Origin of the sequence: Curvibacter gracilis ATCC BAA-807 (assembly GCF_000518645.1) — a bacterium.
GTDB classification, from domain to species: domain Bacteria; phylum Pseudomonadota; class Gammaproteobacteria; order Burkholderiales; family Burkholderiaceae_C; genus Curvibacter; species Curvibacter gracilis.
Genome location: NZ_JADZ01000031.1, coordinates 1 through 55631 on the forward strand (window position 1 = coordinate 1; position 55631 = coordinate 55631).

53 protein-coding genes and 1 riboswitch (1 of these 54 running past the window's edge) are annotated in these 55631 nt (G+C 66.0%); of the genes, 19 read left to right on the forward strand and 34 right to left on the reverse strand.

Annotated elements, in window-relative coordinates; all coding sequences use genetic code 11:
* From L880_RS36080 to L880_RS0120670, 4 genes are all read left to right on the forward strand, one after another.
* The coding region (locus tag L880_RS36080; RefSeq protein ID WP_043330129.1) for a hypothetical protein at positions 1-194 on the forward strand (194 nt) is incomplete at its 5' end.
* Between the two features lie 40 nt (positions 195-234).
* Positions 235-1104 carry a hypothetical protein gene (locus tag L880_RS0120660; RefSeq protein WP_027477295.1) on the forward strand — a complete coding sequence of 290 codons (870 nt, stop codon included), beginning with the start codon at positions 235-237 and terminating at the stop codon, positions 1102-1104.
* 129 nt (positions 1105-1233) lie between these two features.
* Positions 1234-1920 carry a Rossmann-fold NAD(P)-binding domain-containing protein gene (locus L880_RS0120665; protein WP_027477296.1) on the forward strand — a complete coding sequence of 229 codons (687 nt, stop codon included), beginning with the start codon at positions 1234-1236 and terminating at the stop codon, positions 1918-1920.
* A 149-nt stretch (positions 1921-2069) separates the two neighbouring features.
* Positions 2070-3203, forward strand: a complete 1134-nt coding sequence (locus L880_RS0120670) for a hypothetical protein (protein WP_027477297.1) — start codon at positions 2070-2072, stop codon at positions 3201-3203.
* A gap of 52 nt (positions 3204-3255) precedes the next feature.
* On the opposite strand, the gene L880_RS35810 is transcribed toward L880_RS0120670, so the two are convergent.
* Entirely contained in the window at positions 3256-3873 is a 618-nt protein-coding gene (locus L880_RS35810; RefSeq protein WP_157463005.1) for a hypothetical protein, read from the reverse strand.
* 161 nt (positions 3874-4034) lie between these two features.
* Between L880_RS35810 and L880_RS0120675 the strand changes: the two genes are divergently transcribed.
* The gene (locus L880_RS0120675; RefSeq protein ID WP_051443473.1) at positions 4035-4901 is read left to right on the forward strand and encodes an SIR2 family NAD-dependent protein deacylase; all 867 of its coding nucleotides are present in this window, start codon (positions 4035-4037) and stop codon (positions 4899-4901) included.
* Here L880_RS0120675 and L880_RS33010 read toward each other — a convergent pair whose 3' ends face one another.
* The 6 genes from L880_RS33010 to L880_RS33015 form a co-directional block, all read right to left on the reverse strand.
* Positions 4902-5480, reverse strand: a complete 579-nt coding sequence (locus tag L880_RS33010; RefSeq protein ID WP_051443474.1) for a hypothetical protein — start codon at positions 5478-5480, stop codon at positions 4902-4904.
* Positions 5481-5547: 67 nt separating this feature from the next.
* Positions 5548-6552, reverse strand: a complete 1005-nt coding sequence (locus L880_RS0120685) for a helix-turn-helix transcriptional regulator (RefSeq protein WP_027477299.1) — start codon at positions 6550-6552, stop codon at positions 5548-5550.
* Between the two features lie 77 nt (positions 6553-6629).
* Positions 6630-7904, reverse strand: a complete 1275-nt coding sequence (locus L880_RS0120690) for a DUF4397 domain-containing protein (protein ID WP_027477300.1) — start codon at positions 7902-7904, stop codon at positions 6630-6632.
* Between the two features lie 232 nt (positions 7905-8136).
* Entirely contained in the window at positions 8137-8787 is a 651-nt protein-coding gene (locus tag L880_RS0120695; RefSeq protein ID WP_027477301.1) for a nucleotidyl transferase AbiEii/AbiGii toxin family protein, read from the reverse strand.
* Entirely contained in the window at positions 8777-9283 is a 507-nt protein-coding gene (locus L880_RS0120700; protein ID WP_027477302.1) for a helix-turn-helix transcriptional regulator, read from the reverse strand. The genes L880_RS0120695 and L880_RS0120700 overlap by 11 nt, the downstream gene beginning before the upstream one ends.
* Positions 9284-9394: 111 nt before the next feature.
* Positions 9395-11500, reverse strand: a complete 2106-nt coding sequence (locus L880_RS33015) for a secretin N-terminal domain-containing protein (protein WP_051443476.1) — start codon at positions 11498-11500, stop codon at positions 9395-9397.
* Positions 11501-11951: 451 nt separating this feature from the next.
* Between L880_RS33015 and L880_RS33020 the strand changes: the two genes are divergently transcribed.
* Complete coding sequence (locus L880_RS33020; protein WP_043330131.1) at positions 11952-13283, forward strand: lactonase family protein; 1332 nt, start codon at positions 11952-11954, stop codon at positions 13281-13283.
* Positions 13284-13623: 340 nt separating this feature from the next.
* Here the strand turns inward: L880_RS33020 and ttdB are convergent, their stop codons facing one another.
* The 3 genes from ttdB to L880_RS0120725 are packed head-to-tail and all read right to left on the reverse strand — an operon-like array spanning position 13624 to position 16488.
* Positions 13624-14232, reverse strand: a complete 609-nt coding sequence (ttdB, locus tag L880_RS0120715) for a L(+)-tartrate dehydratase subunit beta (RefSeq protein ID WP_027477303.1) — start codon at positions 14230-14232, stop codon at positions 13624-13626.
* On the reverse strand, positions 14229-15128 hold the full coding sequence (gene ttdA, locus L880_RS0120720; RefSeq protein WP_027477304.1) for a L(+)-tartrate dehydratase subunit alpha: 900 nt from the start codon (positions 15126-15128) through the stop codon (positions 14229-14231). Before ttdA ends, ttdB begins: the two co-directional genes overlap by 4 nt.
* A gap of 58 nt (positions 15129-15186) precedes the next feature.
* The gene (locus tag L880_RS0120725) at positions 15187-16488 is read right to left on the reverse strand and encodes an MFS transporter (RefSeq protein WP_027477305.1); all 1302 of its coding nucleotides are present in this window, start codon (positions 16486-16488) and stop codon (positions 15187-15189) included.
* A gap of 131 nt (positions 16489-16619) precedes the next feature.
* On the opposite strand from L880_RS0120725, the gene L880_RS0120730 reads away from it, so the two are divergent.
* Positions 16620-17543 carry a LysR family transcriptional regulator gene (locus tag L880_RS0120730; RefSeq protein WP_027477306.1) on the forward strand — a complete coding sequence of 308 codons (924 nt, stop codon included), beginning with the start codon at positions 16620-16622 and terminating at the stop codon, positions 17541-17543.
* A 237-nt stretch (positions 17544-17780) separates the two neighbouring features.
* Here L880_RS0120730 and L880_RS0120735 read toward each other — a convergent pair whose 3' ends face one another.
* Positions 17781-18323, reverse strand: coding sequence for a hypothetical protein (locus tag L880_RS0120735; protein WP_027477307.1), 543 nt, complete (start codon positions 18321-18323; stop codon positions 17781-17783).
* A 42-nt stretch (positions 18324-18365) separates the two neighbouring features.
* Positions 18366-19118: a hypothetical protein gene (locus L880_RS0120740; RefSeq protein WP_027477308.1), complete on the reverse strand. Its 753-nt coding sequence runs from the start codon at positions 19116-19118 to the stop codon at positions 18366-18368.
* A gap of 202 nt (positions 19119-19320) precedes the next feature.
* Between L880_RS0120740 and L880_RS0120745 the strand changes: the two genes are divergently transcribed.
* Complete coding sequence (locus tag L880_RS0120745; protein WP_157463006.1) at positions 19321-20103, forward strand: hypothetical protein; 783 nt, start codon at positions 19321-19323, stop codon at positions 20101-20103.
* A 45-nt stretch (positions 20104-20148) separates the two neighbouring features.
* Here L880_RS0120745 and L880_RS0120750 read toward each other — a convergent pair whose 3' ends face one another.
* The gene (locus tag L880_RS0120750) at positions 20149-21276 is read right to left on the reverse strand and encodes a hypothetical protein (RefSeq protein WP_157463007.1); all 1128 of its coding nucleotides are present in this window, start codon (positions 21274-21276) and stop codon (positions 20149-20151) included.
* Between the two features lie 268 nt (positions 21277-21544).
* Here L880_RS0120750 and L880_RS0120755 point away from each other — a divergent pair, with 268 nt between their 5' ends.
* On the forward strand, positions 21545-22171 hold the full coding sequence (locus L880_RS0120755) for a pyridoxamine 5'-phosphate oxidase family protein (RefSeq protein WP_027477311.1): 627 nt from the start codon (positions 21545-21547) through the stop codon (positions 22169-22171).
* 87 nt (positions 22172-22258) lie between these two features.
* On the forward strand, positions 22259-22600 hold the full coding sequence (locus L880_RS0120760) for a hypothetical protein (protein WP_027477312.1): 342 nt from the start codon (positions 22259-22261) through the stop codon (positions 22598-22600).
* Positions 22601-22624: 24 nt separating this feature from the next.
* Here the strand turns inward: L880_RS0120760 and L880_RS0120765 are convergent, their stop codons facing one another.
* Positions 22625-23527: a LysR family transcriptional regulator gene (locus tag L880_RS0120765; RefSeq protein WP_027477313.1), complete on the reverse strand. Its 903-nt coding sequence runs from the start codon at positions 23525-23527 to the stop codon at positions 22625-22627.
* Positions 23528-23665: 138 nt separating this feature from the next.
* Between L880_RS0120765 and L880_RS0120770 the strand changes: the two genes are divergently transcribed.
* On the forward strand, positions 23666-24214 hold the full coding sequence (locus tag L880_RS0120770) for a carboxymuconolactone decarboxylase family protein (RefSeq protein ID WP_027477314.1): 549 nt from the start codon (positions 23666-23668) through the stop codon (positions 24212-24214).
* Between the two features lie 118 nt (positions 24215-24332).
* Positions 24333-25217, forward strand: a complete 885-nt coding sequence (locus L880_RS0120775; RefSeq protein WP_027477315.1) for an HD-GYP domain-containing protein — start codon at positions 24333-24335, stop codon at positions 25215-25217.
* 95 nt (positions 25218-25312) lie between these two features.
* Here the strand turns inward: L880_RS0120775 and L880_RS0120780 are convergent, their stop codons facing one another.
* A complete protein-coding gene (locus L880_RS0120780; protein WP_027477316.1) occupies positions 25313-25654 on the reverse strand; it encodes a hypothetical protein in 342 nt (113 codons plus the stop codon).
* Between the two features lie 510 nt (positions 25655-26164).
* Here L880_RS0120780 and L880_RS33025 point away from each other — a divergent pair.
* Together L880_RS33025 and L880_RS0120795 are read left to right on the forward strand one after the other, a co-directional pair.
* Positions 26165-26992 (forward strand): restriction endonuclease, encoded by an 828-nt coding sequence (locus tag L880_RS33025; RefSeq protein ID WP_051443477.1) that lies wholly within the window; start codon positions 26165-26167, stop codon positions 26990-26992.
* 343 nt (positions 26993-27335) lie between these two features.
* Positions 27336-28184, forward strand: coding sequence for a DUF3800 domain-containing protein (locus tag L880_RS0120795; RefSeq protein ID WP_027477317.1), 849 nt, complete (start codon positions 27336-27338; stop codon positions 28182-28184).
* Between the two features lie 389 nt (positions 28185-28573).
* Here L880_RS0120795 and L880_RS0120800 read toward each other — a convergent pair whose 3' ends face one another.
* Positions 28574-29638 carry an AbiJ-NTD4 domain-containing protein gene (locus tag L880_RS0120800; protein ID WP_027477318.1) on the reverse strand — a complete coding sequence of 355 codons (1065 nt, stop codon included), beginning with the start codon at positions 29636-29638 and terminating at the stop codon, positions 28574-28576.
* 380 nt (positions 29639-30018) lie between these two features.
* On the opposite strand from L880_RS0120800, the gene L880_RS0120805 reads away from it, so the two are divergent.
* The 4 genes from L880_RS0120805 (at position 30019) to L880_RS0120825 (ending at position 35061) form a co-directional block, all read left to right on the forward strand.
* Positions 30019-31017 carry a LysR family transcriptional regulator gene (locus L880_RS0120805; RefSeq protein WP_027477319.1) on the forward strand — a complete coding sequence of 333 codons (999 nt, stop codon included), beginning with the start codon at positions 30019-30021 and terminating at the stop codon, positions 31015-31017.
* Positions 31018-31161: 144 nt separating this feature from the next.
* Positions 31162-32760 carry an AMP-binding protein gene (locus L880_RS0120815; RefSeq protein WP_027477320.1) on the forward strand — a complete coding sequence of 533 codons (1599 nt, stop codon included), beginning with the start codon at positions 31162-31164 and terminating at the stop codon, positions 32758-32760.
* Between the two features lie 21 nt (positions 32761-32781).
* Positions 32782-34005, forward strand: a complete 1224-nt coding sequence (locus tag L880_RS0120820; RefSeq protein WP_027477321.1) for an acyl-CoA dehydrogenase family protein — start codon at positions 32782-32784, stop codon at positions 34003-34005.
* A gap of 60 nt (positions 34006-34065) precedes the next feature.
* A complete protein-coding gene (locus tag L880_RS0120825) occupies positions 34066-35061 on the forward strand; it encodes a tripartite tricarboxylate transporter substrate binding protein (protein ID WP_043330136.1) in 996 nt (331 codons plus the stop codon).
* 21 nt (positions 35062-35082) lie between these two features.
* Here L880_RS0120825 and L880_RS0120830 read toward each other — a convergent pair whose 3' ends face one another.
* From L880_RS0120830 to L880_RS0120905, 16 genes are all read right to left on the reverse strand, one after another.
* On the reverse strand, positions 35083-35463 hold the full coding sequence (locus tag L880_RS0120830; RefSeq protein ID WP_043330138.1) for a (2Fe-2S) ferredoxin domain-containing protein: 381 nt from the start codon (positions 35461-35463) through the stop codon (positions 35083-35085).
* Complete coding sequence (cobJ, locus tag L880_RS33030; protein ID WP_084461486.1) at positions 35460-36491, reverse strand: precorrin-3B C(17)-methyltransferase; 1032 nt, start codon at positions 36489-36491, stop codon at positions 35460-35462. The genes L880_RS0120830 and cobJ overlap by 4 nt, the downstream gene beginning before the upstream one ends.
* Before the next feature lie 11 nt (positions 36492-36502).
* Positions 36503-36952, reverse strand: coding sequence for a cobalamin biosynthesis protein (locus L880_RS0120840; RefSeq protein ID WP_051443478.1), 450 nt, complete (start codon positions 36950-36952; stop codon positions 36503-36505).
* Positions 36949-37749 carry a cobalamin biosynthesis central domain-containing protein gene (locus tag L880_RS0120845; RefSeq protein ID WP_027477325.1) on the reverse strand — a complete coding sequence of 267 codons (801 nt, stop codon included), beginning with the start codon at positions 37747-37749 and terminating at the stop codon, positions 36949-36951. Before L880_RS0120845 ends, L880_RS0120840 begins: the two co-directional genes overlap by 4 nt.
* The gene (gene cobI / locus L880_RS0120850) at positions 37746-38603 is read right to left on the reverse strand and encodes a precorrin-2 C(20)-methyltransferase (RefSeq protein ID WP_043330140.1); all 858 of its coding nucleotides are present in this window, start codon (positions 38601-38603) and stop codon (positions 37746-37748) included. The genes L880_RS0120845 and cobI overlap by 4 nt, the downstream gene beginning before the upstream one ends.
* A complete protein-coding gene (locus tag L880_RS0120855) occupies positions 38596-39933 on the reverse strand; it encodes a bifunctional cobalt-precorrin-7 (C(5))-methyltransferase/cobalt-precorrin-6B (C(15))-methyltransferase (protein WP_027477327.1) in 1338 nt (445 codons plus the stop codon). Before L880_RS0120855 ends, cobI begins: the two co-directional genes overlap by 8 nt.
* The gene (locus L880_RS0120860) at positions 39930-41132 is read right to left on the reverse strand and encodes a cobalt-precorrin-5B (C(1))-methyltransferase (RefSeq protein WP_043330142.1); all 1203 of its coding nucleotides are present in this window, start codon (positions 41130-41132) and stop codon (positions 39930-39932) included. Before L880_RS0120860 ends, L880_RS0120855 begins: the two co-directional genes overlap by 4 nt.
* Positions 41132-41815 carry a precorrin-8X methylmutase gene (locus L880_RS0120865; protein WP_027477329.1) on the reverse strand — a complete coding sequence of 228 codons (684 nt, stop codon included), beginning with the start codon at positions 41813-41815 and terminating at the stop codon, positions 41132-41134. Before L880_RS0120865 ends, L880_RS0120860 begins: the two co-directional genes overlap by 1 nt.
* Positions 41812-42771 carry a sirohydrochlorin chelatase gene (locus L880_RS0120870; RefSeq protein ID WP_027477330.1) on the reverse strand — a complete coding sequence of 320 codons (960 nt, stop codon included), beginning with the start codon at positions 42769-42771 and terminating at the stop codon, positions 41812-41814. The genes L880_RS0120865 and L880_RS0120870 overlap by 4 nt, the downstream gene beginning before the upstream one ends.
* The gene (gene cobM / locus L880_RS0120875) at positions 42768-43577 is read right to left on the reverse strand and encodes a precorrin-4 C(11)-methyltransferase (RefSeq protein ID WP_051443479.1); all 810 of its coding nucleotides are present in this window, start codon (positions 43575-43577) and stop codon (positions 42768-42770) included. Before cobM ends, L880_RS0120870 begins: the two co-directional genes overlap by 4 nt.
* Complete coding sequence (locus L880_RS0120880; RefSeq protein WP_245615273.1) at positions 43574-44434, reverse strand: energy-coupling factor ABC transporter ATP-binding protein; 861 nt, start codon at positions 44432-44434, stop codon at positions 43574-43576. The genes cobM and L880_RS0120880 overlap by 4 nt, the downstream gene beginning before the upstream one ends.
* A 2-nt stretch (positions 44435-44436) precedes the next feature.
* Entirely contained in the window at positions 44437-45195 is a 759-nt protein-coding gene (cbiQ, locus tag L880_RS0120885; protein ID WP_027477333.1) for a cobalt ECF transporter T component CbiQ, read from the reverse strand.
* Between the two features lie 6 nt (positions 45196-45201).
* Entirely contained in the window at positions 45202-45558 is a 357-nt protein-coding gene (locus L880_RS0120890) for an energy-coupling factor ABC transporter substrate-binding protein (protein ID WP_027477334.1), read from the reverse strand.
* Positions 45555-46232, reverse strand: a complete 678-nt coding sequence (locus L880_RS0120895) for an energy-coupling factor ABC transporter permease (RefSeq protein ID WP_027477335.1) — start codon at positions 46230-46232, stop codon at positions 45555-45557. The genes L880_RS0120890 and L880_RS0120895 overlap by 4 nt, the downstream gene beginning before the upstream one ends.
* Positions 46233-46353: 121 nt before the next feature.
* A riboswitch (cobalamin riboswitch) is annotated at positions 46354-46566 on the reverse strand.
* 56 nt (positions 46567-46622) lie between these two features.
* Positions 46623-47339 carry a response regulator transcription factor gene (locus tag L880_RS0120900; RefSeq protein ID WP_169737791.1) on the reverse strand — a complete coding sequence of 239 codons (717 nt, stop codon included), beginning with the start codon at positions 47337-47339 and terminating at the stop codon, positions 46623-46625.
* Positions 47330-49324 (reverse strand): sensor histidine kinase, encoded by a 1995-nt coding sequence (locus L880_RS0120905; RefSeq protein WP_169737792.1) that lies wholly within the window; start codon positions 49322-49324, stop codon positions 47330-47332. The genes L880_RS0120900 and L880_RS0120905 overlap by 10 nt, the downstream gene beginning before the upstream one ends.
* A gap of 201 nt (positions 49325-49525) precedes the next feature.
* Between L880_RS0120905 and L880_RS0120910 the strand changes: the two genes are divergently transcribed.
* Positions 49526-52297, forward strand: coding sequence for a S8 family serine peptidase (locus tag L880_RS0120910; protein ID WP_027477338.1), 2772 nt, complete (start codon positions 49526-49528; stop codon positions 52295-52297).
* 22 nt (positions 52298-52319) lie between these two features.
* Here the strand turns inward: L880_RS0120910 and L880_RS33035 are convergent, their stop codons facing one another.
* Both L880_RS33035 and L880_RS34495 read right to left on the reverse strand, forming a co-directional pair.
* Entirely contained in the window at positions 52320-53483 is a 1164-nt protein-coding gene (locus tag L880_RS33035; RefSeq protein WP_043330144.1) for a GGDEF domain-containing protein, read from the reverse strand.
* A gap of 88 nt (positions 53484-53571) precedes the next feature.
* Positions 53572-55631 carry the 3' portion of an HD domain-containing phosphohydrolase gene (locus L880_RS34495; protein ID WP_051443480.1) on the reverse strand. 169 nt of this gene lie beyond the right edge of the window, so 2060 of the gene's 2229 nt are visible here — the last part of the coding sequence; its start codon lies off the right edge, out of view; it ends in the stop codon at positions 53572-53574.

The following is a 55631-nucleotide window of genomic DNA, read 5'->3' on the forward strand; positions in this document are numbered from 1 at the left end:
TGGGCCTGGCGGCCCTGCCCGCCCCTGACCAGGCGCGGCTGGCCCGCCTGAATCGGCTGACGCCGGGCGACTTTGCCCTGCTGATGCGGCAGCACCGCTTCAAGCCGCTGAGGGATGCGCTGGCCTTGCTCAAGGGGCTGGAGGCCGAGTGCCAGTACAAGGGCGGCAGCACCGGCACCTATGGCTTTCTGTGACACTGACTTCAAGCCCCTCTTCTCTCAGGAGACCCTGCTCATGATCCGCCCTCTTTTGCTGACGAGCCTGTTGTTGGCGGCTTGGCCAGGCACGGCCGCAACCGCTGCGGCCTGCCAGGACAACGCCGAAACCCGTCGCAACGCCGATGGTTCGCGGCTGCGCGTGACAGAGCGGCGCTGCCCCAACGAGCCCTGCGCCCAATTGACGGTGTCCTATGCCCGGGCCAAGGGCCAGCCGTTTCGGGTGCTGGCCGAGGGCCGCCGCCCCAACGACGACGCACCCTCGCCAGCCTTGAGCCTGATCGACTGGGACCATGACGGCCAGTTTGAGGCCATGATCACGGGCCACACGCTCTTTGGCGCCAACACCTGGGTCTATCTGCTGGGCGTGAGCCCCATGCCAGTGCTGCAAATGCATTGGGTGTTCAAGGGTGTGGGCTACGAGCCTTACAAGCAGGGCCCCTACCTGGTGCAACCGGGTCACGATTCTGTCGCGGCCGACGCACGCGACTTCTACCGCATTCTGGTGCCGGGCAAACAGGTCGCTTTCAAGCCCGAATTCAGGGTGTTGGACCCCCACCCTGGCGAAAACCCAGCCGAGGTGCCCCCCTTGTGTCAGTTCAATTTGTCGAACCTGAATCCGTTTTCGGACGATTCGATCGAAGTGCGCATCCCGCGCAAGACGCGCAATCGAGCCGCCTATTGCGAGCAACTGGGACATCGGCGGCACTTGATTCCCCGTCCGCTGACGGCCAATGCCGATGACAGTGACGACGACAGCCCCAGCTACCGCGATGGCCCCGGCCCCACCCGGGTCATGAATCTGAATATCTCCAACGTGTTGGACAGGGATGCCGAACAGCGCTGCCCCTGGCCTGAGCCTGGGCCTGCGCGCGGGCCACAGGTCTGAGTTCGGCAGCGCGGTCTGCCGGGTCAGGTTTTCGTCAAGGACTGCGTCAAGTTTTGTCTTGGCTCGATCAGACAATTTTCAGCAGGGCCTGGCCCCTTAGGCCGACCCCCACCTGAATGGAGCGCAACGATGAACACCCGACTGACACACGCCCTGCGGCTGGCCTGCCTGGCCGCCTGCCTGAGCAGCCCGCTGCCGGGCCAAACCACCGTGACCACCGATGCCCAGGACAACACCCTGTGGCAGGACGCTGACGAGTCTTTTCGCATCGAATGGGCGGCCGATGGCACGCTGAACCGGGTCTCGGCCACCGTGTACCAGCCGGTGAATTTTCCGGACCGCCGCGGCATTGCCACCGCCCAAACGATTGCCGAAGAAAAGGCCAAGGCCCGCATTGTGCGCTACCTGGCCGAGCTGTCGAGTTCCGAGCGCAAGATCAAGGAAGTGAACAGCGAGATCGAATCGGCCAAACGCCAACACACAGTGGGTCAGGAAGAGCAGATCTCGCGCGAGACCGTGCGCAAGATGGAGTCTGAGCTGCAAGAGCTGACCAACTCGTATGCCTCGGGCACCTTGCGCGGGGTGATCCGCCTGGACAGCGGCTACGACGACAAGCGCGAAGAGGCCTGGGTGCGCGTGGGCATGAGCCGCCGCACCATCGAGGCGGCCCGGGCCCTGCAGCAAAGCCTGCACAACGCGCAGGCGGATCGGCCCGAACCCGCAGGTGCCCCGACACGGCCTGGCGGATCGGTCGCAGAGCCTCGCGGTTTTCGTCAACCTGCCGAGGTGCGTTTCAGCGGGCAAAAAGAATGGTGAATGCAGTGGCCACCCCGCCAATGCCCCCCGCGTGGCGTGAAGTGCTCAGGCGCGTTGCAAGCTTGCTGCTCGGGCTGGCGGCGCTGGCTTTGGGCCTGCCGCCAGTCCATTGCGGGCCACCCCCCCTGCCTTCCGGCCCTGAGGTTCAGGTGGAGGTGCGCGCTGAGGGGCCCGACTTTGCCTCGGCCCGCAACGAAGCGGTGCGGCAAGCCGTGCAAAAGGTGCTGCCCCAGGTGGTGACGACCGATCGCCGCATTCAAAACGACCAGATCGTGCTGGACGAGGTGCAGTCCAGCCTGAACGGCCATGTGCGCCACATCGAGGTGATGGACTCGGGCCCCAGCCCTAACGGCGTGTGGGTACGACTGGCCGTGACCGTGGGCCCACAGGCCGTGGGCAACTACCTGAACCCAACAGCCCCGCAGGCCGCCCGCTTCTCAGGCCAGGCCCTGAGTGGCGAACAAGCCCGCGAGGCCCAGGCCCGCGAGTTCAGAGAGCAGCATGTGCGTCATCTGCTGCAAGGCTTTCCGGCCCAGGCACTGCAGGTTGCGGTTCAGTCCATTCGGCCTGCCGATCGCGCCCCGGGAGGGCTGCAATTGCAAGTGGCCTACCAGTTGCAACCCGCCTTCCTGCAGCGCCTGCAACAGGGCCTGCAAGACATCGCCTGCGATCCTCGGCAGCCCGCGCAATGCGCACGCACCGGGCTGTGCTTTGATCGCACGGGCCATCTGCAATGTCTGACCTTGGCCCTGGGGCCGCCGGGCACCGAATACCCCTTGATCTACGATGCGTTTCTGGAACAGCCCCATGAGGGCTACCGCGAGCCCCCGGCGCGACGGCATCTTTCGTTCACCCTGTTGTTCCGCTTCAAGAACCAGGCGGGGCGGCGCACCGGCTTGCGGCCTTGCCATGACTTCGCCGTGCAGGTCGATCGGCAGAGCCAACGGATGCTGAGCATTCCCTACACCAACGCTCAGGACGACAGCCCTGTCCAGGTCATCACCCGGCAAGCGGCTCAACTGGATTTGAATACCTTCAGTCTCAGCCATTGGGTCACGGATCGCCCCGTCTCATTGGTGGTGGAAATTCCAAAACAGCTGCTTGAACAAGTGGACCTGGCCAATTCAAACCAGATCGAAGCCTTGGCAGTGATACAGACCGGCAGCGGCCGGTTGTCAAAGACGGGCCAGGAAGAGCCGGCCTATTTGTTCGACATCACGCAGCCTGCGGTGGTGGTTTCACGCAATCTGGAAGACGCGGGGCAGGTCTGCTCGTGGCGATGATCTCAGGTTATTTGCATGCATGACTGCTTCATCACTGGCCTGGCGATATCCCTTATGGAAGAACAGCCTGCTTAAATCCATATAGATAATATTTCGTCTGGAACTTTGATTCACCAGCAGGGTAAATTTTTGATTCCCCCTTCGTCTCCAAAGGATCTAAATAATCAAGACCATGATCCTTATAAAGCTGCTCAAAAACCTTGTCAATCTTGGTCCAGCCATCTTTTTTATTGATTTTTGGAACTGCATATGGCTTCAAAACAACCGGCGAGTCCAACTCTTCAATCCGAACAACATAATAAAGAAAAATGGTTGGAAATTTCAAAGATCCACCTTCACGCCATTTCTCAACATCTTCCCTGGATCTTGTTCGCACATCAGAAACCTGCGATACAAAATTACTCTTCAACTCAATCAAAAGCAGACATTTTTTAGATTCACCCTCTACTTTAAAGATAGCGATGTCGGCACGTTTTCTACCACCCTCGGGAGCCCATTCAGAGACAGCGACACAACCATCTGGCAGCATTTCTTGAATTTTGCAAATCAAACGTGCACGGAACGCCAACTCTGACCCCCCATTCAACATCAAAATAGCATACTCAAGCGAATTGACATAATCATCGGAAAGCATATTTTTTAATGCCAACTCAAACTTCTTAAAATTCATTCAAGACTCCAAGGCCGGATCAAAACAGAGGAAATTAGAGAAGGTATCGTATCTGAAAAAGAGCATCTCAAGAGGCGCTCTTTGCCATTTGGCATCAACAGCGACACATTCCGGCGCGGGCCGACAGAAACTGGCATCTTCTATATGACCTCGTGCCAATCATGTCCACGCTTCCAACCGAATTTATTACCCCTTTGCTGCGCCAGGCCGCGCAATGGATTGTCGAAGCTGATGCCTTGATCATCACGGCCGGTGCCGGTCTGGGTGTGGACTCGGGTTTGCCGGATTTCAGAGGTGCCTCGGGCTGGTGGCGGGCTTATCCTGGCCTGCGGGAGCGAGGCATTGGCTTTCAGGAACTAGCCTGCCCAGCGGCTTTTTTCCATGAGCCACGTCTGGCCTGGGGCTTTTATGGGCAAAGGCTCATCAGTTATCGGCAGACCCCACCCCACGCTGGTTTTGAACTGATGCGGCAATGGGCGCTGGCCAAATCGAAAGGCTATTTTGTCTACACCAGCAATGTGGACGGCCAGTTTCAAAATGCAGGGTTCTCAGCGCTTCATCTCGATGAATGCCATGGCTCCATCCACCATCTGCAGTGTCTGGCGAATTGCGAGGAACGCATCTGGTCGGCCGCCGTCTTTTCACCCCAGGTGGATCTGCGCACGCATCAGCTGACAAATGAACTGCCACGCTGCAGCGTCTGCGGTGACCTGGCTCGACCCAATATCCTGATGTTCAATGACTGTGGCTGGCAAGAGCACCGCCATGCCCTGCAGGCGCGCCGTCTTGAGGCGTTCCTGAACACCATGCAACGCCCGCTGGTGCTGGAGGTGGGCGCGGGAGAACGCATTGCCACCGTGCGGACCTGGGGCGAGCGCGTGGCACGCCACCATGCCGGGCGACTGATCCGGATCAACCCGGAAGCCCAGTACCAACGGCCGAACGGATTGCTTCACCTGCCGCTGGGGGGCTTGGAGGCCTTGTCAGGCCTGGAGTCACACATCGCGCAACTGCAAGGCGCCGCCTGATCACAGGGGCCAAAGCTTCCAGGCGGCGGCCTCGAAAAACAACTCTCCTTCGGGATGGGCCAATTCACCATCCCCTGGGATCAGTTGGGCTTCATCCCAGAATCGAATGGCCTCCCAGACCTTGTCACGGCTGGCAAGCAGCGACGGGTGGGCAAACAGCGACTCCACCTCCTCGGCACTCAGACAGGGCGCCCACAAAGGTGCCAGAGCAGTCTTTTCGGCCAAAGGCAGCGTGGGCCAGGCGGGCCCCAGGCAACTGGGCAACAGCTTCATCAGACGCGCAATCTCGTCCAGGTGCTTGGCGTCCTTGATGTTGAGTTGGGCGATCTTGGCGTGTGGGTCGTCAATCTCCACCCGAAACACCGCCCCTTGGCTGGCCACTCCGGACTCGCGGGCCTGCGCCGCGCTGGGCGAGGCATACACAGAATGGCGCCGGTTGGGGAAATGGGCCGGCCGACGCCATTCCCACAGGTTATCGACCAGGTAGGGCACATTGCTGGGGGCACGCCGTGTCGGCCGCGGTGTGAAGGGGTTGTTCTTTTCAGCGCCCAACACATCAAAACGGTAGATGACAAACATGTGCAAAAGCCTTTCGTTTGGAAATTTCAGAAAAAATCAGAGCCGCAGAGGCACCCCAATCCGATCATCAGGGCACAAGCTGGTATGCGGCCAAGGCTTGCTCAAGGGATTGATGAATGCGCTGGCGCAGCGATGCCGGCTCCAACACCTCGATCTGTGGCCCCTGGCTCAGGAGCCACCAACTGAGTTGCCAGGTGTCAGGCACCGTGGCACTCAGCACACCCCCTTCGATGCCCTGATCCGCAGAAAGCGCCGTTTCACCCAAGTGATGCGCCAGTTCCGCAGACACCTTGGCTCGCAACTGAATCAGCCCGTGAGATCCGAACTGCAGGGCCCCGTCGGCAAGGTAATCGTCCACATTGAAGCCGGGGGGACGATGCAGCTCCACGTACAGACGCCGTGCCACAGTGATGCGGTGAAGGGCGTATAGACGCACATCCGGGTAATCCCAGGCCGTGGCCACCAGATAGCTCACTGGGCCGCGGTTGACCTGTGCCAGCGGGTTCAGTGTCAAGGTTTTGGGGGCGCTGCCAGGGCCGCTCACATAGTCGACCTCTACCTGCTCGCTGGCCAGCAGGCATTCCTGCACCGTCTCCAGCACCTCGGCGTTGATGTCAGGTGCCAGCAGTGGTAGGGAGGGCTGGACCACACGCACTTTGTGCGGCCAAGCAGCGCTGTCGCCAAGATCGGCCTTCAATGACGCCAGCTTGTGCTCGGCGGAGGCCAGACGGGGGCCGAGCACGGTCAACCAAGGGGCCGGCAGCAAGGCCCCCAGTGTCTGTTTGAGCAGACACAGCGACAGCGCTTCTGCGGCTGTCAGCCCTGGAAATTCGATGCCTGCGCCTGTGGGCCAGCGCCAGCCATAGGGAATGCTTTTTTCGTTGCACTCCAACTGGAAAGCCTCGCGCAGCTCCCACAGGTCACGCTCCACCTGCCGCTTGCTGACCTCAAAGCCAGCCTGCTGCAAGGCCAGGGCCAGTTCAGTCGCTGAAGCTCCGGCCCCGCAGGAGGGAATCAGTTTGAGCAATTCCCATTGTCGGGCGAGGGTGCGGCGCGTGGGTTTGGCAGGCATCGGGCTGGGGCATGAAGGGGATGCCAGCCAGTATCCCACCGGTCAACGCCAAAACCCGTCGCGCCATGACCATGTCGTCAACGCTCCCGGTACAACTGCCCCACCGGGCTGGTCGTGCTGCCCATGATGAACATCGAGTACAGGCCATTGGAGGCCACGGCGATGTCGCTGGCGCTGTACGAGACGCCGCCGCTGACCGTGAGTTGGGTACTGCTGTACGGCGTGTTGCTGAGCACGCCCAGGCCTGAGCTGCCCAGGGTGACGCCGCTGACGATGGGCACATAGCCGATGCTCAGGGCGGTAGCCGCCGTGCTGGTGCCGCAGGCGTGGTACAGGCGCACGTTGGCGGTGGTGCTGGAGGTGGGCAGGCGGTTCGAGTCGGTCAGCAGCGTGGTCTGCGGCGAGGCCGGGTCGCCGTACACCAGCAGGGTGTAGTCGTTGCCGGCCGTGAGCGCCACGGTCTGGCTGGTGGTGGTGCCATTGAGGGTGAGACTGACAGGCAGGCTGCCCGAGGCCACCAGGCTGTAGGTGCCGATGGCTGGCGAAACCAGTGAGGACAGCAGGCTGATGGCGCTGCCGCTGGAGGTGACCGAGGCGCTGGCCACGGCCTGGGACGGCAGGGCCGACACCACGCGCAGGCGCGACTGGGTGTTGCGGTAGCTGGTGACGGTGCTTTGTTGCAACACCACGGTGGCATCGACCAGCACGCCGCCAGCGGCCGAGCTGAGCACCAGGGTCTGCACCGAGGTGGAGGCCAGCGTGATGCCGCTTTGCGTGAGGCGCACGTCGTCGCGGCTGCCAGCCCCGGTGACCACCAGGGTGTAGGTGCCCGAATTGAGGGTGTAGTAGCCCGCCAGCGTGATGCTGCTCAGCGAGACCAGCGGCGTGGCGCTGGACAGGGTTTCGCCATCGCCCAGCATGTAGATATCGATGTCATCGGCATCGGGGCACTGGTCGAGGATGCGCAGGTAGGCGCGGCTGCTGGCGGCCGAAGACTGGTTTTCGGTCAGGGTGGTGGTGTGGGTGGCGCCCGAGAAGCCCGCCACCACCAAGGTGTAGGGGCCGCTGGAGCCCGACAGGCTGAAAGACGAGCTGTAAATGGCGGTGCCATTTTGATCCAGCACCCGCACGGTATTGGTGTCGGTGCCCACCGAGACATAACTGCCCGCCTGGCCAAAGGCCACGCCCGAGCTGATCACGGTGCCATTCACCTCCAGCGACAAGGCATTGGGCGAGCTCACATTGGTGTTGAGCAGGCGAAGGTTGGTGTTGGAGCTGCTGCCCCCACCGCAGCCCGCCAAGGCAGTTGCGGCCAGGCCGGCCAGGGTGAAAGTTCGACGGCTGATGTCCATGGGATGTTCCTGCATTCAGACTGAAAGTTGGAGGGCGCGCGGAGTATCCCAGAAGACATTCAATATTTTTTAAAATACCTCCTGATTTATTCAATGCATATTTTTATATACATTAATTAAGCAGAAATATATTCTTCTTTACATAAAATAATAATTCAACCAATCCCTGTTTGCAAAGCAGAAACATTCGACGATTTGATTCACCGAACGCGGGAGTCTGTCGCAGACCGACTCAAAGTGCTGACCGAACCACACGTCTGGCCACCTCGGCACACGACTCGAACGAATCCTGAAACCCCTGGGCATCAATGGCCTCAAATTCATGACGCAACAAATCTTCCCGGGCGCTCAGGGTCTGCAAGAACTTGGCGCCATGGCGTTGCATGAACGGTTGGGCTTTGGCAATGGCCGCTGGATCCACCTGCGCCAAAGCACACAGATCGAAGATGTCGCGGGCCTTGGCGCGGTCGCCTCGGTAAAAGAACTTCTTGGCCAAGATCTCAGCATTGGATTCCACATGAAATCGTCGCCCCTGATACTCAGCCATCTCAAAGGGGTGCTCCGTCAAGGGCGTGCCGACCACGATATCGATCTCACCCTCATCCAGAATCAGTTTGATGGATTCGGCATTTTCGACATAGTCAGCCGAGATACCTTCTGCGACTTCACTGAGCCGCGGATTGACAAAGCCAAGGTACTGCGGATCAGGCACGAACAAATCAATGTCCTTGCTGAATCGATGGCCGATTCTCAGCATCAGCACGGTTCCCCCACCAAACGACCAAGAGGGCTTGTGCGCGACGCGTTCAAGATGGGCCATGAGTTCAAGCGCCTTCGGGAACAGTTTTTGCCACGGCCCCTGGCGCGTCAAATCAAGCTGCATTCCATATTTCACGTGTTGCCTTGAGTTGAGCCGCCATGCGGCGCATGTTGGCCCAAATCACCTCGCGCGGCAGGCGCTGCTCCAGATGAACCTGTTCAACGGCTCTGGCCATCAGGGCCAAAGGCAGCTCATCCAGGAAGGTGGCGATTTGCGGCGCCAAGGAGGGGGCCACAATTCCCGAGCTCAGAGAGTCTGCCAGAGCACTTGGCGTCAACGGCGTGCGAAAACTCACGCTCGCTGTGCGGGCTGCGAGCTCCAGGGGGGATTGATCGGAGTCGCGCAGGCGCGGGTGCGGCGGGTCGATGGTCAAGCCCAAGCCCAAGGCCTCCAGCAACGCTGCTGTTCGGCTCAGACTGAGATCTTTCACCGTGGCCTTCTCAAGTTGGTTCACCGTGGAACGGGACAAACCCGACAACTTGGCGAGCGCTTGCTGGGACAGGCCCATTTCCCGGCGGCGAGTCCGGACTGCGGAACTCAGTTCGTGGATCGCATACATGGGTGAAGACTAGCATTGCCCCTTTTGAATGTCGAATATATTCAACATTTCAAGGCTGGAACGCCACTTTCCCCATGGCTGACCTATCACCCTCCCCTGGTCAACGGGTCATCAGCCCCCTGCGGGCTGGGGCTGCAAGGGCAAAGTGGCTGGGCTGCTCAAGGGCTTGGGCTGCTCCCACCCCTGGGGCCAAGCGGGCTGGGTTTCGGGAATCAGCACATCGCGGATGGCCGTGGGCAGCTCGCGCTGGCGCGCCTGCAGGGCCTGGCGGCGCTCGGTGGACAAGGCCTCGCTGCCCTCGTCGTCGGTGACCACGCGGGGGCGCAGAAACACCATCAGGTTGGTCTTTTTGCGGCTCTTGCTCAGGCTGCGAAACATGGCGCCCAGCACCGGGATGTCGGCCACCACAGGCACCTGGCCGGCATCCGAGGTGGCGCTGTCTTCGATCAGGCCGCCCAGCACGATGATCTTGCCGTTCTTGACCGTGACGGTCGACTCGATGGAGCGCTTGTTGGTGGTGGGCCCGGCGTTGGTGGTGCCGGCCGCGGTGGTGGCGGCCACCGAAGACGACTCCTGGTAGATGGTCAGGCGCACGTTGCCGTTCTCGCCGATCTGGGGCTTGATCTTCAGGGTGATGCCCACGTCCTTGCGCTCGATGGTCTGGAACGGGCTGGAGGTGGTGCTGCTGGTGGTGGTGTACGAGCCCGTCACAAAGGGCACGTTCTGGCCCACCACGATCTTGGCCTCTTCGTTGTCGAGCGTGATCACATTGGCAGTCGACAGGATGTTGGTGCCCGACATGGTCTCCAGCGCCGAGGCGATGGTGCCGAGCGTGAGCGTGGTGCTGCTGCTGATGCTGAACAACTGCGACCACTGCACGCCCAGGTCCATGCTCTTGCTGGCGTCCACCTCCACCACCAGCGACTCCACATACAGCTGCGCGCGCGGCGCATCTAACTGGTCGATCACCTTGCGCATCTCCCGAAAGCGCGGCTCCGAAGCCGTGAGGATCAACGAGTTGGTGCTGGGGTCGGCCTGGATGCCGCCGCCCGTGCTGGGCTGGGCCGAGGCACTGACCGAGGGGCTGCTGCTGCCCTTGCTGCCGCTGCTGGAGGTGCTGGCGCTGCTGCTGCCCGAGGTCATGCTGGACGAGAAGCCGCCCGCGCTGTCCAGCCCCGTGCTGCCATTGCTGCTGCCGTAGCTGCCGGTGCTGCGCGAGCTGTCGGCCGAGGGGAAGGCCGCCCGCAACACCGTGGCCAGCTTGGTGGCATCGGCGTTCTGCAGGTGCACCACGTGCACGCCCACCCCGGTGTTGGGGCGGTCCAGGCGGGCGGCCAGCGAGCGCACAAAGGCCATCTGCTCGGGGTTGGCGGCGCGCACCAGCAGGCTGTTGCTCTGCTGGTCCACCATGATCGACAGGCCCGCCGTGGCGCTGGCTGTGCCCCCATTGCCTGATCCACTGGCCGAGCCCCCGGCCGCCACCGTGCCCGCCTGCGCGGCAGCGCCTGCGCTGGCGGTGCGCAACTGCGAATCGCCCAGGCGCTGCAGCGTGCTGACCAGGTCAGACGCCACCGCGTGCTCCAGCGCAATGATCTCGACATCAGTGCCGCTGGGCGCATCCAGCGATTCGATCAGGGTGGCCAGGCGGGCCAGGTTGCTCGCGTAGTCGGTGATGACCAGGGCGTTGTTGCCCGGGTTCAGGTTGATCACGTTGTTGGGGCTGATCAGCGGGCGCAGCACCGGCACCAGGTTGCTGGCGCTTTCGTGGCTGAGCTTGAACACCCGGGTCACGATGCGGTCGTCTCGCGGGCCCTCGGCACCGGCCACCACCGAGGCCGACTGCAGCTTGCCATCGGCCTCGGGCAGCACCCGGTACACGCCGCCGCTTTCCACCACCACATAGCCTTGCAGGCGCAACGCGCTGGCCCACAGGCTCCAGGCCTGTGATGGGGTCATGGGGTCTTCGCTGGTGAGCGACAGATTGCCCTTGACCCGGGCATCGAGCAGGATCTGCCGCCCGGTGATCACGGCCATGGCCCGGGCCACCGATTCGAGGTCGGCGTTGCTGAAGTTCAGGGTCAGGGTGCGCTCGGCGCCAGCCCGGTTGGCAGGGTCTGCCGACTTGGGGCGCGCCACCGTGCCGGCCCAGGCCGGTGCGGTGCCCTGCAACAGGGTCAGCAAGGCCGCAGTGGCCAGCAGTGAAAGACGTGGGGTCATGAGGCAAAAATGGGCCGCCCAAAGAGCCCTCAAGGCGCCTGCGGGCAGCGGGATGAATCAGCACAAGCCCCTGCACGGGGCCGCGCGCCGATTCTGAAAGCGCGCCTTGGCGCCCATGTGTGTGCGGTGTATAGATTCGTGAAGTGGCACGGGTATCAGCCCTCTTTCGAGGCGCCTGCTCTGCGTCGTCATGTACCGGTCGGTGAAGGCTTTGCAACAAGTCGGGTACATGCAACACCTGGGCCGCTGCGCGCTTGGCAGGCGCGCCCCCTGCTCCGCACAATGCAGGCCTTGATGGGGCGAGGCCACCACCCGGTGCTGCCCGGGGTCTCGCCTCTTTCTTCTTCTGGAGCCTGGATCCGTTTTGTCTTCTCATCACCTTAGCGCCCGGCTTGCGCCAACGCTGCAGGCTTCCCCCTCGACCGCTTTGCCGCCACACCGGCCTCAGACCATGCCCGCTCAACAATTCACCCCGGCCCGCGCGGCCCGCCCCACGCTGTTCGCCCTCTCACCCTTGCTGGTCGCCACCCTGCTGAGCGCCTGCGGGGGCGGCAGCGGCAGTTCTGACTACAGCTTGAGCGGCACGGTCAGCGGCCTGAGCACCAGCGGCCTGGTGCTGGCCACCGGCAGCCAGACCGTGAGTGTGGCTTCGGGCGCCACCAGCTTCACCTTCCCCAGCGGGGTGGGCAGCTATGCCGTCACGGTCAAGTCGCAACCCACGGGCCAGACCTGTGCCGTCACCTCGGGTGCCAGCGGCACGGCCAGCGCCAATGTGAGCAATGTGGTGGTCACCTGCCGCGCCTATCTGGCCTATGTCACCCACGGCAGCAGCGACACCGTCAATGGCTTCAGCGTCAGCAGCACGACCGGCACACTGACCGCCCTGAGCAGCAGCGGCAGCGCCCCCACCGCCTACCCGCCCACCAACATCGTGATGAGCAGCGATGGCTCGAAGGCCTATGTGAGCTTTCAGGACAGCCCCGTGATCGCCAACTACAGCGTGTCCAGCAGTGGCACCCTGACCCTGCTGGCCAACACCGCCGCCGTCAGCGAAACCCGCGGCATGACCCTGTCGGCCGACGGCAAGTACCTGTACAGCACCAACTACACCGACAAGTCGCTGGGCCAGTTCAGTGTGGCCAGCACCGGCGTGCTGAGCACGCTCTACCCCACCTCGGTGGCCGCCGGCAGCACCCCCCTCTCGGTGGCCACCACCGCCGACGGCAAGTACCTGTATGCCGCCAACTCGGGCGACGCCACCTTGACCGGCTACAGCGTGGGCTCGGGGGGCAACCTGAGCGCACTGAGCACCGCCAGCTACAGCCTGAGCAGCGGCAGCGCCCCGCGTGGCCTGGCCATTGCCAGCAGCCAATACCTGTACGCCATCCAGGCCGGCAGCGCCAAGCTGCTGGCCTACAGCATCGACTCGAGCACCGGCAAGCTGACCGCGCTGTCGCCCGCCTCGGTCAGCACCGGCACCACCCCCTATGCTGTGGCCCTGCGCTCAGACGGCCGCTGCGCCTACGTGGTCAACCGCAGCGACAACACCGTGTCGCAATACATCATCAGCTCGGGCGTGCCCACCGCCCTGGCCACCGCCACCGTGGCCACCGGCAGCAGCCCCGTGGCCATCACCCTGTCGCCCGACGACCGCTTCGCCTACGTGGCCAACAGCGGCGCATCCACCGTGTCGGTGTACAGCGTGGGCACCAGCTGCGACCTGAGCCTGGTCACCAACGTGGCCAGCGGCGGCAGCACGCCCACCAACATCGTGGTTCGCTGAGGCCTGGGGCGTGCGCCCTACCTTGATTCCCGAGGATGGATATGCACACGGATTCGTTCACGCCCGATCCGGCCCCCGGCACACTGGCGCCATGTCCTGAAGTTGAGTGGCTGCTCGGTCAGCCAGCCCATCCACAGTGACACCTCATGGCTCGCGGGGGTGAGCTTTGGCCCGGCGGCTTCGCCGGGCCTTTGGAATGGCCGTCAGGTGGCGACATCTGACGGCCGTTTTTTTTCTTGCCGGGCGTGAGGAACGGGTGGTGGTCGCGGGCGACCTGGCGGTGGGCGGGTCAGATGGCAGACCGCCCCCGGACGCAGGTCAGGGGGCGGCGGCGGGGGGCTTACTTGATGAAGCTCAGCTGCTGGTTGATCTTGTCGAGAATGGGCTTCTTCTTTTCGTTGAACACCGTCTTGTTCTGCTGGATCAGGTTGTTGCCCTGGGTGTCGATCGAGATGATCAGGGGGCCGAACTCACGCACCCGGTTGACCCAGAGGGTCTCGGGCATGCCGAGGTCTTGCCATTGCGCATCTTCGATGGCTTCGACCTGGGTGGCCGCCAGCACCGCACAGCCCCCCGGGAAGATGGCGTGCACGGCCTTGTGCTCCTGGCAGCCGGCGGCGGTTTCGGGGCCCATGCCGCCCTTGCCCACGATCAGCTTGACGCCGGTCTGCTTGATGAACTCGCGCTCGAACTTCTCCATGCGCATGCTGGTGGTGGGGCCGATCGAGACCATCTCGAATTGGCCGTCGTCCTTCTTGCGCACGATGGGGCCGGCGTGAAAGATCGCGCCGCCTTCCAGGTCCACCGGCAGCTCGCGACCCTGCTCGATCAGGCGGCGGTGCGCCACGTCACGGCAGGTGACCAGACGGCCGGTGAGGTACACCACATCGCCAACGCGCAGGTCTTGCAGGTCTTCGCTCTTCAGGGGGGTGGTCAGGATCTTCTTCACAGCACAACTCCATCGTGGGACAGGATTTCATAAGACAGGTCGGCGTTGACGCGGATCTTGCCGCGGCGATGCGCCCAGCAACCGGTGTTGACGGCCACGCCGATGGTGGAGGGGTGACGCGCGGAGGATTCGATGTTCACCCCCATCACGCTGTTGTTGCCCGTCAGCCCCTGGGGGCCGATGCCCACTTCGTTGAGGCCCTGCTCCAGCAGCTGCTCCATCAGCGCGGCGCGCGGGTTGCTGCTCTGGGAATCGACCGGGCGCAGGATGGCCAGCTTGGAGAGGCGGGCCGCCGTCTCGACCGAGGTGGACACGCCCACCCCCACCAGCAAGGGCGGGCAGGCATTGACGCCACGCTCGGTGATCACGTCCATCACAAACTCGGCCACGCCCTCATAGCCTTGACCCGGCATCAGCACCTTGGCGGCGCCGGGCAGCGTGCATCCCCCCCCGGCCATGTAGACGTCGATGGTGCAGCTGTCCTTGTCGGGCACGATGCGCCAATCCAGCCAGGGGATCTGGGTGCCGGTGTTGGTGCCGGTGTTCTTTTCGTCAAAGGTCTCCACGGCGTTGTGGCGCAGCGGGCCGAGCCGGGTGGCACCGGCCAGGGCCTCGCGCAGGATGTCTTCCAGTTCGCCCAGCAAGGGGAACTGCGCGCCCGCCTCGATGAAATACTGGATCACCCCCGTGTCCTGGCAACTGGGGCGGTCAAGCTTGTCGGCAGCCTCCTGGTTGCCATGCATCGAGTCGTAGACCGACTTGGCCAGGGGGTTGGTTTCGAGGGTGCGCAGATCGGCCAGCTTGGCCTTCACGTCGCGCGGCAGGCGCTTGCCGATGTAGGCCGTGAACTTGGCCATGGTGTCCGTGAGGGACTGAATGGCAACTTCCTTTTCCATGATGGACTCCTGAATGACAGTGTGGGGTTGTGGATGGGTGGGGGAATACGGGCCTCGCTCAGAGGCTGACGGGGCGAACCGGGGTGGCAGACCGAGGCTGGGTGCGAGACAACAGCAGGGTCAGCGCAGCAGACAAGACCAACAGCGCCGCCACAAACCACAGGCCCCCGGCAAAGCTGCCGGACTGGTCCTTGATCCAGCCGATCACCACCGGCCCCACGAAACCACCCAGGTTGCCGATGGAGTTGATGGTGGCAATGCCGGTGGCCGCCGCCGCGCCGGACAGAAACATGGTGGGCATGCTCCACAGCGGAGGCTTGGCGCAACTGATCCCGATGTTCACCAAGGTGAGTGCGGCCACCAGCCCCACCAGCGTGTTGGCGGCCGAGGCGATGACGAGCCCGATGGCCGCCGCCAGGCAGGCCAGCACCACGTGCCAGGTGCGTTCACCCGTGCGATCCGAATGGCGCGACCACCAGATCATGGCCAGCACCGAGACACTGGGCGGAATGGTGTTGAGCAGGCCCACCGTCATCGACGAGGCCCCCATCTGCTTGATGATCTGGGGCGCCCAGATGCCCAGGGTGTACAGGCCGGCCGAGGTGCCGAAATACACCAGGGCCAGGGCCAGCACGCGGGGGTTGGCCAGGGCCTTGAGGCCGCCGTGGTCATGGCTGTCGCCCTTGCCCACTTGCTCTGCCTTCATGGCGCCCACCAGCCAGGCGCGCTCGTCATCCTTGAGCCAGGTGGCCTGCTCGGGCTTGTCGGTCATGTAGAAGAACACGACCACGCCCAGGATCAGCGCCGGCACGGCCTCGATGATGAACAGCCATTGCCAGCCGTGCAGGCCCATCAGGCCATTGAGCTCCAGCAGGGCCGCCGAGACAGGTGAGCCCAGGGCCGTTGAAATCGGTGCCGCCGCCATGAACAAAGCCGTGACACCGGCACGGTGGCGGGCGGGAAACCAGTAGCTGAGGTACAGGATGATGCCGGGGAAGAAGCCCGCCTCGGCCGCCCCCAACAGGAAGCGGATCACATAGAAACTGGTGGTGCCTTGCACAAAGGCCATCGCCGCAGAGATGAGGCCCCAGCTCACCATCACCCGGGCGATCCACAGGCGGGCGCCCACCTTGTGAAGAATGATGTTGGAAGGCACCTCGCACAGAAAGTAGCCCCAGAAGAAGATTCCCGCCCCCATGCCCAGGATGGAGGCCGTGAAGCCCAGATCGTCTTTCATCGTCAGGGCCGCGAAGCCGATGTTCACGCGGTCGATGTACGCGATGAAATACAGCAGCATGATGAAGGGCACGATGCGCCACCCGATCCGGCGCAGGGTGCGCCGCTCGATCTCTTGTTCCATGATTTGTCTCCTATGTCCAGGTCTCTGCTGGGTCCACCGGGGTGCGGGTTCCAGAGTGGGGCGACTTTAGGTTGAACAGTCAGATCGATGAATCGACTTAAAATGAATACATAAGTGCATCAAACTGAATAATGAAAGAAGACACCGAGCTGGGTTTCTTTTGCCTGCTGGTCAAGCAGGGCAGCCTGGCGGCCACCGCGCGCGAGCTGAACCTGACGCCGCCCGCCGTGTCGCGGCGCCTGGCCTTGCTCGAAGAGCGCCTGGGGGTGCGCCTGCTCAACCGCACCACGCGGCGCATCAGCCTGACCAGCGAGGGCGAGGTCTACTTCACGAATGCCCAGCGCATCCTGAGCGACATCGACGAAGTGGAGCGCCTGGTCTCCAGCAGCCGCGCCGCCCCCAAAGGCCTGCTGCGGGTGAACGCACCGCTGGGGTTTGGCCGCTCTTACGTGGGGCCCGCCATCGCCGGCTTTGCCAAGGACTACCCCGAGGTCGAGGTGCAGCTGCACCTGACCGACCGGCCGGTGAGCCTGCCCGACGACTCCATCGACATCGCCATCCATTTCGGCGAGATGCCGGACTCACGCCTGGTGGCGCGCAAGGTGGCCGCCAACCGACGCCTGCTGGTGGCCGCCCCGGCCTACCTGCGCGCGGCCGGTACCCCCCACCACCCGCATGACCTGACCCAGCACCAATGCATCGTGCTGCGCCAGAACACGGGGGCCTACGGCCATTGGCGCTTGAGCAAAGGGGAGCGATCAGAAACCATCAAGGTGCACGGCAAGCTCAGCACCAACGACGGCGAAGTGGCGCTGGGCTGGGCCCTGGAGGGCCACGGCATCCTGATGCGGGCCGAATGGGATGTGGCCAAATACCTGCGCAGCGGCCGCCTGAAGCAGGTGCTGGCCGATCACGACACCCCGCCAGCCGACATCCACGCCGTGTTTTCGGAGCGGCTCAACCTGTCAGCCAAGGTGAGCTGCTTTGTGGACTACCTGCGCGATTACCTGGGGCGGCACGTGGATGGGCCGCGGCCTGGGGATTCGAATTGGTGAGGCGCTCCACCACCCCGTTGGCCCCAGTCCCCCCTGGCGTTGGCGCGAATGGCCTTGAACACGGCCAATGCGATGTCCGACCTGCGCATTCAGCGCCCCCATCCGCATCACCCCCGTCTCCTTTGACGGGGTGCCGGCCTGACGAGCTGCTGGGCCTGAGTGCCTGCATGCCCCCTGCCGTTCGACAAGGCCGACGTCATGCCATCGCTCATCTGGTGCTGCGCAAGCCGTGTGGACTCAGTGGGCAGACTCCCAGTCGGCGTAGGGCTTCCAGCGAACACGGCTGAGGCTGTCGCGGATGAAGCGATCAACCACCTCTTGCTGCAAGGGCCGATAAGTGATTTCGGCGACGACGGCTGAGCGTTCGTGAACGTAGGCATACCGCAAGAAGCGAGTCCCATCGGACTGCTCGAACAGGCTGAAGATCTCGGCCTCAAATCGGTCCACTTTGCGGCGCTTCATCGGCTGAAGCAGCCTCATGTTGTGAGCGCTACCGTAGTTGCGCTGGTACTGGGCTTCGTTGTCGAGTCGCTCGCGCATCAGTTCGGCCCTCTGGTCTTTGGGCTCAGGCGGACCTTTGAGCCGGACACAGCTCACCACGGCCTCCATGCCCTCCAAGCCCGTGGCCAGCTCGATCGAGTCTGGGACGGTTGACCACGTGGCAGGCAGCGGGATCGTGTAGCAGGCAGTCTCTAGGTTGGCCGCATTCACGCAGGCAGGCCAAACCACCGCGAGGGCGGCAAGGGGCTTCACCAACAAGGCATAAAAGGTCTTGCGCATGGGTTCAGGGTTCTTATCAAGTGGGACGTCGGCGCCGCCTGGTCACGGCTGACGCTGGTAGCTGACACCGTCAAAGAAATAGATCTGATCGCTCCAGGGCGGCACGCCGCCCACAGGCTTGCCGTCAGGGCCTTCGGTCCACGACTTCTGTCGCTGGCGCAGGTCGCGCAGGCCGTGGTGCCCAGCACCGGGCTGGACGACCAAAATCGAATGGCTGAGCGTCGCCGGAGCGCAGTCGTCGTTGCAGTCTCGAAAGTCAGAACGCTCGTCGACAGTCATCTCAAAGACGCGCCGCAGCCGGCTGCCGTCGAAATGGTAGAGCCACAGGTACACGAAGCGGTCATTCATCTGGGCGCCCCGGTTGCGGGTGCTCAGCCGCAGCCCAAGTGTCAGACCGCTCTCCACGCGTTCGGACAGGACAAAGCGCGTGTTGTCAAAGCGCAATGCCTCCAACGGTCCCTCAAGGCTCGGGCCTGCTGACACTTGCTGTCGCAACAGGGGCTGCCCCTCCAGCTGCAACTCGAGCACAAGCCGATCACCCTGTCGATCCTTGGCACCGATCCAGCAGGCACGGGCCACAACGTTGCGCCCCTGCCATGGGAAGTTCTGCACGGCAGTGAGGGGATCGGCGTCCGCCGATGACGGGGGGCACGCCGGCTCCAGCGCTGCACCTGCAGCCCCGGTGGACTGGGCCCAAGCCGACGAAGCAGCGGGCACCACGGCAAGCAAGGCAGTGGCCAATGCGAGCTGAAAAAAGAAAGAAAGGCGAGAAAGGTCGCAGAGGGATCGGATCATGACTGTAGAGAACCCTTCGGGGTTTTCGTCGATTTGAATCGGCCAACGAAGTATCGCCGCTCGCGGTCGTCCGGCCCGGCGCGGAACACCACGGTCTGCGCCAGCGCCAGCAGGCCTGATATGTGCGTGTGCCATGCAAAAGGTCGGATATAACGAAAGGGCGTGTCATGGCTCAACCACGCGACCGCCAACCAAGCCCTTCATGACCATCCAAGCCACCACCCCATCCTCAACCCGTCGCCATCCCGCCCTTCGCTGGGGCGCATGCCTCGCCATGCTGGTGCTCACGGCCGGCTGCAACTCGCTGCCGCATGACTTTTCGCCGGAACTCGACTGGGCTCCGCTGCTGGAGGGCAAGGCCGACCTTCAATTCAAGGGCGTGGTGATACCGGCCCCGATGATGGCCTCAGCCGGTTCGACGCAGAAAGTGACGCTGCAGCCATCCTGGCGCCGCGCGGAGTGGGGCAGGAACGACTTCAGCACCTGGGCCATGCCGCTGGTGGGCAGCCTGGTGCAGTCGGGTGCGTTCAAGGTCCGGGCGTTCCCCGCGCCCATGGGGCCGATGAATCAGATGCTGGAGGCGGTGCTGTTCATGCCGTCCACGCGCCCCGACATCTTGCTGGCGATGCCGGATACGCTGCCGGCGCAGGACCAGCTCTTGAGTGGCCAGGCCGGCAAGGGGCAGGACGGCATCCGCAAGATCCTCGAAAAGCATCGCCTTTGGTTCGTCCCCGCGCTGATCGACTACTGCCCTGGGGCCCCTGCCCCGGCGGACTGCGCCGCGGCGCGCGCCGTGGCCTCTCAGATCAACAACGCTGTGTTGGTGACCCGCCTGATTCCGGATCGCGACGACCTGGTGGTGGTGGCCGATGGCAAGGTGTGGGCCCTCGGCAAAGCCCGCCAGATCAGCGCCGGCGGCAAGAACTTTGAACTGGTGCCGGTCGCCTCCGAGCCTGGCATGCTGGAGCTGCGCCTGTCGCGCTGACCCCACGGCCGGACGGCGTCTTGCCGCGAGAGCGGCAACGCCGCCTCACAGCTTGACCCGCTTCAGCACCACAATCCCAAAAATGCCGGGCCGCTCCCCCACATCGGTCTGCGGCGTGTCTGGGCCTGCCTGCATCAGGCGGGCCTCCAGCAGAACGACCAGGTACTGCCCATCGGCGCCAAAGAACATCCCACGAGCCCTGTAGGTGGGATCGCTCAAGCCATGTTGATCCGGTTGCTCAGGCTGGATGTAGTGGCAGTCTGCGTCGTAGCGGCACTTCTGGATCTGGCCTTGGGCATTGACGTAGCCCTGCGTCAGCCTGAAATGGGTCAAGCCGCCAAAGCGCTGCGCTGGCGCGCTGGGGGTTTCATCCACCTGGCGCTTCACAGGCAGGCGGAGCGTCTCGGTGCCCCGCTCAGTTTCGACCTTGATCTGCAACATGCCGCTGAGCTGGTTCTCCAGCGTCAGCTCCACCTGGGCGTCGTGCACCTTGGCTTTTTCTTGCCGCAGCCATTTGTTGTAGCTGCCATAAACATTGCGCAGCAAGCTGGCCGATTCGAGCACAAAGCGCACGCTGCCTTTGTCTGACACATCACTCCAGGGCGTGACCTTGCCGGTCAGAAAGCGCAGGTATTGCTTGGGGTCGGTGTTGGCCTTGTAGCGGCGCTCCAGTGTTTCTTGCCCCACAACCACCCACCAGGGGTGTTCAAGCTTCAGATCGGTCGCGACCCGGTTGCCCAAACGGCAGCAGCGGGGCGAGCCCTGGGCAAAGCGCCCCCACCAGAGTTCACCGGTCTCGCCCCAACGGCCCTGCTCTGCAGCGGTGATCGGGCTCAGGTCCATCATCGAATCCTCTGGCCGGGCGGGCGGGCCCGCAAGGCGCCACAGCCGAAACCCCTGCAAACCACCCTCTGAAAAAGCCGCCGTCATGCCGTCGTTGCTGAGCTGGCTTTTGAGCGGGTCAAAGTCGGGCTCACCGCTGGGCAACACGGTGTTGAGCGTCATCACCGACTGGCCACAGGCCCAATCGATCTTGGCTGGCGCTTTCAGCAGCCACTCGGTATCGGGCTTGCGTGCCTCGCAGGCGATGACGGGGGCCGGCTGGGCCAACGCCGCAGGCGCCCCCATCCACTGGGCGGCCCAAAACAGGCCGCAAGCCAACATGACTCGCATAAAGGGTTTCCTCCTGGTGTTTTGTGTATGCGAATGATGCCTTGTTGAGCACCATGAACACCGACAATTTGCGCGAACCTCATGCCCCCTGGGCCGTGCGCCGAAATCGCCCTTTTGTGATCCTGCTGCCCTGGGTCCGGCTGATCATTCCGCGCAACGGAAGACAGCCTTCGGCTCGATGGGCGTTCTGCTTTCTGGCCAGACCAGCCACAGTTCATGCACCCGCTGCACTGTCTGGCAGCCAAGAACACACGAGGGGATCCCCCACATGAGCCGCGCCTACTCCGACATCGCTTTCACACCCGCCGTGCGGGCCATGCAGACCCGCATGGGCAGCCGGTCGGCCTACGCTGCGTTCGACCACGCCGAAGACCGTCGCCACACGCTGACCGAGCACGAAGCCGGGTTCATCCGCGAACGCGATGGCTTCTACCAGGCCACGGTCAGCGAGACCGGTTGGCCTTACGTGCAGTACCGGGGCGGGCCAGCCGGCTTTCTGCAGGTGCTCGATGCCAGCACCCTGGCCTACGGCGACTTTCGCGGCAACCGGCAGTACATCAGCGTGGGCAACCTGGGCGGCAACGACCGCATCTCGCTGATGCTGATGGACTACGCCAGCCGCCAGCGCCTGAAGATCCTGGGCCGCGTGCGCCTGGTCAGCGAAGCCGAAGACCCGGCGCTGCTCGCACGGCTCAGGGTGCCGGGCTACCGCGGCCAGATCGAGCGGGCCTTCGTCATCGACGTTGAAGCCTTCGACTGGAACTGCCCGCAGCACATCACGCCACGCTTCACCGAAGCCGAGATCGAGCAAGCCGTGCAACCCCTGCGCGACGAGCTTGAGCAGCTGCGCCAAGAGCTGGCCCGGCTGCGGGCGGCCTCAGCGCAACAGCCCTAGCCCACCCCGGCCACCCAACCCCACCGCCCCGGTGCGAGGCCACCGGGGTGGGCTTGCCCTTCGCGCCTCAACCCCAGGAGTTTCAACATGCACATCAAGCAAATGCTCACCAAGGCCCGGTCCGACGCCGCCATCACCCCTGTCGAGGCACGCGACGCGATGCTCGGCTGCTTTGTCACCATCCACGGCGAGACGCTCAAGCGCGGCGCCGCGCTGCTGGGCAAGCCCCTCAGCGACGAGCAGGCCGAGCACCATGCCACCGTCATCATGAAGGGCCTGCTCGGCCCCCAGTGGGACCGCCCGACAAAAGCGGCCCTCGCCGACGCGCGCATCCGCATGGATCAGAAGATGAACTTTTCGCAAGCGCCACAGGATCTGCAAGACCTGCACGAACAGGTCTGCAACCTGATCGTCAGCAAGACGGCCTGAGCCCTGCCTGAGACCGCCGCCGCCTCAGGCGTGCGGATCCAGGCGCTGGCGCAGCCGCTCCAGCGCCAGATCGATGAAGGCACGCGCCTTGTGCGAGGCGTGCCGCCCCTCGCGGTGCACCAGATGCACCGGCAGCGGGGCCAACTCAAAGCGCTCCAGCACCCGCCGCAATTGCCCGCGGCGCACCAGTTCATCCACCTGGTAAGACATCAGACGCGTCAGGCCGAAGCCCTCCACGGCAGCGGCAATCGCTGAATCATTGGTGGTGGTCAGCATGCGTGGCACCACCCGCACCGACCGCAACTCCCCCTCCACCTTGAAACGCCACTCGGGCGCGGGCGTGACCGCATTGGCAGAGATCAGCGTGTGGCTGGGCAAGTCCTCAGGCTGCTGCGGCTCGCCGTGGGCATCCAGGTAGCTGGGGGCGGCGCAGATCACCCGGCGCACGCTGCCGACCCGCACGGCCTGCAGCGACGAATCGGGCAGCTCGCCAATGCGCACGGCCACATCCACGCCCTCGTCCGTCAGGTTCACGACCCGGTCCATGAACCAGCAGGCGGCGGTGACTTCGGGATAGCGCTGCAAAAACTCGGTGACCACGGGCGTCACATGCAGCGCACCGAACAGCACCGGCGCAGTGACCGTCAAGCGGCCGCGCGGTGCCCCATGCAGGCCGCTGACCGACTCATCGGCCTCGGCCAACTCGGCCAGGATGCGCCGGCAATCTTCCACATAGCGCGCACCCGCCTCGGTCACCCGCACCACCCGCGTCGTGCGCGTCAGCAGGCGGGCGCCCAGGTGGGCCTCCAGCTCGCCGATGGCCCGCGTGACCGCCGGCGGGGAGATGCCCAGCTTGCGGGCCGCGCCGGCAAAGCCCCCCACATCCACCACCGCCACAAAGACATTGATCAGGTGCAGTCGATCCATTATTCCTCCGTTCGTAATGGTGAATTGGATATGGAGGTGATTCTAATCATCCACCGATTCAACGACAGTTCATCCACCCGCTGCGAACCCAGCGGGTACCCCAACTGAACCACTCTTTCAACACTTTGGAGATTGAACATGTCCCGCCTCAGCATCCCTACCGTCGAGCAATCCCTGCCTGCCAGCCAGCCTCTGCTGGCCGCTGTCGAAAAGCAACTGGGCGTCGTGCCCAACCTGATGAAGCTGGTCGGCCACAGCCCTGCCGGGCTGGAAGGCTATCTGTCGCTGAACGGTGCCCTCAACAAGGGCAAGCTCAGCCATGCGCTGCGCGAGCGCATCGCACTGACCGTGGCCGAATTCAATGGCTGCGATTACTGCCTGTCGGTGCACAGCTACCTGAGCGCCAACGTCGCCAAGCTCAGCCCCGCAGAGATCGACGCGGCCCGCGACGGCCGCTCGGACGACCCGCGCACCGCCGCGGCCCTGCACTTTGCACGCCGTGTCGCCGAATCACGCGGCCGCGTGTCTGACGCCGACCTGGCCACCCTGCGCGCCGCCGATTTCGACGAAGCCGCCGTGCTCGAGATCGTGCTGAACGTGGCCCTCAATGTGCTGACCAACTACGTCAACAACGTGGCCCAGACCGACATTGACTTTCCGGTGGTCACCGCCCGGCAAGCGGCCTGATCGCCATCGGGGCCCGGCTTTCAACGGCCACGGCCCCTGCGATCCTTTCAACGCGCCGCGGGCCCATCCCACACCTTGCGGCACCCCACCCAAGCCACCCACCGCGACTTGCCCCACCATGAGCCACCCCATCATGACCGCCGCCCACCCCGAAACACAAGACCTGCGCCAGGCCTTGCTGGCCAGCCTGCTGGTCTCGGCCTGGATGGTCGAGGCGCGCGACCCTTACACGGGCGGACACCTGTGGCGGGTGGCACGCCTGGCCCACGCGCTGGCCCTGCAGTCGGGCAGCACGCCGCGCGAGGCCAGCCGCATCGCCATCGCAGGCTTTCTGCACGACCTGGGCAAGGTCGGCATCTCCGATGCCATCCTGCGCAAGCCGGGCCCGCTCAGCGATGACGAGTTCGCGACCATCAGAACGCACCCCCGGATAGGCGCCCGCATGCTGGCCGGCCACCCCCTGGCCGGCCTGGTCGTGGCCGTGATCCACCACCATCACGAGATGCCCAACGGCAAGGGCTACCCCATGGGCCTGACCGACACCGAGATTCCGCACGACGCCCGCCTGGTGGGCCTCTGCGATGCCTTCGATGCCATGACCAGCGCACGCCCCTACCGAAAGGGCATGCCCATCGCCCAGGCGCTGGACATCATCGAATCCGAGCTGGGGCAGCAGTTTGATCGGGCCCTGGGCGCCACCTTCGTGCAGATGGGCCGCGCCGGGGTTTTTGACGGCATCGTCGGCCACAGTGACGAAGGCACGCCATTGCAGCATTGCCCGGCCTGCGGCCCGACGCTGGTCCGCACGCGCAGCAGCCGCGCCGGTGACCACTTTGGCTGCCCCGCCTGCACCGGCCGCTTGACCTGGACCGACACCCAGCAAGGGCTGCGCGCCCTGCCGACCGGGGAACCCGCGTCAGCGCAAGAGCTGGAGCCCGGGCTGGACCGGGTGCAGATCGAAACGCTGGTGCAGGAATGGGGGGATGCGATGGATGGCGCATGACCGCAGCACCAACGCCGCAACGGCTGCCAGCGATCAACCCTCGCCGGTGCCCGGCAGCAACCGAGCGATAGGGATCGATCGGCTTGGGCAGGCCCTCAATCCCAGCGGAAGCCCTGGTCCTGCATGTAGACGTTGCGGACGCCCTTGCACCAGTCGAGCTTGAACTGCTCAGAGCCGTAGTTCTCCCAGGTCACCCGAAACGGCACCACGCAGTCGCCGCTGTCGCTGTTCCAGTCCATCGAGGCCGATTCGCCAGGGCGGATCTTTTCACCCTTGTTCAGCCAATTCTTGCTCCACTGCCCATCCTGGTAGGTGGAGAAGCCAACAATGTTGTAGCCAGCCGCCTTGTTGTGCAGCTTGAATGCGTACTCGCCCGCCCAACTGCTTTGAGACAGCAGAACCGCCAATGCCAAGGCCGCGGTTTTGAAATGCTTCATGGGATGCTCCTCTGTTTGCTGAAAAATGTTTGCAAATGTTAGCCAAACAACGAGGGGACTTTTGCTGCAAGACGAGGTCAGCCGCCTCAAGGAAGCCCATCAGGCCCAGGCTTGCATCAACAGCCTGCTGTCTCCGCATCAGCATGCCGCCGCGCGAACGGCCCGAAGAGTTCAACGTCACGCCTGGAGACCTGCGGGTATTGGTTCGGGTGACGCAGGCGGGGGTGGAAAGGCGGGCGGGGGCTGTGGAGGCGGCTATTGGGGTGTTGAGGTGGGTTGAGGGGTGACGGCTTTGCAGCGGTTGCGGTCGGTGGCGCAGATCAATTGGCTGACGGATACCGACCATGAGCAGCCGGCTACGAACAAACGGTCCCGAAACGGATAGCATCTAGATCGATGGCGGAGCCGCGAAACTCTTACACAGGAAGCTGACCTACTCGAGGTTGCCGATCTTCTCGCCGCCGAGCTTCGAGGCAGGGCACACACGACATTGCCCGTTAAGGTGAATAAGTGATTGATCATCCCTACCCTCCTGATTGGAGAGAACTGCAGGCAGGTGTTTGCCGGCTATTCTGCGAAATCGGCCTAAACGCAGTCATTGAGAAGACATTGACTACCCCCAGGGGAGTAGTTGAGGTCGACGTGTATGCCGTCGATGAAGCGAGCGTTGACAAGATTCAGTACATCGTCGAGTGCAAGAACTGGCAGGAGGCGATCCCTAAAGCTGTTGTTCACGCATTTACCACGGTGATGCATGAGACAGGCGCCAATCTCGGATTCATCGTGTCGCAGAAGGGGCTACAGTCGGGCGCGGTAGCGTATACCAATAACACCAACATAGTTGGACTCACCTACCTCGAATTGCAGCAGCGCTACATGCCAGTCTGGTGGGATCGCTACTTCTGCCCCCTTCTTGGCGACGCAGCTGATGTGCTGATGGACTACGTCGAGCCTTTCAACAGCACACGGTCCAGGAAACTGGGCACCATGTCCGATAAGGATATAGACCGGTGGCGCAACCTTGTCGCGAAGTACGGTGAATTCGGTGCAACCTTGAGTTTCTTCAACATGGGGCGCTATCAGAACTTACGTGAGAACCCCGGGTCAATGGGGTCGCTGCTCGATGTGCCTTCAAACGTGGAGGAATTCCGGTCGCGGCTGTTGCGCGTGATATGCCGACACCATGAGTTCACGTCAGAGACATTCCGAGAACTCTTGGAGGAGCTACGACAGGTGCTAGCAGCGGCGGTCCAGGAGTTCCTTGATCTCTTCGGGGAAGACATATTTCGCGACGAGCGAGAGTCTGCCGCTGTCGCCAACTGTCCAGCCACCACATAAACGGCTAGCTGGGAATACGGCAATTTGAAGTATGGGTTGGGTGCCCATGTTGGGGGGCAAGCGCCGCAAGCAACAAGAGCATGAAATGAGAGTCGCCAACCTCAAGATCGAGAGATTTCGAGGTGTGCGCTCTGCATAAGTCCGGTTTGGAAAGTATTCGGTTCTTGTTGGAGGCAACAACACCGGCAAGACGACTCTCATCGGAGCACTGACCGGCTTGAAATGCACATCGAGGTCCTGGCGGGCCTACCAGTCGGACTGCTACAGACAGACAACGCGCCCGTTGACGGCACGTGAGAATGCACAAGAGGTGAGCGATTTCGCTCAATTGGCAAGGAGCCACATGGTCATCGCAGAAGCGTTCTTCGACGAAAGTGGCACGAACGACGACGCCAAGAACCTTTGCATTGGGGGCTACGTCTTCGAAGGAGAGTCGTCGGCCGCGTTTGAGGCGGAGTGGAAGCGCATGCTTCAGCGCTTCGATCTGCCGTATTTCCACATGCGCGAATTTCGGCAGGACGGCAAAGGCGTGTTCAAGCACCTGTCTGTTGACCTGCGGAAAGCGTCGCTCGATGAGGCAATCAAGATCATCGAGAAGCACGCGACCTGTGGGTTTGCATTTTCCGTCGACAAGGAGCATTTCGGCAATGTCGTCGCGGGCAGCCCGTGGACGCGGGAATATTCCTTCCTCGTTAACCAAACCTTCTATGGCATTGAGGACAGGTTCCGAGGTCGCGACGCGGGCTCTGTGAACTATGTATTTGAGAACGGGGCCGAGGGGTGGGGCGAAGCAGAGAAGGTGTTCAAGGAGACGAAAAAGCAGCCTGAGCTGGAGGCGAAGTACCGGCTTGGCGAGTTTCGCCGAGAGACAAAGGACGGGGCTGTGCAACTGCAGGCGGCTGACCTGCTGGTGTGGTCGACGCTGCGGGAGCGGCGCCGGATTGATGAAGGCCAGAAGTTAGGCAAGCACCTGGAATTCAAGCGCCTGACAGGTGTGCACCTCTACGTGCACCATTGGGACGGCGAAGCAGGAAACATGATCCGCTGGGTGCGGCAGGTCATCGGCAACGACCCAGCGTTCTTGGAATGGCTCCTGCCATTTGCGACGCCAAAGTTCTTGACTTGGCTGAAGGCAAGTGGCCCCGCTGCGGTGAACTACTTTCGAGCCGTGTTCAGGAAGGAGGAGGGGTAATCCGCCTACGGGCAGATGCGATTCTCCAAGAATGTGACCATCGTCTGCGGTGCGCGACCTCGCATTCAGTGACCGCTCGCCGCGATTGATCGGACACTCGACCTTCGATGCCGACTGGCTGCAATCAGCCTGAAGCCGTCCGACAAATGTCGGCAGGCAACTCTGCAGCGGTTGCGGTTCTCTGCAGCAGATCGCCGAGCTCACGGTCATGGTCAGGAAGCCGTTATCAGGTCGCGCGGCTACGTACCGGCGGCGATGACCACAGTCGGGGGCGGAGCAGCTGTCCAAGACGGTCGGGCTGCCGATCACCGTCTCAAGCTTCAGCGAACATCTGCTGCGTCGAGGGTTTAACAGATGCTCTCGACCCGGAGCGGTCAGCCGCTAGCAGGTCAAGATGACTTCAGTCGGCGGGCCATTGTTCGAATCCATGACATGGCGGTCTCGATAGCCCAGTCGGTCTGCGGCAGTGTTAGGGTCGGCATAGGCTGATCGCCTGGTCCATGGCCCACCGCGTTGCGAACCTTGATGAAGTAATCCTTCAGCATCTCGCCTTCCCAAACGTCAAGGAAGCCGTGATCCTTCTTCATCAAGTTGTCGATATACTGCGCCGCACCGCGCTCTGTGCCTCTAGTCCATCCTTTCTCGGCCGAGATGATCTTGATAGTGCTCTCTAGCGCCTTGGCTGCATAGAACGCGGGGTCCTTACCGTTGCTGTCACGCTGGTCCAGAGCCTCCTTCATGTCGATATCGACGTTCGACCACTTGGGGTCAGAGACCAGAGTCCAGAACGGCTTCGAGATTTGGTGCTCCACGAGCTGGTCAGTGGCGAACTGGATGAAGCCGTTGTGGTAGTTCAGCGGCGCGCCAGCTCGCCGGAAGCGCTCATTGAGTTCCTCAACCTTCGCATTGAAGGCATCGTTGACGGCCTTGTTTCTGGCGATTACGCCTTCAGCTGGGTCGCCCGGCAAACGCAGGCCACGACCTTTTGCCCTGGCCGCATTGATGCTTGCTTCCTGGATTTCACTGGGCAGGAGGTAGTTGATCGCTGCAATCTCGCTGCCGCGCTTGCGCATCACCAACTCGACCAAGCTGATGCGGGCCTTGATGTATACGTCGGGGTCCCACGAGTCATCGAATGGGCCGGTTAGGAACTGCTCGAAGACGTACTCGTATGAGTACCAGCCGCTGGTCGGGATGTCTGTACCGAACGCATTCTTCTGGGCGTAGGAGTAGTAGCGAGGGGCAAGCTCCTTGCGCCCGAGTTCGTTAGCCAACTGATCGTGCAGTTCCTTGTACTTGGCGACGTTGGGTGCGATTTCCTTTCCATCGCGCCAGTACGGATAGACCTCCTTGATGAGGTTGTAGATCTGCGTCAGCAGGCGGCGCTCCGGATCGCCAAATGTGGACCAGATCAGCTGGTCTTTGTACCTGTCTGCAAAGATGTCGGTCAGCATATTCTCAATCCTTCCTCCCTGAGTCGCGTCGATGTTAAGCGAGCGGTCGCCGAAGCCTTTGGTGCACGTCCGGCACTGATCCATTCTCTGCGACTAACCGCTTCGGGTCGATCTGCGACGGTCGCGTGGCGCGATAGCGGTCAATCGAACAGTTCGCATGTGAGCATCGGGCGAGACGACTGCTTCCAGGGGCGGAGCCGCCAGCCAGGCCTTCCCAAGTCGTTCGGCCGCTACTGACAACAGCAGTCATTCGGCGTACCAAGCTCGAACGTCTGAGATCAGCCTGAACCAGCCCCCCAAACCAGCGCCGTTCCCACCGCTGTCGGCCCCCTCACCCCACTTGATGCAAACTCCCCCCACCTGACCACAGCCCAGCCCCCATGGACCTCCGCGCCCTCCGCTACTTCATCACCGTGCTCGAAGCCGGCAGCCTGTCGCGGGCGGCCAGTTCGCTCTACATCGCCCAGCCCGCGCTCACGGCGCAGATCAAGAAGCTGGAGGCCGAGCTGGGCGCGCAGCTGTTCGAACGCTCGCATGTGGGGGTCACGCCCACGCCGGCCGGGCAGCAGTTGTATGAGGATGCCCGCCGGCTGCTGAGCGATGCGGCGGCCATGCGTGAGCGCATCCAGCGCATGCCGCAAGAGCCCGAGGGCTCGGTGACGTTGGCTGTGCCGTTTCTGCTGTCGTCGCTGCTGATGGGCCCCCTGCTGGCCCGGCTGAAGGCCTCGCACCCGCGCATCCGGGTGTTTGTGCTGGACGATCTGAGCCTGATGGTGAAGAAGGCCATGCTGGACCGGCGGGCCGACATCGGCATTCTGGTGGACACCGCCCAGGTGGACGGCTTGCACTGCCGAGCGCTGGCCCAGGAGTCGCTGTACCTGTGTGGCTACGACCCAGAGGGGCGTGTCTTTCCCCTGCTGCAGGCGCCCGAGGGCAGGGGCGGCAGGGTCGGCGATAGCGGCAGGAGCGACAGGCCCGCCCGGCCCCTCATCGATTTTTCCGACGCCGCTGCGCTGCCGCTGGTGCTGCAGTCGCGCCGGTACTCGATCCGCCAACGGGTGGAGGAGGCGGCCAGCGCGCGTGCCGTGGCGCTGAACGTGGTGCACGAACACGACTCGGCCCGCGTGATCCGGTCGCTGTACGCGTGTGGCGCGGGCTTCACCTTCACCCCGGCCTGCGCACTGGGCGACGCGCCGGCCGCCAGCAGCGACTGGCTGGTGGCCCGCGTGATCCACCCCGAGATCGAGCGCCGCTATGCCCTGGCCACCGCAGCCGATCGTGAAGTGAATGCGGTGATGCAGGTGGTGATGGACGCGCTGCAGGCCGTGGTGCGGCAGCTGGTGGCCCAGGGGCGCTGGGAGGCCCGAATCCCGGGCTGAGGCGGCCCCTGGCGGGCGCAGCCAGCCCATCAGATATTTTGATACCTCCCCATCAGCAATCGGTATTTCCCTGATACCCCCGTCTTCTGGAACAGTGCCCCTGCCCCGCTCATGCAGAGCGGGAGCTGCATTTCAGGAGACAGCATGACAAGCCATCCCCCCCTGGCCGGGCGCCAGGTTCTCAATGTGGGCGCCCTGGTGGCGCGCAGCGCCCGCGCCCATGCGCAGCGCACCGCCGTCAAAAGCCCCAGCCGCAGCGTGAGCTATGCCGAGCTGGAGCAGCGCTCGAACCGGCTGGCCAATGCGCTGCTGGGCCTGGGCCTGCAGCGGGGCGACCGGGTGGGCCTCTACCTGCCCAACTGCGTGGAGATCGTCGAGATCGAGATCGCCTGCTACAAGGCCGGGCTGGTCAAGGCGCCCTTCAATGCACGCCTGTCTCCTGCCGAGGTGGGTGCGGTGGCCGCCAATGCCGATGCGGCCGTCATCATCACCACGGCCGACCGGGCACAGGCCATCGAGCCGCACCTGCAGCAGGCGCTGCCGGGCCGGGCGCCCATCGTGCTGCTGACCGATGACCCCACCGGCACGGGCTACGAGGCCCTGCTGGCCCGTGCCAGCGACCGATTCACCCCGGTGGCCGTGCAGGCCGACGAGGTGGCGGTGCTGCACTACACCTCGGGCTCGTCGGGCGTGCTGAAGGCGGCCATGCAGACCTTTGGCAACCGGCTGGCACAGCTGCGCAAGTTCCTGATGCGGGCCGATGCCCAGCAGGCCGGGCACATCCTGGGGCTGGTGGGGCCGATCACCCACGCCTCGGGCATGCAGATCGTGCCCGCGCTGTGCCAGGGCGTGACGATACGGCTGTTCAATGGCTTCGAGCCGGCGCGTTTTCTGGCCGACATGCGGGCCGACCGCGTGACGCACACCTTCATGGTGCCCACCATGATCAACATGCTGCTGGCCGAGCTGGAGGGGCACTACCGCCCCCTGCCCGATCTGCTGCGCCTGGGCTACGGGGCGGCCCCCATGGCCCCTGCCCGCATCCTGAAGGCCATGGATGTGTTCGGGCCCATCCTGCAGCAAGGCTATGGCGCGGGCGAGACCACCTCGGGCGTGTGCGGGCTGTCGGTCGAAGACCATCTGTTTGCCCGCGCCGCCCGGCCCGATCGCCTGGCCTCGTGCGGGCGGCCGTTTCTGGAATGCGATGTGCAGATCGTGGGCGACGACGGCCAGCCCGTGGCGCCGGGCGAGATCGGCGAGATCGTGGTGCGCGGCGACGATGTGTTTGCCGGCTACTGGCGCGCCCCCGAGCTGACGGCCGAGGTGCTCAAAGATGGCGCCTACCACACCGGGGACCTGGCCCGCATGGATGAAGAAGGCTATGTCTACATCGTGGACCGCAAGAAGGACATGGTCATCAGCGGCGGCTTCAACGTCTACCCCTCCGAGGTGGAGGCCGTGCTGTACCAGCACGATGCGATTGCCGATGCCTGCGTGTTCGCCGTGCCTGACGAGAAATGGGGCGAGGCCGTGGCGGCCCATGTGGTGCTGAAGCCGGGCCGCGACGCGGGCACCGAGCTGGGTGCCGCCATCGACGCCTTCTGCGCCCAGCACCTGGGGGGCTTCAAGCGCCCCCGGCGCATCGAGTTCGTGCCCACCCTGCCCAAGAACCCCAACGGCAAGGTGATGCGCCGCGCCGTGCAGGCCCCCTACTGGGAAGGCCGCGCCCGGATGGTGAACTGAAACAGACCCCGAATGGCCACCATGAACCACAACACCCCATCCTCACACACCGCCCAACCCGCCCCCCTGTTTGCTGGCGTGCCCTTTGAGGGCTCGCCGCAGGCGGCCGAGCTGATCACCCGCATCAACGACTACCTGTACGGCGAGTTGGCCACGCTGGCCCAAGAGCACGGCATCGACCACGAGCACGGGCCCGACAAGGACCTGCTTCGCCGGGTCTGGAAGCGCTCGCAGGCGCTGGGCTTCTACGGCATGACGCTGCCGCGCCAGATGGGCGGCCTGGGCCTGTCGGTGCTGGACCACGTGCTGATCAAAGAGGCCATCTACGCCAGCGGCTCGCCCTTTGCACCCCATGTGTTCGGCGAACTCAGCGGCCCGCCGCGCGTGGGTGCGCTGGCCCGCGTGGCCACGCCGTTCCAGCTGGAGACCTTCATCACCCCCGTGGCGCGCGCCGACAAGGCCATCTGCTTTGCGCTGACCGAGGCCGAGGCCGGATCAGACGCCGGCAATGTGCAGACCCGGGCCGTCAAGGTGGGCGACCATTACGAGATCACCGGCGAGAAGCGCTTCATCTCGGGCTCACCGTTTGCCGACTATGCCGTGCTGATGGCCTCCACCGCCACCGACCCGGCCCAGCGCGAGGTGTCGGCCTTTTTTGTCGATCTGCACGCGCCGGGGGTGCGGGTGGTGTCGGGCTACAAGACCATGGCAGGGCAGACCAGCACCGGCAACATCGTGCTCGAAGGCGCACGCGTGCCGGCCACCCACCTGATCGGCGAACCGGGCCGGGGCCTGGCGCTGGCCCTGGGCCGCATCACCGTGAACCGGCTGCTGCACTGCCCCGCCATGCTGGGCCTGGCCCAGGTGGCGCTGCGCGATGCGCGCGAGCACGCCCTGCGGCGCAAGCAGTTCGGCCGCGCCATCGGTCAGTTCCAGGCCGTGCAGCACCTGCTGGCCGACATGGCCACCGACTGGGCGGCCGCGCGCGGCCTGATGCTGGCCACCGCGCGCCAGATCGACGCCGGTGGCGAGCCCCGGGCCGAGGCCTCGATGGCCAAGCTGTTCTGCTCCGAGGCGGCCTTCCGCATCGCCGACCGGGCGGTGCAGATCCTGGGCGGCGAGGGCATCGTGCAGGGCAGCCGGGTGGAGTTTCTGTTTCGCATGCTGCGCATGTACCGCGTGCTCACCGGCACCAGCGAGATCCAGCGCAACACCATCGCCAAAGAGCTGCTGGGCCAGCCCTGAGCCTTGCGGCCACGGTGCCGTGGTGAAGCCGACAAGAACAGACAATGGAGACAAGTCATCATGAATGCGATCCCCTGCCCCCCGCTGCGCCGGCGCGCCTTTCTGGCTCAGGCCGCCGCCCTCGGTGCCCTGCCCCTGGCAGGTGCACGGGCCGCCGCGCCCTGGCCCAGCCGGGCCATCAAGTGGGTGGTGCCCTACCTGGCCGGCACCGGGCCCGACACCACGGCCCGCATCGTGGCCGAGGCCGCCGCCAAGGCCTTGGGCCAGCCCGTGGTCATCGACAACCGGGGCGGCGCGGGCGGCAACCTGGGTGCCCGCCAGGTGGCCAAGGCCCCGCCCGACGGCTACACCTGGATCTACTCGGGCTCGCCCATGGCGGCCAGCATGCGCATGTACAAGTCGCCGGGCTATGACGTGTTCAAGGATTTCCGACACGTGATGGGGCTGACCAGTGCCGACACGGTGATCATCGTGCAGGCCGACTCCGACATCCACACACTCGATCAGTTGCTGAGCCGCATGCGGGCCCAGCCCGGCAAGGTCGACTACGCCTCGGGCGGCACGGGCACGCCCTCGCACCTGGGGGTGGAGATGCTGCTCAACGTGGCCAAGGTGCAGGCGCTGCATGTGCCCTACAAGGGCGCCTCCGAGATCGTGAACGCCGTGCTGGGCCGGCAGGTCAGCTTCGGTGCCCCGATCAGCACGGTGGCCTACGCCAACATCCAGGCCGGCCGCCTGCGCGCGCTGGCCACCACCGGCCCGCGGCGCAACCCCAAGCTGCCCAACGTGCCCACCCTGGCCGAGGCCGGCGTGCCGGGGGTCGAGCTGACCTCCTGGGGCGGCGTGTCGGTGCCCAGCGGAACACCCGATGCCATCGTGGCCCGGATTCACGCCGCCCTGGAAACCGCGCTCAAGCAGCCACAAGTGATCGCGGCCCTGGAGGAACAAGGCGGCCAGGTGCTGCCGCAAGACAGCGAAGCCTTCACGCGCGCCTTCAGCAAAGAGATGGCCTTCACCGAAGCCATGATGAGCAAGGCCCGACTGGAGCCGATGTAGCCGATATAACTACCGAAGGCCCTAGGCCTGATGGAACACCAGATCCTCCACCCGCCGCCCCTGCACCAGGTGCTCTTCGATGATGCGGTCCATGTTCTCGGGGGTGACGTTGTAGTACCAGGTGCCGTCGGGTTGCACGCAGAGCACGGGGCCGCCCTTGCAGGCGGCAAAGCAGCTCACGCGGCTGCGCTTCACACGCAGTTCGCCGCTGTCCAGGCCGGCGGCCTTGAACTTGGCGCCCAGGCTGTCGTACAGGTCTTGCGATTCGCCGCCGGGGCTGCAGCGGGGGCCGGTGCAGATCAGCAGGTGGCGCTTGTAGCTGCCGATCTTGGGTTTGACGACGGCGGGGCTGCTTGCGTCAAGGGCTGGGATGGTGGCGTCTTGGTCGGTGGGGCTGCTCATGCTTCGCTTTCTTCGGCGGGGGCCGGGGTGCTGGGCGCTTCGGGCGGGTGTTGCAGGGTGTCGCGGATGTAGTCCGCCGGCAGCCGGTGCAGCGCGGCCAGGGCTTCGATGCTGACGCCGGCCTGGTGGTCGGCTTGCAGCGATTCGAGCCAGCCCAGCAGGCCGGTGGAGAGGGATCGGCCGGCTTTTTCGCCGGCGCGGGTGCTGCCGCCGTCATCCATGTCGTATTTGTTGGCGTAGCCGCGCGGGGTGACCATCAGGCCGTGGCGCACAAAGGTGTTACTGTTGCCGATCAGCACGGTGCTGAGCATGCCGATGTCGGCCTCGGCCATCTGGTCGAGGGTGGTGAAGACGATGTTCTCGCGGCGGCGGTAGGCGCTCTTGACGATGGCCACCGGGGTGTCGGCGCGGCGATGGCGCAGAAACAGGCGCTGCGCCTCGACGATCTGGCGCGTGCGCCGGCCGCTCTTGGGGTTGTACAGGGCCACCACAAAATCGGCCATGGCCACCGCATCAAGCCGGCGGGCAATGGTGGGCCAGGGGGTGAGCAGGTCCGACAGCGAGATGGCGCAGAAATCGTGCGTGAGGGGTGCGCCCACGCGGGCCGCGCAGCTGTTGAGGGCCGAGGCACCGGGCACGATCTCGAGCTGCACTGGGTCGTCGGGCGTCCAGCCGGCCTGGAACAGCACCTCGTAGGTGGGGCCGGCCATGCCGTACACGCCGGCATCGCCCGAGGAGATCAGCGCCACCTTCTTGCCGGCGCGGGCGCATTCGAGCGCGCTGATGGCGCGGTCCAGCTCTTCGGTCATCGACTTGCGGATGATCTCCTTGCCCTCCAGCAGGTCGGCCACCAGCTTGATGTAGGTGACATAGCCGATCACCACGTCGGCCTCGGCAATGGCCGAGCGGGCGCGCGCCGTCATGTGCTCAACGCTGCCGGGGCCGATGCCCACCAGCATGATCTTGCCGGTGCCTGTGCTGCTACCTGTGCTACTACCAGGTTCGGTGGGGGTGGGTTCAGGGTTCATGGTCAGGGTTCTCAGGCATGTGGGGTGGGATTCATGAGCGCCACCGACACGGTGGCGTTGCGGCCGTCGGGGCCGCAGTGCTTGTGCTTTTCCAGCAGCAGGGCCGGCGTGGGCGGGCCGGGCCAGCCGGCGGCCAGCAGGGCGGCGGCCTCGCTGACCGAGGGCGTGCCGGTGTAGCGGCGCACGGTCTCTGACGGATTGGGCACGGGCACGGCGGCCAACACCTCGGGCGGGTGAAAGCGCAGCGCCCAGCCCTGCTCGGCCGCCAGGGCCAGCAGGCCGGCCTCGTCGGCCTTGAGGGTGATGCTGGCCGCGGCCTGCACATCGGCCCAGCCAGCACCGGCCTGGGCCAGGGCCGCTTCCACGGCCTGGCGCAGCGTGGCCAGGCTGCAGCCCCGGTCGCAGCCCAGGCCCAGCGCCACGGTGGGATGGCCTCGGGTGCAGTGCTTGGCGCGACTCATGCGCCTGCCTCCAGCGGCGGGCGGTACACCACCAGGCGCTCGCTCAGTTCAGCCCAGCGCGCCTCGCCCACCTCGGCGTGGGTGACCCACAGCACAGCGGCAAAGCGGCTCAGGTCCACTTCGGCCCACTGGCTGAAGCAGTGGATGTTGGCGGGCAGCGGTGTGGGCCGGGTCCACCAGTCGGGGCGGCCGGCCTCCTGCACAAAGGCAATCGGCTCGCCATTGACCACATGGGCCGACACCCGGGTGATGTTGATCTTGGGCGCCTCCACGCGCCAGCCCAGATGCCGGCCCAGGATGTCGACCGGCAGGGTGCGCCCCACGTCGGAGGCGGTGGTGAGCACGGGGCTGGCCTGCAGGGCCTCGGCCACGCGCTCGCTCCACTCGTTGGCGCCGCCCACATGGCCCGACAGCACAGGGATCACGTACTGGCCGGCATCGTCCACCACGATCACGCCGGGGTCTTCGTCCTTGCTGCGCAGGTGCGGGGCGATCAGGCGCACCACGGCGCCCAGCGAGACAAAGAACACCAGTTGGTCCCAACCCGCAAACAGCGGGCCGATCTCGTCGCGCAACGCGCCTTCGTAGGCACGCACGCGGTTGGGCAGGCCAGCAAACTGCGCAGCAAACTTGGCCGAGGTGCAGATATCGGCCTGCGGCAGGGCCTGGGCCAGGCGGGCGGCCTGGCTGGCGCCATGGCGGGTGATGGCGACCAGGCACAGGCGCACCTCTTCGGTGGCCTGGGCGGGTGCCGACAACACCACGGGGGGTTGAGCGTTGGGGATGGGTTCGGTCATGTGGGATCCAGCAGTGAGGGGGTGGCCGGTGCGGGCGTGGCACTCTTCTTGAGGCAGCCCTTGATGCGTTCGCCGCGCACGCGGCCGGGGTTCTTCACCAGCAGCAGCGACAGGTAGCTGACCCGGGTGCCGCGCAGGGCCAGCAGATCAGCACCCGACACGCGGCGCTCGTCGGGCGCGCCCACGCGCTCGATGAAGTGCGCGCCGGCCAGCAGGCCACGGCGCTGCAGCCAGTCGAGCAGCTCGTCGAGCAGGGGCTTGATCTTCATGAGCACCAGGGTGTCGAAGTCGGGCAGCAGCCGATCCACCGCGCTCAGGCCATAGGCGGCGGGCACGATGGCCACGGTGTCGTCCTGCTCGGCAAAGGGCACGCCAGCCTGGGCACAGGCCGCGGTGAACGAGTTGACGCCCGCCAGCACCTGCACCGGCACCTCGGCATCCAGCGCCTTCACGGTGCGGGCCAGGTGGCCGAAGGTGGCGTAGGTGCTGGCATCGCCCTCCACCAGAAACAGCACATCACGCCCGGCCTGCAGCCAGGGCAGCAGCGTATGGGCGGCCTTGAGCCAGGCGCGGGCCAGCTTCTCGCCGTCGTGCGTCATCGGGAACAGCAGCAGGCTGTGCTGCTCGGGCGGGGTCAGGCCGGCCCGGGTGGCGATGTCGAGCGCGTAGCTGGGGGTTTTGCCACTGCGCGCCGGGTAGGCCCAGGCCACATCGCGGCGTTGCAGGGCGGCCCAGGCGGCACGGGTGATCAGACCCGGGTCGCCGGGGCCCAGCGAGACGCCCCACAGGGTGCCACGGCGCTGCGATGTCGGCGCGGGCAGCCCGGCCGGTGACAAAGGGGTTGGCTCAGTCATTCAGGGCCTCCTCAGGGTGGGCACGGTGGGCGCAGACCAGCCACACCGGGTTCTCGGCGGCCATGCGGTGCATGTGCAGGATGGGTTTGCTGCGCGCGGCCTGGATCTGCAGCACGTCCCAGCCCACGGTGCCGGGGGCGGCCTGGGTGCTAGCGGCCTGTAGTGCGGCGGTGGCAGTGGCCAGGTTCTCCAGCGTCACGAAGTTCATCACCAGGTGGCCGCCCGGGCGCAGGCGCTGCAGCACCCGGTTGATCAGCTCGGCCAGCTCGCCGCCCGAGCCGCCGATGAACACCGCATCGGGGTCGGGCCAGTCGGCCAGGCCTTCTGGGGCACGGCCCAGCTGCAGGCTGTAGTTGCTCAGGCCGGCGCGGGCGTGGTTGCGGCGAGCAATGGCGTGGTCGGCCTCGTTTTTTTCGATGGCCCACACATGGCCGCGCCGGCACAGGCGCGCCGCCTCCAGCCCCACCGAGCCCGAGCCGGCCCCGATGTCCCACACCACGCTGGTAGGGCGCAGCTGCAGGCGGGCCAGGCTCACGGCGCGCACCTCCTGCTTGGTGATCAGGCCCTTGTCGGGCTGGCGCTGCTCGTAGGCGCTGTCGGGCAGGCCCAGGCACGGCGGCTGGGGCGCCGGGCGCAGGCGCCACAGCAGCACCACATTGAGCTCGGCAAAGCGCATGGCGGCGGCCTGGGCCGGGCTGAGCTCGGTGTGCAGGCGCTCTTCGGCCTGCAGCAGGTTCTCGGCCACGGCCATCTGGTAGTCATCGCCCAGGCCTTCGGCCAGCAGCAGGCGGGCAATGCGGTCGGGGCTGTTGGCCGGGCTGGTCAGCACCAGCAGGCGGCGCTCGCCGCGCAGGGCCTGGGCCAGCGCGTACAGGCCGTGGCCGGGGGGGCTGCCCACCGCCCACTCGCCGGCGTCCGTGCCGTGCACCGACACGATGCGCGCCTCTTGCCAGGCCAGGCCGATGCGGGCGCAGGCCAGCTGCAGGGTCGACAGATTGGGCAGGATGTCGAGCGCCTGCACGCACAGCTGCTGCGCCAGGTAGGGCGCGATGCCATGGCACAAGGGGTCGCCGGTGGCCAGCACCACGCAGGCCAGGTGGGCCTCGCGGGCGGCGCGCACCCAGCCGGGCACGGCCTTGAGCTGGCCGCCCAGGTCGTGCAGCCGGGCCTGGGGCTTGAACTCGTGACGCAGCAGGGCCAGGGTGCGGGCACCGCCAATCACCACATCGGCCGTGCGCAGGTGGGCCAGCGCGGTGGCACTGAGGCTGGCCACGCCGTCATCGAGCACGCCGATCACGCGGCAGGGGTTGGGGTCTTTGACTGGGTTCACGAAACGGGGTCCTCATCGGTATCAAGCTCGGGCGCCCGGGGCGGCCTGGCGGGCCGTTCAGCCGCGGGCAGCGCCGGGGGCGACAGCACATCGGCCACCAGCTGGCCGGCAAAGTCGCACACCAGCACACGCAACTGAAAGGCGCGGCCATAGCGCTGCGGGTCGCTCAGGGTGGCGATGGCCTTTTGCGCCAGCGCCTGGTGAAAGGCCGGGCCCAGGCCGCGCTCCACCATCAGCTCGGCGCCAAAGCGGGCGGTCTCGGCCTGGGCCATGGCCTGGCAGTCGGCCTCGCTGGCACCGATCTCACGGCCGATCTGGGCCACCAGATCGGTGTCCACCACGTTGCGGTTGGCGTGGGTGATGGTCTCGCCCTGGGCGATCTTGGTGAGCTTGCCCACCATCACGCCCAGCACCACCAGCGGCAGGCCCTGGGCCACCGCCTCGTCGAGCGCGTAGCGCAGAAAATCGCCCATCTGCACAAAGCAGGCCGCCGGCAGGCCGGGCTGCTCGGCGCGCAGGGTGGCCATGGCAAACGATTCGGTGCGCCCGCCCGTGGTCAGGGCCACCAGGCCGTGGCCCAGCGTGGCCGCCACCTGCACGCCCTGCACCACGCTGGCCCGCCAGGCGGCGGTGGAGTACGGCCGCACGATGCCGGTGGTGCCCAGGATGCTGATGCCGCCCAGAATGCCCAGGCGGGCATTGGTGGTCTTCTTGGCCATCTCCTGCCCGCCGGGCACGCTGATGCACACCTCCAGCCCATGCTGGGCCAGCAGGGCCGGCGCCACCTCGCGCAGGTTGTCGGCAATGTTCTGGCGTGGCACCGGGTTGATGGCCGGGCCACCCACCTCCAGCCCCAGGCCGGGCAAGGTGACGGTGCCCACGCCCTCGCCGGCGCGCCAGTGCAGCACACCGGCCTGGCCGGGCAGCACACGCAGGTCCACCGTGAGGTGGGCGCCATCGGTGCAGTCGGGGTCGTCGCCGGCAAACTTGACCACCATGGCGTGGGCGCTGGCCGCGTCGCAGCGGCCGTCGTGCACGGCAAAGCGCACCCGGTCGCCATTGGGCAGCAGGCTTTCCACGGCGTCGGGCACCTGGCCGCTCAGCAGGCCCTGCACAGCAGCGCGTGCCGCAGCGGCGGCACAGGCGCCGGTGGTGAAGCCGGTGCGGGTGCCGCGGGGGGCGGTGCTCTTACCCTCCATCACAGGGCCCCGGCGGCTTTCTGGCGCGCCTCGGCCAGGGCCAGCAGTGCGTGCAGGGCGGCCACCACCAGGGTCGAGCCGCCCTTGCGGCCGCGGATCACGATCCAGGGCACCTCGTTCAGGCCGGCCATCAGGTCTTTGGATTCGGCTGCCGCCACAAAGCCCACCGGCATGCCCACCACCAGGGCCGGGCGCACGCCCTCCTCGCGGATCAGGCGCACCAGCTCGATCAGCGCGGTGGGCGCGTTGCCGATGCCCACAATGGCGCCCTGCAGCAGGCCCTGGCGCTGCGCCTTGCGCATGGCCTGCACGGCGCGGGTGGTGTCCTGCGCACGCGCCGCCTCGATCACATCCGCATCGCTGATGAACTGGTGGGTGCGCATGCCGAAGTGGGCCAGGCGCGGCTGCGACAGGCCCGAGCAGATCATCTCGACATCGGCCACCACGGGCGTGCCGCCGCGCAGCATGGCCTGGATGCCGGCCTCCACCGCGGCGGGGTGGAAGTCGGTCAGGCCGTTGAACTCGAAATCGGCATTGGCGTGGATCATGCGGCGCACGATGGGCCACTGGAGCGGGTCGTAAGCGTGCGGGCCCACCTCGGCGTCGATGATGGCAAAGCTGTCGTGCTCGATGGCCTGGCCGGCGCGCGTGAGTTGCTCGGTGACGGTGTTGACGGTGCTCATGCGGGCTGGGCCTGTTGGGCCTGTTCGGTGTTGGCGGCCGGCGTGGCGTGCTCGGGCACGTGGGCGTGCACATGAACGGGCGCATGGGTGTGCTCGTGCGAGTGCCCATGGCCCAGGTCGTGCGCGATCTCGCGGTAGCTGCAACCGTCGCAGGGCAGGCGGCTGTCGGGGGTGCCGGCGAGCAGGTCCAGGGCGCGTTGCTCCAGCAGCTCGAAGATCTCGGGCTCAAAGCCGAAATGCGTGCTGCAGGCCAGGCGCAGCTGCGGGTACTGGCCGCGCAGGTGCTGCACCTGGCGGTGGATGCGCTCCATCAGCGTGCCGGTGTACAGGTAATAGGGCAGCACCACGATCTGGCCCATGCCCAGCAGCACCTGGCGCTGCACCACGCGCTCCAGGCGCGGCCAGGTGATGCCGGTGAAGGCCAGGTCGACCAGCTCGTGGTCGCCCTCCTCCAGCAGCCAGCGCGCCATCTTGGCCATGTCGCCATTGGCACCCCGGTCGGACGAGCCACGGCCCAGCACGATCACGCCGGTGCTGCGCGGGTCGGGCATGTCCAGGCCCAGCATGGCCTGGCGCAGGCGCCGCTTGAGGATGGCCAGGATGGGGTCGCAGGCCGTGAGGTGGGGCGCCAGCAGGATCTGGCTGCCGGGGCAGTGGGCGCGGGCATGCTCGATGGCCTCGGGGATTTCCATCTTCACATGGCCGGCGGCGTTCAGGATCAGCGGCAGCACCAGCACCCGGCGGCCGCTTTGCGCGGCGCTCAGCAGGCCGTCGTGCAGCGAGGGCGAGGCAAACTCGATGAAGCACACCTCGATGCGCCACTGCGGGCGGCGCGCGCGCCACTGGGCCACGAAGTCGAGGATCTCGGTGTTGCCGGCCGCCTCGCGGGAGCCGTGGCCGACCAGCAGGATGGTGTCTTCTGAGGTGATGGAAGTGGCGGTTGAGAGGGTGTTCATGCCGTGGCCTTTCGAAAGCGGTGGGTGAAAGTGGGGTCGTAAAGCTTGGAGCGGGCCAGCGTCTCCCAGTCGGCGGCGCCCAGCGTGGGGCTGGCCACCACCATGGCCTGGCTGACAATGCCGGCCTCGCGGCAGCGCTGCTTGATGTCGGCCAGGGTGCCGCGCACGATGCGCTCCTGCCCCGGCCAGCTGGCCTTGTGCACCACCAGCATGGGCGCGTCTTCAGGCCAGCCGGCAGCCCGCAGACCCGCTTCGATCTTGTGCATCAGGGTGATCGACAGAAAGATGCACAGCGTGCTGCGGTGCGCGGCCAGGGCGGCCAGGTCTTCGCCCTCGGGCATGGGGGTGCGGCCCTCGACGCGGGTGAGGATCACGGTCTGCGTGACCTCGGGCAAGGTCATGGACTCGCCGGCGGCCGCCATCGAGGCCATGGCCGACGACACGCCGGGCACCACGGCCCAGTCGATGCCCAGGGCGGTGAGCGGGCGGGTCATCTCGATCAGGGCGCCGTACAGGCCGGGGTCGCCGGTCTGCAGGCGCACCACGGTGGCGTGGCGCGCGGCCTGCTCGGCCAGCCAGTCGCTCATCTGCTCCAGCGTCATGTCCTTGGAGTCGCGCACCAGGCAACCCGCCGGGGCGTACAGGGTGACGGCCTGGTCGACCAGCGAGCCGGCAAACAGCACGGCCCCGGCCTGGGCCAGCAGCCGCTGGCCCTTGAGGGTGATCAGCTCGGGGTCGCCCGGGCCGGCCCCGACAAACCAGACCTTGCCCAGGGGTCGCGGTGCGGGCAGTTGGGCTTCAGTCATGGCAAGCCTTGTTCACGTGAAGAGGTGGTGGGTTGCAACAGGCCAAGCAGCGCTTCGTGGCTGCGCGGCGGCTCGCCCTGCGGGGCCAGGCCCTGCTGCTGCAAGGCCTGGTGCAGCTCCAGCACCCGGGGCAGGGGCTGGCCGGCCCGCCGCCAGGCGGGTGCCTGGCTGGGCAGATCGGCGGCGGGCAGTGAGGCCGTGCAGCGGCCGGCCTGCATCAGGTGCAGGTGGTCGGCCCAGGCGTAGGCAAAGTCGATGTCGTGGGTGGACAGCAGCACGGTCACACCGCGCGCCACCAGCGTGTCCAGCAGGGCCGTGAGTGCCTGCTGCATGGGGGCGTCCAGGCCGGCCATGGGCTCGTCGAGCAACAGCACCTCGGGCTGCATGGCCAGCACACCGGCCAGGCACACACGCTTCTTCTGACCAAAGCTCAGCTGGTGCACCGGGGCCAGCGCGTGCACGCTCAGGCCCACATCGGCCAGCGCGGCGCGCACGCGCTCACGCACGGTGGCCTCGTCCAGCCCCAGGTTGAGCGGGCCGTAAGAGACGTCTTCAAACACCTGGGCCGAGAACAGCTGGTGCTCGGGGTTCTGGAACACCAGCCCCACCCGCTGGCGCAGCGCGCGCAGGCCGGCCCGGCTGGCATCCAGCGGCGCGCCATCGAACAGGATCTGCCCCGCAGCGGGCCGCAGCAGGCCGTTGAGCTGCTGCAGCAAGGTGGTCTTGCCGGCGCCATTGGCGCCCAGCAGCGCATGGCGCCGCCCGCGGGCCAGGCGCAGGCTGCAGTCGTGCAGGCCCTGGGGGCCGTCGGGGTAGCGGTAGGCCACGCCCTGCAGCTCAAAGATGGGCTGTGCCATGTTCATGTCCACGCCACGCCCCACGTACCGACCAGCAGGCCCAGCGAGGCCAGCGCCGCCAGCCCGACATCGCGCCGCGCATGGGGGTAGACCGGAGGCAGAAAGCGCAGCCCGGCCCCACCGCAGCGGGCCTCGGCGCTGGCCTGCAGCACCCGGGCGCGCTGCCACAGCTGCACGGCCTGGTGGCCCAGCAGCAAGGCGATGGATCGCACGGCCTGGGCCCGGCTGGCATAGCCCAGGCGGGCACGCTGGGCGCGGCTGGCCTCGTGGAACAAGGCCAGGGCCACAAACAGCAGCCGGTGGCACAGCACCATCAACTCCAGCAGCAGATCGGGCACGCGCAGGCGGCGCAACAAGGCCATCAGATCGGGCAGCGGTGTGGTCAGCACCAGGCCCAGCAAGGCCGCCAGCGAGGCCAGCGCGCGGGCGCTGGTGTGGGCCGCCAGGGCCAGGGCCTCAGGAGGCCATTGCAAGGTGGGCAAGGTGGGCAGAGCGTGACCGCCCCAGCCCAGCGACACCGCCATCGACGCGGCCGACAGGGCCAGAAAGCCCAGCGGCGCCCAGGCCGCCCGCAGGTAGGCGCGCCAGGGCACACCGGCCCCCAGCAGGCACACAGCGGCCAGGGCGGCCGCGCAGCCCAGGGCCCGCCCGGGCGTGGCAGCGCCCTGGGCCGCAGCCAGACCGGCCAGCGCCCACAAGCCCTTGGCGGCCGGCGACACCCCCCGCCAGCGGTTGGCGTAGGCCCAATGTTCGATCAACACGGCGGATCAGGGCTGAGGGTGGGCGGGTTCAGCCGGGCGAGCCAGGTCCGAAGCCGGGACCTGCCGCGCAGCCCGCTCACGCGCCACCGACAGCCCGAGCCAGAAGCCAATCACCCCGGCGCCCAGCGCGGCCTGCAGCGCAAACAGCAGCGAGGCGATCTCATTGCTGGCGGGCTCCAGCACCGGGCTGAACCAGGGCTGGTAGTGCGGCGCCAGTTGGGCAATGGCCTGCTGGGCCTGGGCGTCGGCCCCGCCAAAGTGCTCGGCCAGCGCGGCCGCGTCGGTGGGCTGGGCCACCCAGCACAGGGGCAAGGCGGTGATCAGCACCACGGCGGCCAGCAGCATCAGGTTGCGCCGGCTCATGCCTGCACCCCACGGCGGGCGAACAGGGGCAGACCCTGCAGTTCGGCCGCATTGAAGCGGGCCATGGCATTGACCACCAGCACGGTGAGCAGCCCTTCGCTGATGGCCAGCGGGATCTGCGTGAGGGCAAAGATGCCGCCAAACTTCAGCAGCGAGGCGGCCACACCGCCCACGGGATCAGGAAAGGCCCAGGCCAGTTGTACCGAGGTGCACAGGTAGGTGGCCAGGTCGCCCAGGCAGGCCGCCAAAAACACCGCGCCCGAGCGCCCCAGGCCGACCCCGCGCGCCAGCCGGAACACCGCGTACGACACCAGCGGCCCCACGATGCCCATCGAAAACAGATTGGCCCCCAGCGTGGTGAGCCCGCCATGCGCCAGCAGCAAGGCCTGGAACAGCAACACCACCAGCGCGATCGGCACCATGGCCGCCGGGCCGAACAGCATGGCGCCCAGCCCCACCCCGGTGGGGTGCGAGCAGCTGCCCGTGACCGAGGGCAGCTTGAGTGCCGACAGCAAAAAGGCAAAGGCCGCGCTCACGCCCAGCAGCATGCGCTGCTCGGGCTGCGCCTGCACGCTGCGCTGCAGGGATCGCAGGCCCCAGATCACAAAGGGTAAAGACGCGGCTGACCAGCCCAGCGCGTGCGCTGGCGGCAAAAAGCCTTCCATGATGTGCATTCGAATCCTCCCGTCGAATGGTTCCTGTCAAGGCACCACGCGGAGGATGAAAAAGACGGCCAGACGCCCGCAGACAAGCCGAGGCACGTTGGCTGCAGTTTTCCCGTCACCCCGGGGAATGGTGCTGGCGCTTTTTCGGGCCGGTATTCTGGCTCGCCTTCATCCTTCTCCGCACCTTCCCGTGACATGCACAGTGGTGTGTTGGCGGAGTCGTCTGGCTTACAGCAGCGGGGGCTGCGCCGGAATGGCTGCACAACATGCTTGTGCGGCGTCACCGGCTTCCCGTTTAACGTGACCCTCGAAAAGGCCACGCACCCGAAGCGGCGATCTTAACTGCGAAATGGGAAGGTGCGGCACAAAGCCCATCTACCCCCCCTGGCCACAACGCCCTCAGGCCCGCACGGTGGTGGCCAGCGTGAGCTGGTAGCCGAAGCCGCGCACGGCCTTGATGGCCTCCTGCCCGCCCGGTGCGGCGGCCATCTTCTGGCGCAGTCGGCTGATCGTCACCGGCAGGTTGTCGCGGATGCGGGGCAGCTCCTGCCTGGGGTCCAGCCGCTGCACCAGCACCTCGGTGCTGAGCTTGCGCTCGGGCGCCAGGGCCAGTTCGTACAGCAGGCGCGACTCAAACAAGGTCAGGCCGATCACGGCCCCGGCAGGCAGGGTCAGCTGTTGGCGCGGCATGTCGAGTTGCAGGCCGTTGGAGACGCGACGGCGGATGCGGCGGGCCAGGTTGGCGATCACGGCTTCCAGCTCGTCGACGTTGGCAGGCTTGGTGAGGTAGACATCGGCGCCGCTCTGATAGCCCGCGGTCTTGTCGGAGGGCATCACGCGGGCGGTCAGCATCACCAGCCCCATCTCGGGAAAGGCATGGCGCATGCGGCGGCACAGGCTCAAACCGTCCTCGCCGGGCAGGTTCAGGTCCACCACCAGGATGTCGGCATGGCGCTGGCGCAGCAGGGTCTCCAGCACCTCGCCATCGTCGGCGCCTCGCACCTGGACCCCGGGGCCGCTGAGGTGGTCCACCAGCTCGAGTCGGACCAGGTCGTGGTCTTCGACCACGATGATGTCCAGTGGCCCGGTCTGGGCAACAGCTTCTTTCAATGGCATGGCAGGCAGACCTCGAAGTGGATCAGGGGGGTGGTGCCAGGGCGGCTCTCGGGGCGGTAGCTGAGGGTGCCGCCCTCGCGTTCGACCAGGCATTTGACCAGGTACAGCCCCAGCCCCGAGCCGGTGCGCTGGTGCGCCCCCTCGGCACGGTAGTACTTGCTGAACACGCGATCGGCATCGGGCAGGCCGGCCTTGCCGACCGCATTGCCCACCCGCACACACACCCAGCGGCCGGATTGCCCGTCTGGCGTCAGCGATTGCAGGTGCAGATCGATCTGCGATCCAGAGGGGGAGTAGCCCAGCGCGTTGTCGAGCAGGTTGCCCAGCACGGTCTGGAAGCCTTGGACATCGACGCGGGCGGGCAAACTGGTTGGGGCGCTCAGCGCCACACGCCCGCCCTCGGGTTGTGCAGCCACGCACTGGGCCACCAGCTCGACCAGATCGGCCTCGGAGCGCTTCGTGCCCCAGGCGCCGGACTCGAGCCGGTCCACCTGGCGGCAGCGGTCGAGCACCGTGTCCATGCCCAGGACCGCAGCCTGGATGTGCTCCAGGCGCGTCAGCTGCGCAGGGGGCAGATCGTCGCCATGGCGGAGCATGTTCAAGACGGCCAGCCGGATCGAGGCCAGGGGGTTCTTCAACTCGTGCAGGAGCATGCCCAGGAAGCTGGTGCTGGCGGCCAGCTGATCGTGCTTGGCCTGCAGCAGCAATTGCGAGGCCGCCACCTCGCGTTCGAGCAAGCCCCTGGCATCCCGGTCGAGCTGGTCGCGGCGGGTGAGCACCACGTGCTGCATGACCGAGCCGAACAGGTTGATCAACAGCGCCGGATACAGGTGCCAGAAGGTCATCGGCCCCACCCCGAGCAGGGGCAGCACAAAGGCGATCAGGTACAGGGTCTGGGCCGTGAACAGCCAGCGCACGATCCAGCGCAGCCGGGTGTCCTGGATCCTGAGCAACCAGGTCACGATGGAACCCAGAAAAGTGCCCCACAGCAGCAGATTGGAGTTCAGGCCCATGGCCAGATGGGCCTGCTCATGCCAGATCCACCACAGTTGCAGCGGAAAGGCCAGCGTGGTGCAGGCGTACAGCCAGACAGCCCACCGGGGCGCACCGAAGCGCTTCACGAACACCGCGTAGTACAGCATGCCCAGAGAGAGATGCCCGCACAAGACGGAAGAGGTCCAGGCATCCACCCCATGCGGGGCATGCGGCATGAAGTACTTGGCCACCACCCCGAGGTAGAACAGCGTCAGGATCACCGTGCCCGCCTGCAGGCACAGGTTCATCGCCCACAGGATGTCTCGCGTGAGGATGAAGCGCAGCGTGGACATCCAGGCCAGCACCAGCACGATGCCCAGGTAGAGGCCCAGCCACAGCAGGGTCAGCCCTTCGAACTGAAGGGCGCTGTCCTGGGTGCGCACATTCACGTACAGCGCATGGGTGCTGGTGCTGCGCAGGCGCACGTAGAACACCGTGGGTTCGGTGGCCGAGGTGTCCAGGGCCAGGCTGTAGTTCAGGGTGGCCCGCTCACGGCGGTCGAAAGGAAAGCGGTCGCCCTCCTGCCGCACTGTCCAGGGGCCCAGGCGGCCATCAGGGCCACGTGGGCGGCTGTACAGCTGAAGATCGTCAAGGTACAGGGGCTGCAGGGTGGCCCACAGCGGCTGTGCCGCAGTGGGTGGCACGGTCACGCGCAACCAGGTGGCACCGCGCTGATAGCCGCGGGCCACGATGGTGGGGGCCGGCTGGAAGGCCTGCCCCAACACCTCTTCCAGGCGGGCCTCACCCGTGGGGTCAGCCCAGACGGCGCGCTCGACCTCGATCTGGGTGGCCAGCTCGGCTCGACCCGCCAGGGGCCAGGCCAGCGCCAGCAGACACAGCAGGGGCATCAGCCACAGGCGGGCGCAGCACAAGGTGTGCAGCCGCACACGGAGGGCAGCGGGCGTGGACGTCGCCGGGGTTGCCGGGGTCGCCGGGGTCGCAGGGGTCATGGGGCGGTGCAATAAAACGCAATCTTTCATGTGAGCCGGTTGATACAAACGCGAGGCCATTTGGCCATGGCCGCTTCCCGTTTCCATCGTGTCTCCAAGCCAGTGTCCGAGCCGACCCAGGGCAATTGCTCGCACAGCCGGGGAGGCCGATGGTATCGGAAGAGGCTCTGGCCTTCAGCCCACCCCCACATGACACAACAAATGACATTCCCCACTTCTGCAAGCCCCGCATGGTGCAAGGCCCATGGCACCCTGACGGCCGTGGCCCTGGCCACCTCCCTGCTCTGCACCGCCCACCTGGTGCAGGCCCAGACCCAGGGCAGCCCGAGCGCCGACCTGGCCGGCGAACTGCAGCGCCGGTTTGAAGCCCAGCAGGCAGAGATTGCCCGCTACCTCGCCAACAACCCGGGCGCTCAGCGCGAAGTGGTTCGCGACGGCGTGGTGTACCGCATCGTGCGCATCGGCTCGGATGGCCAGCCCATCTACATCAAGAGCAAGGGCGTCAGCGTCGGCAGCCGCAGCAACGTCGAGTCGGGGCAGCTCATCAAGGCCGATTCGCTCTACCCCGGTGGCAGCCTGGGGGTGAACATCACCGGGCAGAACATGGTGGTGGGGGTGTGGGAGCCCGGCGTGCCGCGGGCCACCCACGAGTTGCTGGCCGGCAAGGTCACGATCCAGGCCAACCAGCTGGGCAGCACCACCGACTCGGCCCGCAACCATGCCACCCATGTGACCGGCACCATCGTCGGCACGGCCGGCATCACAGGCAATGGCGCCAGTGCCCAGGGCATCGCCTACAGCGCCAGCTCGCGCAACTGGGACTCGGACAACGACACCGCCGAGATGTACGCCGCCGGCCTGGCGGTCGATGGTGTACAGGTGTCCAACCACTCTTACGGCTATGCCAATGACAACACCATCCCGGTCTGGCAGTTCGGTGCGTACGACAGCGAATCCCGAGCCTGGGACCAGGTGGTCAGCTCCTTGCTGTTCTACCAGCCCTTTGTGGCAGCAGGCAACGAGCAGCAAGCCAACGGCAACCCCAGCAAAGGGGGGTACGACCTGATGACGGGGGCCAGCGCCGCCAAGAACGTGGTGACCGTGGGCGCCGTGAATGCCGACAAGACCATGTCCGACTACAGCAACTGGGGCCCCACCGATGACGGCCGCCTCAAACCCGAGATCGTGGCGCGGGGCACGGGCATCAATTCGGCCACGGCCGCCAGCGACACGTCTTACAGCGGCAGCGGGGCCGATTCCAGTGGCACCTCGTATGCCACGCCGGCCGTGACGGCGGGCGCACTGCTGCTGCAGCAGTTTTACCGAACCCGCTACGCCGGCAACTACATGCGCTCGGACACCTTGCGGGCCCTGATGTTCGGCACCGCCGAAGACCTGGGCCGGCCCGGGCCCGACCACCAATTTGGCTGGGGTCTGCTGAATGTGCAAAGCGCAGCTAACGTCATCAAGCAGCGCACCTACCCCAGCAACCCCAACTCCTGCACTGGCGGTTATCTCGCCGCTGATTTGAGGGGCACCCTCATCGATGAACTGACGGTCAACCCCGACAACAACGGCGCTTCGGCTTGCTATCGGTCCTTTTATGCCCGCGGCGGGGTGCCTGTGGTGGTCAACGTTGCCTGGAATGACGATGCCGGCCCCGAGCAGACGGCCGCCAACCCGGTCGACGACAGCAGCTCGCGGGTCATCTACAACTTCGACATCGAGGTCTACGAACGCGCGACCGGCAACACCTACCGCCCCTGGAAGATCCCCGACATGGCCCACCGCACGGACAACGCCACCTTGTCCAGCGCCCTCTTTGACGACATGGGGCAGAACTTCAAGCAGGTGATCGTTGCCAACCCCGTGGCCAACAGCGAATACCAGGTGATCTTCCGCAAGCACAGCTCGTCACCCGCGGCGACAAAGCCCTTGGCGATGGTGGTCACGGGCACCCTGATCAGCAACGCCCCGGCGGAGATCCGTGGCACCCCCGCCGTGACCGGCACGGCACAGGTGGGCCAGCCCCTGGCCGGCAGCTACACCTACTGGGATTTCGAGGACAACCCCGAGGGCACCAGCACCTACCGCTGGGCCTGGGCGACCCGGGTCGGCCGGGGGTCAACGCTGACGCCCATCGCCGGGGCCACCGGCCGCAACTACACACCGGTGGGCACCGATCAGGGCAAGACGCTGCAGTTCTGCGTGACCCCGGTGGCGTCTGCGGGCAACACCGGTGCGGGCACCGAAGTCTGCTCGGCCTCCACCGTGGCCGTGGCGGCCGCCCCGCTCGTCAACGCGAGCTGCGGCAGCGCGGCCAACACCGCCAGCACCTACGTGCCTGCGGCCAACCTGTGCTCGGTGGGCTCGGCCGGCGCCGTGAGCGCCGGCAGCAGCAGCTGGTCCTGGAGCTGCAGTGGCAGCGGCGGCGGCAGCACCGCGGCCTGCTCTGCCCCCTTCAGCTCGGTGGCCGTCGGAAGTGCTGTGGGCGCCATCCAGTCTGCCGGCAGCAACAACTGGCAGATCAGGTCGGCCAACTCGGGCTTTGTCTCGCCGCCTGCCGCCCCCCCCAACGGCGTGAGCTTCCCCCAGGGTGCGACCAAGGTCGTGCTGGACAGCGGAACGCCCGGCACCAGCACCACCGTGACCCTGCGCTTCAGCAGCATCCCGGCTGGTGCCCAACTCTACAAATACGGCAAGGAAAATGGCCTGGGCGACACCAACAAGTGGTTCCCCTACCCCGCCACCATCGACGCCCAGGCCGGCACCGTCACCTACACGCTCACCGACGGGCAAAAAGGTGACAACGACTGGACTCAGAACGGGGTGATCGATGACCCGGTGGCGCTGGGGGTGGGAGCAGACGCCGGCGTCTCGGGTGTTCCGACCCTGTCGGATGCCGCAGCCTTGGCGCTCAGCGCCTTGCTGGCAGTGGGCTCGATGCTGTCGTTGCGGCGGCGCAAGCCGTGAAGGGGCCGGCCCCGGGGCCGGTTCAGCGCACCACCACCCGGTTGCGCCCCTGGTGCTTGGCGTCGTAGAGGGCTTGATCGCTGAGGGCGATCATGGCCTCGGCGGCGGTGGGGCCCTCGGTGGGGATGGCGGCATGCACACCGATGCTGATCGTGACCGGAATGCTCACCCCATTGACCACCATGGGCTGGTCGCCCACGGCCCGGCGGATGCCCTCGGCCACCGCCTGGGCGCCCTCGACGGTGGTGGCTGGCAGCAGGGCCAGGAACTCCTCGCCGCCAAAGCGCGCCAGCAGGTCGGCCCCGCGCAAACGGGCCTGGGCGCGCTGCGCCACCTGGCGCAGCACCTCGTCGCCCACCAGGTGGCCATGCTGGTCGTTCACCACCTTGAAGTGGTCGATGTCGAGCATCAGCAGGGCCAGCGGGCTGCCACGGCGTCGGGCCAGTGCCAGGTGGTGATCCATGAGTTCCATCAGAGCCAGGCGGTTGTACAGGCCGGTCAGGCGATCGTGGCTGGCCAGCTCGTGCTGCTGGCTGACGGCGTGCTCCATCTGCATCAGCACATAGCCCATGCTGTTGAGCAGCAACACCCCCAGAATCGCAAAATAGGTGGCCACCTGCACCTGGGTGGGCACGTTGAACTGGGCATCCCACTCCGAGGCCTCCAGCATGAACAGCGTGCGCAACACCATGGTGACGCACAAGGTGGAGGCCCCGGCGATCACCACCCAGCGGCCCGTGAGCCGGCGTCCATGCAGGCCAGGCGCCCAGGCCTGCGACAGCAGCACCAGGGCCATCAGGGCCTGCAGCCCGGCCACCAGCACATTGCGCCAGCGGTCGTCGTGCAGCAGGGCCACCGCAGCCAGCATGTTCAAGGCCGCCGGCACCCACACCACCCATGACGGCGGGCTTCGGCTGCGCCCACGCTGGAACGCCATCAGCGCCAAGGTGTGGATGACCAGACTGAGCGCCGTGAGCGCATTGGTCAACAGAATGGACAGGCTCAGCCAGCCCGCGTCGCGCAGGCCGAAGGCAGGGTATGACAGCGCATTGAGCACCAGACCCAGCCCCCACAGCGACAGGCCCTTGTACCGCCGGCCGCCCCAGGCCACGGCCAGCACCGCGCTGGCCAGGACCCCGCTGGCCAAGGTGAGCGCCACAAGCAAGGTGGGCAGGTGCAGGGTCATGGGTCAGGTGCTCATGGGGGTCATGGAAGCCACGCCGCAGCCAGGCCTGGCCGTTTGCGCCGCAGCAGGGCTGTTGATGGAGGGCCTCTCAGGCGGCATCGAAAGAAAATTCGCCATGGCTCAGGAGTTCAACGCAGATGTCGGCGGCCTGTGGGTCATAGAGGCGCCCCCGCCCGCTCTGGATTTCAGCCAAGGCGGCCGCCACGCCCAGACCCGCCCGGTAGGGGCGATCCAGACACATGGCCTCGACCACATCGGCCACCGCCAGGATGCGGGCTCCGAGAATGATCTGGTCCTGCGCCAGGCCCAAGGGGTAGCCACTGCCATCCAGGCGCTCGTGGTGCTGCAGCACCATGTCGGCAATCGGCCAGGGGAACGCAATGTCCTTGAGAATGTCATGACCCGCCTGAGGGTGGCGCCGCAGTACCTGGTACTCGTCCTCGGTCAGGCGGCCGGGTTTGGCAAGAATCGCCTCGGGCACCTGGATCTTGCCGATGTCATGCACGATGCCAGCCAGGTGGATGCCCTGCACCTCGTGATCCGACAGGCCCATGCGGCGCGCCATGGCCACCGCCAGCGAGGCCACCCGGCGCTGGTGGCCTGCGGTGTAGGGGTCGCGAAACTCGACCGTGGTGGCCACCGCCTGCACCGTGGCTTCCAGCACCCCCTCCAGGCGCCGCTGGGTCTGCACATGGGCTTGCTGGACGCGGCGTGAATGGATGCCAAAGGCCAGGTCAGCCGCCAACTCACCGAGCAGACTCACCTCCTGTTCATTGAAGGCGTCAGGCGCCGCCGAGTAGATGGTCAGGGCACCCAGGGTCTGGCCGTCCACCATCAACGGGAATGCCGCACTGGAACGGAAGCCATGAGCCAGCGCCGCCACGCGCCAGGGGGCCATCTTGTTCTCGGTGGCGAAGTCCCGGTTGATCTGGGGCTGGCCCAGGCGGATGGACATGCCTGTGGGACCCTGCCCCAAGGCGTTGTCGCCCCAGCTGATCTGAGCCGCTTTCAGGTAGCCGTCGTTGACACCGAACTGGGCGATCAGGCGCACCGACTTTTCGGCATCGTGCTCGGCAAACCCCACCCAGGCCAGCCGATAGCCGCCCACCTGGACGGCAATGCGGCAGATGTCGTCCAGCAAAGCCGCCTCCTGCTGGCCACGCACCAGGGCCTGGTTGGATTTGCTCAGCAACTGCAGGGCGCGGTTCAGGCGCACCACGTTGTTGTTGGAGGCCAGGGCTGCCGCCATGTCATCAAAGGCTGCAGCCAGCGCCCCCACCTCCCCCGGCTGGGGCGCAAGCCCCGTGCGCGACAGGTGATTGCCGGCCCCCAACTCGCGGGCGGCCAGACCGATCCGGCGCAAGGGGCGTATCAACCAGTGCTCGCCTCCCCACCAGGCCACGGCAAAGGCGACCACCACCAACAGCGCGGCCAGAGACAGGTCCATCACCATCTGACGATCCGCAGCGGCGGTGATGTCGGCCTGCCTTTGCCCGACGAAGAAATAGATCGGACCGGCCAAGGTCTCCGCAAACCGGTAGAGGGTGAGCAAGCGACGCTCCCCGTCGGGAAACACCAGGCTGAGCGCCGCACCCGGGCCTTGCTGGCGCAGTTGCTCGAAGGCCGCAGACTCGAACGCCTCGGCGCCCTGCGGGGAGGCGGGCTGGGGCCGACGTGTGATGACCCGGCCATGAGCATCGACCAGGCCCGCCATCGATGGGCCGGCTGCCCGGCTGCCCGGCCGTTCACGGGTCACCCAGCTCAGGTCCATGGCCACCACGATCAAGCCCTGAACCCGGCCCTGTGCGTCCGCAATGCGCTGCGCAACCGGCAACACATGCTTGCCAGTGAACCCGCCCACCTGAGCCGCCCCGACCACCGGCTTGTCCTGCACCAAAGCCCGCGGCATGAAGGAGCGGTTGGCGATGTTGAGGGCCTGGGCGCCCCGGACAAGGTGGCACCGGGTATCCCCGTTGGGCAAGGCCAAAAAGACATTGGCCACCTGCGGATCCTGGGACACCAGGGCCGCCAGCCGGCGCTCACATTGGGGGTCGTTGATCAGCGTGCTCAGGTCGACCGCCTGGCTCAACAGGCCGAGCAGGCGCTGGGTGTTTTCAAACCCCAGCCTTTGCCGATCGGCCATGGCCG

Excerpts from the sequence above, each read along its gene's own strand:
- L880_RS0120815 (WP_027477320.1), top strand. The coding sequence starts at position 31,162 with ATGACAAGCCATCCCCCCCTGGCCGGGCGCCAGGTTCTCAATGTGGGC.
- L880_RS0120890 (WP_027477334.1), bottom strand. The coding sequence starts at position 45,558 with ATGAGCCGGCGCAACCTGATGCTGCTGGCCGCCGTGGTGCTGATCACC.
- L880_RS0120830 (WP_043330138.1), bottom strand. The coding sequence starts at position 35,463 with ATGAGCAGCCCCACCGACCAAGACGCCACCATCCCAGCCCTTGACGCA.
- L880_RS0120665 (WP_027477296.1), top strand. The coding sequence starts at position 1,234 with ATGAACACCCGACTGACACACGCCCTGCGGCTGGCCTGCCTGGCCGCC.
- L880_RS33020 (WP_043330131.1), top strand. The coding sequence starts at position 11,952 with ATGCCCGCTCAACAATTCACCCCGGCCCGCGCGGCCCGCCCCACGCTG.
- L880_RS0120660 (WP_027477295.1), top strand. The coding sequence starts at position 235 with ATGATCCGCCCTCTTTTGCTGACGAGCCTGTTGTTGGCGGCTTGGCCA.
- L880_RS0120675 (WP_051443473.1), top strand. The coding sequence starts at position 4,035 with ATGTCCACGCTTCCAACCGAATTTATTACCCCTTTGCTGCGCCAGGCC.
- L880_RS0120900 (WP_169737791.1), bottom strand. The coding sequence starts at position 47,339 with ATGCCATTGAAAGAAGCTGTTGCCCAGACCGGGCCACTGGACATCATC.
- L880_RS33015 (WP_051443476.1), bottom strand. The coding sequence starts at position 11,500 with ATGACCCCACGTCTTTCACTGCTGGCCACTGCGGCCTTGCTGACCCTG.
- L880_RS0120805 (WP_027477319.1), top strand. The coding sequence starts at position 30,019 with ATGGACCTCCGCGCCCTCCGCTACTTCATCACCGTGCTCGAAGCCGGC.
- L880_RS0120895 (WP_027477335.1), bottom strand. The coding sequence starts at position 46,232 with ATGCACATCATGGAAGGCTTTTTGCCGCCAGCGCACGCGCTGGGCTGG.
- L880_RS0120825 (WP_043330136.1), top strand. The coding sequence starts at position 34,066 with ATGAATGCGATCCCCTGCCCCCCGCTGCGCCGGCGCGCCTTTCTGGCT.
- L880_RS0120735 (WP_027477307.1), bottom strand. The coding sequence starts at position 18,323 with ATGCGCAAGACCTTTTATGCCTTGTTGGTGAAGCCCCTTGCCGCCCTC.
- L880_RS0120775 (WP_027477315.1), top strand. The coding sequence starts at position 24,333 with ATGAGCCACCCCATCATGACCGCCGCCCACCCCGAAACACAAGACCTG.
- L880_RS0120730 (WP_027477306.1), top strand. The coding sequence starts at position 16,620 with ATGAAAGAAGACACCGAGCTGGGTTTCTTTTGCCTGCTGGTCAAGCAG.
- L880_RS0120700 (WP_027477302.1), bottom strand. The coding sequence starts at position 9,283 with ATGTATGCGATCCACGAACTGAGTTCCGCAGTCCGGACTCGCCGCCGG.
- L880_RS35810 (WP_157463005.1), bottom strand. The coding sequence starts at position 3,873 with ATGAATTTTAAGAAGTTTGAGTTGGCATTAAAAAATATGCTTTCCGAT.
- L880_RS0120845 (WP_027477325.1), bottom strand. The coding sequence starts at position 37,749 with ATGACCGAACCCATCCCCAACGCTCAACCCCCCGTGGTGTTGTCGGCA.
- ttdA (WP_027477304.1), bottom strand. The coding sequence starts at position 15,128 with ATGGAAAAGGAAGTTGCCATTCAGTCCCTCACGGACACCATGGCCAAG.
- L880_RS0120800 (WP_027477318.1), bottom strand. The coding sequence starts at position 29,638 with ATGCTGACCGACATCTTTGCAGACAGGTACAAAGACCAGCTGATCTGG.
- L880_RS0120795 (WP_027477317.1), top strand. The coding sequence starts at position 27,336 with ATGGTCATCGCAGAAGCGTTCTTCGACGAAAGTGGCACGAACGACGAC.
- L880_RS0120765 (WP_027477313.1), bottom strand. The coding sequence starts at position 23,527 with ATGGATCGACTGCACCTGATCAATGTCTTTGTGGCGGTGGTGGATGTG.
- L880_RS0120840 (WP_051443478.1), bottom strand. The coding sequence starts at position 36,952 with ATGAGTCGCGCCAAGCACTGCACCCGAGGCCATCCCACCGTGGCGCTG.
- L880_RS0120880 (WP_245615273.1), bottom strand. The coding sequence starts at position 44,434 with ATGGCACAGCCCATCTTTGAGCTGCAGGGCGTGGCCTACCGCTACCCC.
- L880_RS33010 (WP_051443474.1), bottom strand. The coding sequence starts at position 5,480 with ATGTTTGTCATCTACCGTTTTGATGTGTTGGGCGCTGAAAAGAACAAC.
- L880_RS0120910 (WP_027477338.1), top strand. The coding sequence starts at position 49,526 with ATGACATTCCCCACTTCTGCAAGCCCCGCATGGTGCAAGGCCCATGGC.
- L880_RS33035 (WP_043330144.1), bottom strand. The coding sequence starts at position 53,483 with ATGACCCTGCACCTGCCCACCTTGCTTGTGGCGCTCACCTTGGCCAGC.
- L880_RS0120690 (WP_027477300.1), bottom strand. The coding sequence starts at position 7,904 with ATGGACATCAGCCGTCGAACTTTCACCCTGGCCGGCCTGGCCGCAACT.
- L880_RS0120865 (WP_027477329.1), bottom strand. The coding sequence starts at position 41,815 with ATGAGCACCGTCAACACCGTCACCGAGCAACTCACGCGCGCCGGCCAG.
- L880_RS0120760 (WP_027477312.1), top strand. The coding sequence starts at position 22,259 with ATGCACATCAAGCAAATGCTCACCAAGGCCCGGTCCGACGCCGCCATC.
- L880_RS0120755 (WP_027477311.1), top strand. The coding sequence starts at position 21,545 with ATGAGCCGCGCCTACTCCGACATCGCTTTCACACCCGCCGTGCGGGCC.
- L880_RS0120695 (WP_027477301.1), bottom strand. The coding sequence starts at position 8,787 with ATGCAGCTTGATTTGACGCGCCAGGGGCCGTGGCAAAAACTGTTCCCG.
- L880_RS0120745 (WP_157463006.1), top strand. The coding sequence starts at position 19,321 with ATGACCATCCAAGCCACCACCCCATCCTCAACCCGTCGCCATCCCGCC.
- L880_RS0120905 (WP_169737792.1), bottom strand. The coding sequence starts at position 49,324 with ATGACCCCTGCGACCCCGGCGACCCCGGCAACCCCGGCGACGTCCACG.
- L880_RS0120770 (WP_027477314.1), top strand. The coding sequence starts at position 23,666 with ATGTCCCGCCTCAGCATCCCTACCGTCGAGCAATCCCTGCCTGCCAGC.
- L880_RS0120725 (WP_027477305.1), bottom strand. The coding sequence starts at position 16,488 with ATGGAACAAGAGATCGAGCGGCGCACCCTGCGCCGGATCGGGTGGCGC.
- cobM (WP_051443479.1), bottom strand. The coding sequence starts at position 43,577 with ATGACTGAAGCCCAACTGCCCGCACCGCGACCCCTGGGCAAGGTCTGG.
- L880_RS0120685 (WP_027477299.1), bottom strand. The coding sequence starts at position 6,552 with ATGCCTGCCAAACCCACGCGCCGCACCCTCGCCCGACAATGGGAATTG.
- L880_RS0120740 (WP_027477308.1), bottom strand. The coding sequence starts at position 19,118 with ATGATCCGATCCCTCTGCGACCTTTCTCGCCTTTCTTTCTTTTTTCAG.
- L880_RS0120780 (WP_027477316.1), bottom strand. The coding sequence starts at position 25,654 with ATGAAGCATTTCAAAACCGCGGCCTTGGCATTGGCGGTTCTGCTGTCT.
- L880_RS0120820 (WP_027477321.1), top strand. The coding sequence starts at position 32,782 with ATGAACCACAACACCCCATCCTCACACACCGCCCAACCCGCCCCCCTG.
- cobI (WP_043330140.1), bottom strand. The coding sequence starts at position 38,603 with ATGACTGAGCCAACCCCTTTGTCACCGGCCGGGCTGCCCGCGCCGACA.
- L880_RS0120870 (WP_027477330.1), bottom strand. The coding sequence starts at position 42,771 with ATGAACACCCTCTCAACCGCCACTTCCATCACCTCAGAAGACACCATC.
- L880_RS0120860 (WP_043330142.1), bottom strand. The coding sequence starts at position 41,132 with ATGGAGGGTAAGAGCACCGCCCCCCGCGGCACCCGCACCGGCTTCACC.
- L880_RS0120750 (WP_157463007.1), bottom strand. The coding sequence starts at position 21,276 with ATGCGAGTCATGTTGGCTTGCGGCCTGTTTTGGGCCGCCCAGTGGATG.
- cobJ (WP_084461486.1), bottom strand. The coding sequence starts at position 36,491 with ATGAACCCTGAACCCACCCCCACCGAACCTGGTAGTAGCACAGGTAGC.